Source organism: Paenarthrobacter sp. PH39-S1 (assembly GCF_030063245.1).
GTDB lineage: Bacteria > Actinomycetota > Actinomycetes > Actinomycetales > Micrococcaceae > Arthrobacter_M.
This window is the reverse complement of the sequence record NZ_JASISR010000006.1, coordinates 57,672-114,064: the sequence shown is the minus strand read 5'-3', so window position 1 is coordinate 114,064 and position 56,393 is coordinate 57,672. Positions and strand designations below refer to the sequence as shown.

The window sequence follows — 56,393 nt, the reverse complement described above, 5'->3', positions numbered from 1 at the left end:
CTTGCCGGCCATCTGGACACCGTTCCGCTGCCGACCGTGCCCGGCTCCCGCGGCACCGTCCCGGCCCGCTGGGACGGCGTATCCGGCGACGACGGCGTGGTCCCGCCCGGGAGTTCCGACGACGGCGTGGTCCGGCCCGGGAGTTCCGACGACGGCGCCCCGCACGAAAACGCGGTGCTGTACGGCCGCGGCGCGACCGACATGAAGGGCGGGGTCGCCGTCCAGCTGGCACTCGCCGCCACCGTGACGGAACCGACCAAGGATGTCACCTTCATTTTTTACGACCACGAAGAGGTGGAGGCATCCAAGAGCGGGCTCGGCCGGCTGGCCAGGGACCACGCGGACTGGCTGCAGGCCGATTTCGGCATCCTGCTCGAGCCGACCAACGGCACCGTGGAGGGCGGCTGTAATGGCACCATGCGTTTTGAAGCCACCACGCGGGGGAAAGCGGCGCACTCGGCCCGGTCGTGGATGGGGGAGAATGCGATCCACGCGGCCGCCGACATTCTGGCCCGGTTGCGGGACTATCAACCGCAGACGGTCACCGTGGACGGACTGGAGTACAGGGAGGGCCTCAACGCCGTCCGGGTCAAGGGTGGCACAGCCGGGAACGTCATCCCGGATCAGTGCGTGGTGGAGATCAATTATCGCTTTGCCCCGGATAAGACACCTGATCAGGCCGAGTCCGTGGTCCGTGCGCTGCTGGACGGCTTCGACGTCGTCCGCACCGACGCAGCCGCGGGCGCCCGACCGGGGCTGAACCATCCGGCCGCAGCCAGCTTCGTGGCCGCAGTCGGCGCTGAGCCCAAACCCAAGTATGGCTGGACGGACGTGGCCAGGCTCGGTGAGCTGGGAATTCCTGCCGTCAACTTCGGGCCCGGGGATGCCCTGCTCGCGCACAGCGACGATGAACATGTGGCAGCGGAAGACATCCGCGCCTGCCTGCGTGCCCTCGGCCGCTGGCTCGGCTAGAGTGTAGTACTCCGCTGAGGCATCCTAGGCGTCCGCCATGACCTTCGGCTGGATCTCGATGGCCTTCGGTCCGCGACGCAGTCGCCATTCCAGCCACTTCGCGATTCCGGACAGTAGTAGGCACAACACGATATAAGTAGCACCGGCGACCATCAGCGCCGGCAGCACTGGAGAGCCGTACTGGGCCTGCGTGCCGAAATAATTGGCCTGGAACAGGATTTCATTGAAGGTAATAATGAAGCCCAGCGCCGTGTCCTTGAGGATGACCACCAGTTGGGCGATGATCACGGGCAGCATCGCGCGCACCGCCTGCGGCAGCAGGATCAGCCGCTGAACCTTGCCCTTGGACAGCCCAATGGCGAATCCGGCCTCCTTTTGACCCTTGGGCAGCGACTCGATTCCGGCGCGGAAAACCTCCGCGAGCACGGAGCCGTTGTAGGCGATAAGGGCGACGACGACGGCGGTGAAGGGAGTGATTCCGTGCACGCCCAACGGCGGGAGTCCGTAGTACAGGATCATCATCATGATCAGGACCGGAATGGCGCGGAGCAGTTCGGTCACCCAGTAACACGGCAGGCTGATCCAGCGGTGGTCGGAGAGGCGGCCGAAGGCGAGCAGGATGCCGAAGAGCAAGCTGCCGACGGCGGCGGCTGCGAAGGCTCTCAGCGTGACGCCGATACTGGACAGGATGGTCTTTTGGACCAGCGGGAAGGTGAAAATCTTCCACTTGGCGGCAGTGAACTGGCCGCTTTCGGTGAAACGCAAGATGATGAAGCCGATAATGGCCAGCACCACGAGCACGGTGATGACGCTCAGGACCACGTTGCGGGATCGTGCCCGGGGACCGGGGGCGTCAAAAAGAATCGAGGTCATCGTGCAACCCTCCACTTGTTCTCGAAATAGCGCTGCAACGGGGACAGGACGCCGATGACCAGGATGACAAAAATGAGCGCCACCCAGAGCAGACCGGTGAGCGCAGGGTAGCCGCGCTCACTGAGGTTCGCGCGGATGGCACCGGCCTCCAAGACCGAAAAGCCCGCCGCAACAGTCGTGTTCTTCAACAATGCGATGAAAACACTGAACAGCGGCGGAATAACGGACCGGAAAGCCTGCGGCAGGATCACCAGGGTCAGGGACTGCATAAATGGCAGGCCAATGGCCCGCGCAGCCTCCGCCTGGCCGACGGGGACGGTGTTAATGCCGGAACGGATCGCCTCGGCCACGTACGTGGCCGTATAGAGGGACAGTCCAATGGCAGCGGCGGTGATGAAATTGACCGGCACCAACCCAAGCTTGGGGTAGCCCAGAGCGAAGAACGCCAGGATAACTGTCAGCGGCATGTTCCGGACGGTATTAACGTACAGTGTTCCGGCCGCCCGCATGGCGGGAACGGGGGAGACCCGCATCGCCGCAACAATGGTGCCGAGAATCAAGGCAAAAACAGCCGAGACGATGAAAAGGATCCCGGTGTTCTTAAACCCCGTCGTGAACAGCTCGAGGTTGTCGGTAAGTGTGTTCACAATGCCCTGTCTTCTTCAATTCCGTCCGGTGCCGGTGGAACCGGTGGTCCCGGCCGCTGCATGCTGCCGGGACCACCGGTTGGTCAATCAGCGATTCAGTACTGGTCGACCTTGGGCTGGTCCACCTGGGTCCCGGACTTGCCGAGCGTGCTGTCATAGATCTTCTTCCAGGTGTCCCCGCCGTCGGTGAACACCTTGTTGATGAACGTCCGCAGCGCGGTGTCACCCTTGGGCAGGCCGACGCCGTACTTTTCGGTGGTGAAGGGCTCACCGACAACCTTGAAGGCATCCGGCTCCTGGGCTGCGTAGCCGATCAGAATTGCCTGGTCCGTCGTGACAGCATCGACCTGGCCACCCCGGAGCGCCTCGATGCACTTGGAGTAGGTGTCAAACTCAGTGGTCTTGGTGTCAGGAAAGTTGGTCTTGATGTTCTGGATCGGCGTTGAACCCGTGGCCGAGCAGACGTTCTTGCCGGCCAGGTCCTTCTCGCTCTTGATGGTCGTGTTGTCCTTCTTCACCAGCAGGCCCTGGCCGGTGACGAAGTACGGGCCGGCGAAATCGATCAGCTGCTTGCGCTTGTCCGTGATGGAGTAGGTGCCGACGTAGTAGTCGATGTCGCCGTTCGTGATAGCGGATTCACGGCTGGCCGACGGGATCGGCTTGAACTCGATTTTGTCCTGGGCGACGCCCAGCGAGGCGGCGACCCACTTAGCGATTTCGATGTCGAAACCGGTGTATTCACCGGTCGCAGCATCCTTGAATCCGAGACCAGGCTGATCCTGTTTGACACCGACCCGGACCGTTCCGCTGGACTTGATCTTGTCAAACGTGGGGCTTCCCGTCAGGGCAACGTCCTTGGCGACGGTGTAAGAGGGCCCCGCGCTCGCGTCGGCTCCCGGGGCAGCGCCGCCGCCGCCGGATCCGCCGCAGGCCGTCAGCGCCAGTGCTGCCGCCGCAATGACGGCTGCGGCCCCCAGCCGCTTCTTGGCAATAAATGCCTTCATGGTGTTCCTTTCATAGGCGGGCCACTCCAGCGGCCCGATGCGAGTTCACTTGGACTGGATCGGTCCGGCGCCTGCGGCGGCCGGATCGGTCCAGTCGGTCAGTGCGTCAGGATTTTAGACAGGAAGTCCTTGGCGCGGGCGCTCTTGGGATGGGTGAAGAAGTCCTCAGGCTGGCTGTCTTCGACGATCTGACCGTCGGCCATAAAGACAACCCTGTCGGCGGCCTTCCGGGCAAAGCCCATCTCGTGCGTGACGACGATCATCGTCATGCCCTCCTTGGCCAGACCGATCATAACGTCGAGGACCTCATTGATCATTTCCGGATCCAGCGCCGAGGTCGGTTCGTCAAAGAGCATGACCTTGGGCTTCATGGCCAGGGCCCGCGCGATGGCAACGCGCTGCTGCTGGCCGCCGGAAAGCTGCGCCGGCAATTTCTGCGCCTGATGACCGACGCCGACCCGTTCGAGCAGGGCCATAGCCTGTGATTCAGCCTCGGCCTTGGATGTGCCCTTGACCTTGATCGGGCCAAGCGTCACATTTTCCAGAATGGTTTTGTGCGCGAAAAGGTTAAAGGACTGGAACACCATGCCGACGTCGGCGCGCAGGCGGGCAAGTTCCTTTCCTTCAGCGGGAAGTTTCTTGCCATCGATACGGATTTCGCCGTCGTCGATCGTCTCCAGACGATTAATGGCCCTGCAGAGGGTTGACTTCCCGGACCCCGAGGGCCCGATGACCACAACCACTTCTCCGCGTTTAACCTCCAGATTGATGTCCTGCAGGACATGCAACGCACCGTAGTGCTTGTTAACCGCGGTCAGTTCCACGAGCGCAGGCGCAAGAGCTTCATTGGTCATAAGGAGAATCTACCGAATGTTACGGGCTGAGCAACAACAAATGGGTGTCAGGGCGAAGATCGTGACGCTATAGAAACAATGAAAATCGCTGCACGGAACGGCGCAGATCGTGGCATAACCTTAGGGAATGAGTGCACCAACGGAATCGAACCGCCGCAGGTCCCCGCGCCGCAAGGGCCCTATTGAGCTCCGCCGGGACCAGGCGCAGGGCTCGACGTCGGATGCCCGACTGCTGGACTCGCGCAACGGGGGCGACTTTACGCACACCGATCCCTGGCGCGTCATGCGGATCCAGAGCGAATTCGTTGAAGGGTTCGGCGCGCTGGCGAATGTGGGGCCAGCCGTCAGCGTTTTCGGATCGGCACGCACAAAGCCCGGCACTGTCCATTATCAAATGGGCGTGGATGTGGGCCGGCGGCTGGCGGAAGCGAAGATTGGCGTCATCACTGGTGGCGGCCCGGGGTCCATGGAAGCCGCCAACAGGGGCGCTTGCGAGGCCGGTGGTCTCTCCGTGGGACTGGGGATCGAGCTTCCGTTTGAGCAGGGCATGAACGAGTGGGTGGATTTGGGCATCAACTTCCGGTACTTCTTTGCCCGCAAGACCATGTTCGTCAAATACGCCCAAGGGTTCATTGTGCTTCCCGGCGGCCTGGGGACGCTCGATGAACTCTTTGAGGCAATGGTGCTGGTACAGACGCAAAAGGTCACCTCTTTCCCGATTGTCCTGATCGGCAGGCAGTTCTGGGGACCGATGATGGAATGGATTGGCAGCACCCTGGTGGCGGACGGTCTGGTGTCGCCGAAGGACCTGAAGATCGTCCAGTTGGCGGATTCCGCGGACGAAGCAGTGGCGATGATTCTGGCCGGCGGGGTGACGGGCCGGCAGTAAGCGGCTTCGCTGGGAATTACCGGATTTGCGGGGAAGGGGCTGCTTCGCGGTGGCCTTCCTCAGCAAACTACCATCCGGATCTGGCACCATGGGTCAGTGACATATTTCCTGATCTTCCTGGCCATTGCCGTGGCCGGAGCCGTAGCGTCGTACGTCGTCGGGCTGAACAAGGCCTCCGCCGGCACTTCTGCCGCCGCCGACGATGGATTTACCGCGCCGGTGGCCAATCTGCCCCCGGTGCTGCTGCCGGAAATCCCGCAGCCCGAAGATGTGGACAGACTGCGGTTTTCCCTTGGATTGCGTGGCTACCGGATGGATCAGGTGGACGAGGTGCTGGACCGGCTGAGGGACCAGCTCGCGGCCAAAGACGCCCGCATAACCGAGCTGGAATCGCTGCCCCGCGGGGAATCAGCGCCGTGAGCGTCCTGACTGTCCGGGCGGATGGAAAGGCCTGTTGCGGCTGGGCCGGCATGAGCCCGAAGGCCGCATATGAGCGCAAGCACGATGTGCAGTGGGGGCGCCAGGTCAGCGGTGAGCGGGACCTGTTCCGGCGGCTCAGTCTGGAAGGATTTCTGCACGGTTGCCGGGTCCGCGGCAATGCCTAGCCCCGACGGTGCTCGGGGCCCGCAGCCCCGAGCCGTGACTGCGCAAGGTACCGCCGGGACACCTGTACCCGTGGCAGCACCCGCGGCGGCTCGACGGACGGTCACGGCACCCGGTACGGGGACGCCGCCCGTGGGCGACGGATTGCAGCCACCGGACGCAGCCTCCCGGGAAAGGTCCGCCGTGCCGACGATCAATGACACGCTCTGGCAGCAGGCCCAGCGACTCGGTGCGGCCGTACGGCGCAGGCCCTGGTGGCTGCAGATCACGTTGATCTATCTTGCTGCACGGTTCGTCTCCTATGGCATCTTCGAAGCGGTTTCACTGCATCAGGGAGCCAGCCCCTGGGGTCCGGCGCACCCGGATTACCTGCACTTCGTGGGTATTTGGGACAGCACCTGGTACAAGGGCATCTTTGACAACGGCTATCCGCAGACGATCCCGCGTGACGCTGCCGGGGTAGCACAGCAGAATCCGTGGGCGTTTTTCCCGCTGTACCCCCTTCTGGTCCGCGGTTTAAGTGCGGTGACAGGGCTCGGATGGCTGGTGCTGGCACCCACGGTTTCCTTGCTCGCCGGGCTCGGCGCGGCGCTGGTGATCTACCGGCTCTTCCGTCGGTTCGCTTCGGTGGCGACGGCGATGTGGGGCGTCGTTTTCTTCGTCACGTTCCCGATTTCCCCCGTCCTGCAGGTGCCCTATGCTGAAGCGCTCAGCACGCTCCTGCTGGCGTCCGCGCTGTATCTGCTGGTCCGGCAGCGTTACCTCTGGGCCGTCCCTGTGGTCCTGTTGATGTGTCTTTCGCGACCGGCTGGCGTGCCCTTCGCCGCCGTCGTCCTTGTTCACCTGCTCCTGCGCCTGTTCCGCCGGAAAACGGAGCCGGTCAGGCGTCCGGAGCTTCTCAGGGGCATGGTGCTGCTGCTGGTGAGCGGACTTTCCGCGGTGGCCTGGCCACTGATTGCCTGGGCTGCAACCGGAGAGATGAAGGCCTATACCGACACCGAAACGGCCTGGCGCGGGTCTTCTCTGGTGCTGGTTGCGCCGTGGTTCGACACCGGCCGTCAGCTGTTCGGCCCCGTGCTGGGCCTGGTCGCCCCCGTCATCTTGGTGCTGCTTTTTGCGCTGTCTATCAATTCCCGGGCGGTCCGGACCATCGGCACGGATCTGCAGCTGTGGTGCGTGGCGTATTTCGGCTACATTATCGCTGTCCTGCAGCCACAGACCAGCACCTTCCGTATGCTCCTCCCGCTCTTTCCGCTGGCCCTGGCCGCCGCCCTCGTGTCCCGCTCCCGCGCCTATCGGGTTACGGTGGTGGCGCTTTTTATCCTGCTGCAGATTGTCTGGGTGACCTGGCTATGGGCGTGGGCGCAGCTGCCCGGCGGGGGAGACTATCCGCCGTAGATCCGCGCCCCGGATGGTCCATCGCCGGGAGCTGCGATTAGCACCGCACCCTGTTCTACAGGATAATGGTGTGAGCGAACGAACAAGGGCAGACCGGATTGCCCCAACCGCACGGCCCGTCATACGGCGGCGCGGCTGACGTTACCTCGCGGTCGGGGGATCTGCAAAGAGACCAGCGCCCGCATAATGTGAAGGGAAGTCCTTATGGCGGCGATGAAACCCAGAACCGGCGATGGTCCGATGGAAGTTACAAAAGAGGGCCGCAGCCTCATTATGCGTGTCCCGCTTGAGGGCGGCGGCCGCTTGGTCGTTGAGCTGAAGGTTGCCGAGGCGGTCAACCTGAAAGAATGCCTGATCGGCGCCACGGAATAAAACGCTGGCATAACGGTGCCGGAAAACCGGTACCGAGCATGGCCGTAACGGATAGAACCTACCGGAATGGAACCCTGCCGGAATGAGACAGGACCTCAGCGGTCCGCCGACCCGCCATAACAAAGAGCGGGTCGGCGGGCTGCTGATCTCTTTCCGGGAGAGTGGCTGCGGGACCAGGGCAGGCGGGTCGGCGGGCTGCTGATCACTTTCCGGGAGTCCGTTTTCCGGGAATCAGCACAGCCAGAATCCCAGCACCGTCAGGTACGCCGAGACCGGTGCAGGCATCCCAGCCCGGCCCCGCCGCGAAGGCTCCGTTGTTGCCGCTGACGATGTCCCTGAAGCCGGCCGGAACGGCTCCATGCCCGGTCTTGCCGTAGAGCGCAGGCTGCACCAGGCCTAGTCCGTGCCCGGCAGCCTGTGCCAGCCTGGCAATAAGCGCCGCCCACAGGGGTGACACGGCGCTGGTCCCGCCGATCACCATATCCTTGCCGTCCACCCGGACGCGGTACCCGGTTTGCGGATCCGCTACGGCGGATACATCCGGAACTCCGCGTCCCGCTTTCCCGGCCGGAGCCGGGACCCCTACGCTGCCCTGCCAGTCGGGCAGACCAAAACTGCGGCTGACTCCGCCGCCGGTGGCTCCCCCAGTGGCTCCGTTGTTCCACACCGTTTCCGAGTTGACCTTACCAGTGCCCGGGGAGGCGTCCAGCCGGGTGCCGCCGCAGGCCAGCGCGTGCGGGCTGGAAGCGGGGAAGTCGACATGGGCGGCGCTGTCCGCTGCCCTGTCGGTGCTGCCGTCGTCGCCAGCCGCCGCCGTGACCGTCACGCCCAGCAGGGCCGCATCCTGCAGTGCCTGATCCAGAGCGTTTCTGGCCTGTCCGGTCCAGGCGTCTTCGCTTTGGCCCCAGCTGATGCTGATAGCTGCCGGGGCGGGCACGGCGTGCGCTGCCACGCTGACGGCATCCAGAAAACCGGCGTCCGTGTTCGGTGCGAAATACACGACAATCTGTGCTCCGGGCGCTAACGCTCCTGCCACTTCAATATCCAACAGGACCTCTCCATCCGCGCCCGACGGGTCCTGGCCGGGACGGTTGACGGCACCGTCCACGCCGACGGCGCGCACCGATGGACCGGGGATCCCCAAGGTCGCGAAGTAGGTGTCCAGGTCGGCCTGCTCATAGCCGCCGCCAAGCTCGATGATGGCAATGCTCTGCCCCGTGCCGTCGAAGTCCTTCGGAAAGTTGTAGACGCGGCCCAGATCCAGCGGTGTATAGGAGACGGCCTGCGCGGCGGCGGGAGCGACCCGGAAGAGCGTGCGCGACTGGGGCCTGTCGTCCAATCCGAGCACGGCGGTGACCACACCGTCCAGATTGACCGGAACACTTAACATGCCGGTGCGCTGGCGGTGGCTTTCGGTCTGGCCGGCCGGACCAGCGACGTCCACCTGGTTCAGTTCCGTGCCGAAGATGCGGGACATGACCTCTGCCGTGCCGGATACCCGGACCCGTCGGGACGGAGCGTCGCTTTCAAGCACTGTTGCGCCGAGCGAACTGAGGGTTGAGGTGACCAGATCAAGATCCTCCGGCGCGGCACCGTATGCGCTGGCCATGGCCTGCGCATCCTGCGGTGAGCTGAACGCTTCGCCGCCTGGCTCCGCACGTCGTCGCAGGACCACGGTGGCGTCCACTTGGGAAGCCGGATGCAGCGGGCGCGCAGCCGCGGGTGCTACGCCGGCCACTGCCTCCCGTTCGCTGCCGGGCAGTTGCCGCAGTTCCAAGGCCGCGGGGGCGACGGTGCGGGACGGCACGCCCGGCTGGCCTTCGCCCGGCTGCCCTCCGGGCCGCGCGGCACGTGGCTGTTCAGAGGGGTTTTCCTGAGGGTCTGACATTCTCGTATTCATGTACCCGGTCTACCACCGGATACAGACAAGGAGAAGAGCGCAGACGCTAACGCTTGACGGCGAGCAGCAGTCCGTCGCCGGTGGGCAGCATGGCTGTCATGAGCCGGTCATCCTCGCGCACGGCCTTGCCCAGTTGGCGCAGAATCACCGTACCGTGATCCCGAATCGCCGGATCGGAGACGCGGTCCTTGTCCAGTGCATCATTGACAATGAGGAGGCCGCCGGACTTAAGCAGTCTGATTGCCTGCTCCGCATACCCCGGGTAGGAGGGCTTGTCGGCATCGACGAAGACCAGATCGTAGGCGGAATCCGTCAAACGCGGGAGCACATCCGCCGCGCGTCCGGAGATGGTTCGGGTGCGGTTGGCCGGAGAGCCGGATTCGACGAACGCCTCCCGTGCGGCCTTTAGATGGTCGACGTCGATGTCGATGGTGGTCAGCACGGACTGCCGGCTGAGCCCGCGCAGCAGGCAGACGCCCGAAACTCCCGCTCCGGTGCCGATCTCCACCGCGGTCTGCGCCTTCGACACGGCAGCCAGCACCGTCAGTGCGGCGCCGACGCCTGGGCTGACGGGAATAATCCCCAGCTCATGGGAGCGTTCACGGGCGCGCAGCAACACATCGTCCTCGGAAGGCAGGCCCTCCGTGTAGGACCAGCTGGTGGACTTGTCGGCACTCATGAATTCAATTTTCCTCATCTGTTGCACGGTTTGATTCCAAGCCTACTGCCTGCCGGGTATAGGCCGCGCCCGCGTAACGCAAGGCGCTGTCAGTCTATTTCCAGATTAATTTGACATAATGAAAGTTCCTGAATATCAGCAACGGACGCTGACGTACTCGTCTGCGGAACGGCTGGTCGACGGCGGCAATGACGACGGCGGCGTGAAACCATCCGGTCCTCCCGTGGCAACGAACCCTTAGTGTCAGAGACGTTTTACCGGCGGACCATCTGCCCGGCTGGACCGATCTGACGGCACGAGCAGCGCACGACGCCAAACCGGGTTTCCGGGAAGGCCAGGACAGAAAGGAGCGGCCATGAGTGCATCAGCGGCGGCTGCTAAGCATGGGCCGGTTCTTCCGGTGCCTCCGTCCGGATCATCTGCCGGCTCCGGTTCAGCGGAACAGCCTACGGATACCGAGTGGGAGGTGCCGTCTTGGGAGGACGTCGTCACCAACCATTCCGCAAAAGTCTTCCGCCTCGCCTATCGCCTGACCGGCAACAGATATGACGCCGAGGACCTCACCCAAGAGGTATTTGTGCGGGTGTTCCGGTCGCTGGCAAACTTCAAGCCCGGTACCATGGACGGGTGGCTGCACCGGATCACCACTAACCTGTTCCTGGATCAGGCGCGCCGCAAGAGCCGCATTCGTTTTGACGCACTGGCCGACGACGCCGATGCCCGGCTGCCGGGCAAAGACCCGGGGCCGGAGCGGATCTTCGAGTACAACAACCTTGATATCGATGTGCAGGCAGCACTGGAGGCCCTCCCGCCGGACTTCCGCGCCGCCGTCGTCCTGTGTGATCTCGAAGGCCTCTCCTATGACGAGGTCGCCGAAGCACTCGGGATCAAGCTCGGAACGGTGCGGTCGCGGATCCACCGCGGCCGCACGATGCTCCGCGAGTCCTTGGCCCACCGAGCGCCCGGCCGTGCCGGTGACGCGCCGGCGACGGCCGGCCGGAAGGCAGCGAAGCCGCGGCTGAAGCTTCCGCGGATCGCCGGCATTCACTAGCCGAGGCATCCGGCTGCGGTCCGACGGCGTCGGGAGGCCGATGTCGTGGTAGGAGGGACCGGTGCCGGCGGGCTCCCCATATGGTCGCAAGAATCCGTACATAATGGGCGGCAGCGCTAAATCGTTGCTTTTCAGCTGGAGAGGGTAATCTTCCTAAGGTGTTTGGAATCAATACTCCGGAGCTGATCATCATTGCCATCGTGGCAGTGTTGGTGATCGGCCCTCAGCGGCTGCCCGAATACGTTGAGAAGCTCAAAAACCTGATTCGTGAGGTCCGTCGGATGGCGGCCGGGGCGCGGGAGACCATCAAGGACGAAGCCGGCGTAGATCTGGACGAGATCGACTGGAAGAAGCTTGACCCGCGTCAGTACGATCCGCGCCGGATCATTCGTGACGCTCTGATGGACGACGAAGAAGCTCCGGTCAAGCCAGTCAGCCCCTCCGCGCCGGTCGCGGCCGGGGCAGCATCTGGCACGATCACCGATGGCGTATCGCATAACGGCGCGTCACCGAACGGCGCGTCACCAAACGGCACGGGACCGCAGGACACCGCAATGTGGGGTGGCCCGGCTGGCGGCCCGGAGCCGGCGAAAATGTTCGAACGGCTGACCGCCGGAGAGCGGGCACCCTTCGACCTCGAAGCGACGTAGTTTCGCCGGACCCGGCGCACGACGCCGCCTGGCCCGGGGGAGCCTGAATCCTGCTAGCTCGGCGTGATACCGAGTTTGAGTCCGGACAGGCCGCGAGGCCGCGACGCCAGCTGATCGGCGATCTCCTGCAGCGCGTAGGCGGCGGCCGATGCCGGCGCGCACTGCACTACCGGGGCCCCGTTGTCCCCGCCTTCGCGCAGGGCAATGTCCAGCGGGATCTGGCCCAGCAGCGGCACCGGGGCATTCACCGTCCGGGTGAGCCGCTCCGCCAGCAGCCTGCCGCCGCCGGAACCGAAGAGGTCCATGATACTGCCGTCCGGCAGGGTCAAAAAAGACATGTTTTCGATCACGCCCGCCACCTTCTGCCCGGTTTGCAGCGCGATGGCCCCCGCACGTTCGGCCACGTCAGCGGCGGCGGCCTGCGGCGTGGTGACCACCAGGATCTCCGCTTTGGGCAGCAACTGCGCCACCGAAATAGCCACATCCCCGGTTCCGGGCGGCAGATCCAGGAACAGCACGTCCAAATCCCCGAAGTAGACATCGGTGAGGAACTGCTCCAGCGCCCGGTGCAGCATTGGCCCGCGCCAGGCCACCGGTTGGTTGCCGGTGACGAACATGCCGATCGAGATGACCTTCACGCCGTAGGCCACCGGCGGCAGGATCATTTCATCCACCCGGGTGGGGCTCTGGGTAATCCCTTGCTGCGTCAATCCCATCAGGCCCGGGACGGAAAAGCCGTAAACATCCGCGTCCACGATGCCCACGCGCAGGCCTTTGGCAGCCATCGCGCAGGCCAGATTTACGGTGACGCTGGATTTGCCGACACCGCCCTTACCGCTGGCCACTGCGTAGATGCGCGTCAGGGAGTCGGGGGCGTTGAACGGGATGCCGCGGCTGCCGCCGGAGCCCTTGAGCCGTTCCTTCAGGGCCTGCCGCTCCTCGGTGCTCATCACGATCAGCTCCACGTCAACACCGGTGACGCCGGCCACCTCGCCAAGCGCCCGTGCCGTGTCGGAGCTGAGCGTATCCCGCATTGGGCAGCCGGCAATGGTGAGCCGGACGACGGCGCGTACCCGGCCGCCGTCGTCGACCGTTAAATCCCCGACCATGCCCAGCTCGGTGATCGGCCGGCGCAGCTCCGGGTCGATGACGCCGGCCAGCGCGGCCCGCAGGTCTGCCTCGCGCGGCCCCGTGGTGGTGGCCCGCGCCGGCATCCGGTCTGCTGCGTTCATGTCATCGGGCATCGCTCAGATAACCGGACCCGCCGCGGGAGCGACGCTCTTGGGCTGACGGGTTTTGCCGGAATTCAGCGGTCTCCCCGGCCCCCGGCTGTCCCGGGATTTTTCGCGCATCTCCTGCGCCGGCGTTTCGCTATCCGTCTCCTGGTCCTGAGCCGCCAACAGCTCCTCCAACAGCGACCGCAGCTCGGACCTGACAAAGTCACGGGTAGAGACTTCCCGCAGGGAGATCCGCAGGGCGGCCACCTCGCGGGTCAGGTACTCGGTGTCCGCCAGGTTGCGCTCATCCCGGGCACGGTCCTGTTCGATCGTGACGCGGTCCCGGTCATCCTGCCGGTTCTGCGCCAGCAGGATCAGGGGCGCGGCGTAGGAAGCCTGGGTGGAGAAAAACAGGTTCAGCAGGATGAATGGGTATGGATCCCACTGGAACCCGAACAGTCCGATTACATTGAAGGCAATCCAGAGGATCACAAAAATCGTCATGTAAAGCAGGAAGTTCGCCGTGCCCATGTACCGCGCGAAGCGCTCGGCGAAGCGGCCGAAGGTGTCAGGATCGCTGGCGAAGTTCGGCAGCATGCGTGATCTTAGCTCGCGGGGGGTGTCCAGGTCGCCGGCCTTGGACGGGCGCTTCTCAGCCAATTCGGCCTCCCAGTCTTCTTATCGGGGCTCCGTCATCATGGGTTCGCCAATCGTCCGGGAGCAGGTGGTCCAGGAGGTCGTCAACAGTCACCGCCCCGACTAAGCGGCCGGCCTTATTAACCACCGGCAGGGAATTGAGATTGTAGGAGGCCATGATGTGGCTGACCTCGCTGACAGTGGCATGATCGGAGACGGGTTCCAGCATGGTGTCCACGATGGTTCCGAGCTGTTCCGGCGGGGCGCTGCGTAAAAGCTGCTGGATATGCACCACACCGAGGAACCGGCCCGTCGGTGTTTCCAGCGGCGGCCGGCAGATGAAGATGGCGGAGGCCAGTGCGGGGGAAAGTTCCTCGCTGCGCACGTGCGCGAGCGCCTCGGCCACGGTCGCCTCCGGAGGGAGGATCACCGGAACCGGCGTCATCAGACCGCCGGCCGTGTCGTCGTCGTACTGCAATAGACGGCGGACGTCGTCGGCGTCGTCCGGGTTCATCAGCGCAAGCAGTTCCTCGGCCTTGGCCGGGGAGAGATCCGCCAGCAGATCCGCGGCGTCATCGGGATCCATCTCCTCGAGCACATCCGCTGCACGCTCCTTGTCCAGCGCGGAAAGCAGCTGGACCTGGTCCTCTTCCGGCAGCTCCTGCAGCACGTCCGCCAGCCGCTCATCCTGGAGCTCGCTGGCCACCTCCATGCGCCGCTTATCGCTCATTTCCTGCAGCGCATCGGCAAAGTCCGCGGGTTTGAGATCTTCATGCGTGGCGACAAACTGGCTGGCGCCCTGCGGTTCGGTATTTTCGCCCTGATTGGCGTCAGACCAGTCGATCAGCATGGTGTGACCGCGTCGCAGCCCGCGCAGCCGCGAGGTGGACGATCCACGGCGGACGAACAGCTTCGAGATCAGCCAGTCACCGTTGCGCATCTCATCCATGGCGATGTCTTCCACCACGGCTTCGCCGCTGCCGTCGGTCAACGTGACCTTGCGGTCAAAGAGCTCCCCAACCACCAGCATTTCCGCGCCGCGCTGTTCAAAACGGCGCAGATTGACCAGACCGGTGCAGATGATCTGCGTTTGTTCCATCGAGGTCACGCGGGTCATCGGCACGAAGACGCGTTTTTTACCCGGGACTTCGACGACGATGCCCACCGCGTGCGGGGCTCCGCTGACTCCGCGGGCGAGCACGACGACGTCACGCAGTCGTCCCAGCCGGTCACCCAGCGGGTCAAAAACGTCGAGTCCGAGGAGACGCGCAACGAAGACGCGTGAGGGATTGGTGCTCACTACTACAGGCTACGTTGCAAGCCGCCGAATGGGGGAATTCCGGTCCCAATATGGCGTTCGATTCCGGTCCCTTAGGCTCCCTGACAGCCGGCGGCGGGGCGCGCGCGGTTCACTGCCAGCGATATCCCTGCGCGCAGTAAGAATCATGGGAGACAATGAAGTATGGCAAATCTTTTTGGACGTACCCGCGGCGTGGACTCAGCTCGTGCTGTTCCGGTCGGAGATACCGTAGGCTCCTACACCTCCTACCTCGACGCCCAGAAGGCAGTGGACTATCTTGCGGACCAGAAATTCCCCGTCCAGCAGGTGTCCATCGTGGGCAACGATCTGAAAATGGTGGAGCGCGTCACCGGTAAGCTCAGCTACCCGCGTGTCGCCCTGTCGGGCGCCTTGACCGGTGCCTGGTTCGGATTGTTCGTCGGTGTGCTGCTGTCCTTCTTTGCCTCCAGTTCGGCCACCGGCGGCGGCTACTTCTCCATGATGACCTCCATTCTGATGGGTGCCGCCTTCTGGATGCTCTTCGGGATCGCCAGCTACGCCATGCAGCGCGGGAAACGGGACTTCACCTCCACCAGCCAGGTTCTTGCCTCCAGCTATGACGTTATTGTCGGCGTCGAGGTCTCGTCCGAGGCGCGTCGGCTGCTGTCCCAGCTGCCGATGAGCAAGGGCGCGGCCCATCCGGCCCAGGCGGGGCAGCTCTACCAGCCGCCGGCCCAGCGCAGCCAGCCCATCCAGCCGCCGCCGGCCCGGCCGAACGGCTGGACCGATCCGTATGGCTCGGCACCGGAAGAGGACAGGAGCGCGGGCAGCGCGACGGGCCAAGAGACACCCGTCGAAGGCGCCGTGGTCCCCGCCACCGGAAAAACTCCGGGGACATACTCCGACCTGCCCGATGGCCGCCCGCAGTACGGCATCCGTTTGCCGCAGAGCCCGGAGAACCCACCCGCCGCGGAGGTTCCGCCGACTCCTGAGCAGGATCGTGCACCAGTTGACACTGACGATGCCCGGCAACCCGCGCCCCCTGCCGACCGGTAATAACGGGATGCAGCCGTTGGCGACCGCGGAGCATTGAGGGCCATATGCAGACGAGGTAAGTGCCCTGAGATTTGACGACGCGGGGGTTGGCGCGTGGTCTTCGTTGGGGTAGGAGCCGGCTGATGATTTCACCGATGGCGTGAGCCCAGAGCCGGCCGATGGTGTCAGGCGCCTGAGGGGGGAAAGCGCCCTGTTGGGCGATGGATCTGCCGGAGATGCGGAGCGCGGCGACGAAAGAGACCCGGTCGGGGTCGTGTCCGGTGTATTCGGCGGCGTCGAACATCAGCGTCCGGATCGCGTAGTGGCAGCACAGGTGCCCCCAGATCTCCTGGCTGACCAGCTTCGCGGACTTGCTGCGCAGGACCGCCCGTGGTCCGCGCTGGTGGGTTTTTGGCTCGTCGAAGGCGGTCTCAATCTCCCAACGCTGGGCGTAGGCGGTGGCCAGCTCGGCTGCGGGAGCCTTGCGGTGGTCCGGCAGGGGCGTGATCAGCCGGTACGGGCCGGCCGGCTCGCGACCGTCCCCGATCGTGTAGCTGACCACCGGACCCGGGCCCGGTGACGACGTCAGTTGCCGGCTGCTGCTTCGGCGCCGTAGATGCCGGCCATCCAGGATTCGACCTCGTCCGGCGTGCGCGGCAGTGCCTCGCTCAGGTTGACCGGCCCGTCGGCGGTGATCAGGATGTCGTCTTCGATCCGGACGCCGATGCCGCGGTATTCGGCGCCGATCCCGAGATCCTCATCCTTGAAGTACAGGCCGGGTTCAATGGTGAAGATCATCCCCTCGGTGATGATGCCGTCCAGGTAGAGTTCGCGCTTGGCCTGCGCGCAGTCGTGCACATCAAGGCCCAGGTGGTGGCTCGTGCCGTGCGGCATCCAGCGACGGTGGTGCTGACCCTCGGCGGAGAGCGCGATTTCGGCGGAAACCGGCAACAGCCCCCACTCTTCCAGCCGCGCCGCGAGGACCTCCATGGCCGCCGTATGCACGTCGCGGAACTTCCGGCCCGGGACCGCGACGGCGAAGGCCGCATCCGCGGCGTCCAGCACGGCCTGGTAGACCTTGCGCTGTACTGCGGAGTAGGTGCCGTTGACGGGGACTGTGCGGGTGACATCCGCCGTGTAAAGCGAGTCTGCCTCCACGCCAGCGTCGACCAGGATCAGTTCGCCTGCCTTCACCGTTCCGTTGTTGCGGGTCCAGTGCAGGATCGTGGCGTTGTTTCCGGCCGCCGCGATGGTGTCATAGCCGAGCTCGTTGCCCTCCTCGCGGGCGCGGGCAAAGAACGCGCCCTCCACCACGCGTTCGCCGCGCGGATGCGTGATGGCGCGGGGCAGGGCCTTGATGATTTCCTCAAAACCGGCCACCGTCGCCGCGACGGCGATCCGCATCTGCTCGACTTCCCACTCGTCCTTGATCAGACGCAGTTCGGAGAGCGCCTCGGTGAGCTTGTCATCGAGGGCATCCAGTGCGCTGAGATCCAGCTGATCCGGGTCTTTGGCCGTGTTGTACCGGGCGGTATCGACCAGAGCGTCGAGGTTTTCGTCGACCTTGCGGACCAGACGGACCGAAACACCGCCGACCGAGGTTTCACCCACGTTCTTCGTGACCGCCATTTCCAGCTCGTCAATATGGGCGGTGCCCAGCCCCAGCCGCGCGGTGAATTCCTCCAGCGTGGGCCGCGGACCGATCCAGAATTCGCCCGATCGCGCATCAGCGTAGAACTGTGCCGTGTCCCGGCCGGCCAGCGGACGGAAGTAGAGCGTGGCGCGGTGGTTGCCGCCGTCGTCGCCCTCTCCTTCGTCCGTCGGCTCCAAAATGAGGACGGCGTCCGGCTCGTGATCCACTCCCAGGCCAGTCAAGTGGGCAAAGCCTGAATGCGGACGGAATCGGTAATCCGTGTCATTGGACCGGACCTTCAGCGCACCCGCCGGGATGACAAGGCGCTCGCCCTTGAACTGCACCGACACGGCACGACGACGGCGCGCCGCATGGTCCGCAACGTCCGCACGCTCGGGCAGGGTGGTGGACCCTGGGGCCCAGTTGCTGGCCATGAAGGCGCGGAAGGCCTCCGACTGGGGCTTCTGCGACCGGTTGTTCACGCGGTCCTCAAGGGGCTGTTGTGCGGATGCGGACTCTGGGGTGCGCTGCTGGGACTCATTCACCCCTTTAGTCTCTCACCGCGCCCCGACATCGGGCCACCGGCGGCCCCGGGGCGGAGTCCGGCGCGGGCGCCCGCAGCGGGAGCGGCCGGACGTAGGCTGTAAGGGTGAGGATCGATCTGCATACCCATTCAAATGTTTCGGACGGAACCCAGCCGCCGGCCGTTTTGCTGGCCGCCGCCCGGGACGCCGGCCTCGACGCGCTGGCACTGACCGATCACGACACCACGGACGGCTGGGCGGAGGCGTCGACGGCCGCGCGGGAAGTCGGTGTGGCGCTGGTGCCTGGCATGGAGGTTTCCTGCCGCACCGCCGAGGGAATCAGCGTCCATTTGCTGTCATACCTGCATGACCCGGCCCATCCCGGGCTGCTGGAGGAAATCACCAAGGCCAAGGACGCCAGGCTGAGCCGGGCGGAGCGCATGGTGGAGCGGTTGGCGGAAGATTATCCGCTGAACTGGGACGATGTCACCCAGCATATGGCGCCGGGGGCAACGGTCGGCCGGCCGCATATTGCCGATGCGCTCGTCGCGGTGGGGGTCGTGGCGGACCGGAGCGAGGCGTTCGCCAGCATTCTGACTTCGCATTCGCACTATTACGTCTCGCATTACGCGCCGGATCCGATGCGCGCCATTGAACTGGTCAGGGCGGCAGGAGGCGTCCCCGTGTTTGCTCACCCGGTGGCCTCGGCCCGCGGCCGGGTGGTCGGGGAGCAGACTTTCCGGGACATGATCGACGCCGGCCTGCTGGGCGTAGAGGTGGACCACCGGGACAATCCGGAGCAGGGAAAGGCATGGCTGCGCGCGTTGGCGGCCCGGCATGCGCTGCTGGTGACAGGTTCGTCGGATTACCACGGCTTGGGGAAGCCGAATCGGCTGGGGGAAAACCTCACGGCACCGGAGGTGTTGGCGCGGATTGAGGATCTCTCCAGCGGCACCGTAGTCGTTCGGCCGTAGGAGGCCGGTATCGGTTGCCGACGCCGCGGCTGACTAGGGCAGCCTCCGGCCCAGCCTCCGGGCGCCATGACGTCGGCATCGAAGCCGAGACCGGCCATGACCAGGAACGCCTGCTCGTCCTGGGCCTGGTCCACCACGGCTTTGACGACATCGATGCGCCCGTCGTGACCGTGCGTAAGGGCCACTCGGGCGGAAGCGAAAGGGTCGGCGACGTCCAGACCCAGATTCCGGGCCAGGAGATTGCCGGTACCTAAGGGAATAAGCCCCAAGGGTGTGTCCGTGCCGGCGAGGACCTCAGTGACACACCGCACGGTCCGATCACCAGCGGCCGCGATGACCAGGTCCACGTCTCCCTCTAATGCGTGGCGTGCTTGTCCGGCGCCGGGGTCGTCCTGGGTTGTCTCCAGCCACAGTGGCTCGGCCCAGCCTTCTTCACGGCAGATGTCCAGCAGGGTCGTCTTAAAGTCCACGGCCACATTTTTTGACGGGGTGATGATGATGGCCGCGCAACGGGATGCGGGACCAACGGGATATGGCATGGCGTTCTCCGTCGTTGCGTCCTCCGAGGAAAGGTATGTTGTCCGCGACAGCACGGAAGTATCGGCGGTGTACCGTGGCGCCACCTGTACCGAGGGATCAGTCCGTCAACCCGGCGGGCGGTTCGGCGTGGTGTTGTGCGGGTGGGTTACCTGCGGAGTCGCCTGGTGATCAGGCCCCAGAACAGCAGGAAGACCAGGGAGCCGCCGACGGCGGGCAGCCACCTTTGAAGTGAGAAGAGGCTCTGCAGGTGTGTTCCGAAGGCCAGGCCACCTGGCCAGCCGCCGAGGCCCGGTTACTTGGTGGTCGTCGATAGTCCGTCAGAACTGGTTCCCATGAATAGTGCCCATACTTAGCCTGGATCCACATCCGCCGCACGACGCACATGGATCCACGCCAGCTGGACCGATTGGGTACCGGAGATTCACAAGGCCCATGAGGCGAACCCTTATTCTGCGGTCCTGTCGGCGAGGGTTGACCGTGTAACAGTAACCATGCTTACGATAGGCTGGTAAGCATGGTTACTATCGAAAAACCAGAAATTTCAGTTCCGGATCAGCAGCATACCTTTGAAAGCGAGCGACGATGACAGAGAACCCACGGATGCAGGACGCACAGACCTCGTCGTACGGTGCTACCCCGGAAGCGACGGTCAGCGACTCCACAACAGACGCAGTCAAGGGCGAAGCCGCCGACATGACCCATGTGGCAGCACACGCGGCAGGCCACGTTGCCGAGACAGCGAAAGATGAGACGACTCAGGTCGTGTCAGAAGTAGCGTTCCAGGCCAAGGACCTGTTGGCCCAGGTGCGCACTGACTTGGTGGATCAGGCGGACGCTCAACAGCAGCGACTCGCTGGGGGTCTGCGTTCTGTCGCTGATGAACTGCATTCCATGGCCAACTCTTCCGATCAGAGCGGAACGGCCAGTGATCTGGTCCGTCAGACTGCGGACAGGTCTGCCTCGTTGGCGTCCTGGCTCGAAGGACGGAATCCGGGGTCCCTGCTTGAGGAAGTGCGAGGCTTCGCCCGGCAGCGTCCGGTTGCGTTTCTGGCTCTCGCGTGCGGTGTCGGCATCCTAGCTGGCCGGCTGACGAGGGGCCTAAGCGCTGGGGCTTCCAGCGGCGGGACAGCAAACGGCACGTTAACGACTCCGGTTAGGGCTGTTTCGCCGGTCGTTGCCCCTGCCCCTGTTCAGCCCTACGGCGCCGGTGACGTGTATGTGGAGCCAACTCTTGCAGCAGGGGAGGCCCCGGTTTCCACAGCAGCCTTGCCAGGAACACCGGATTACCTGGCTCCCGAGACGGAGTCCTTCCCGGACGACGGAAGGTACCGATGAGCAGCGGAATCCCCCAAACCGCCGCTGAACAGAAAGCCGCCACCACGTCTCTGGGTGATTTATTCGGTCAAGTATCCGGCGACATCTCGACTTTGATGCGCCAGGAAGTGGAGCTGGCCAAAGTCGAGGCTAAACAGTCAGCCATCCGCGCGGGAAGGGGTGCCGGCCTGTTCGCCGGGGCCTCGGAAGCGGCACGCTTCACCTTGCTGTTCCTCTCCATCGCTTTGTGGTGGGCGCTGGGCGCCTACATCACAGGACTGGGCTGGTCCGCTGTGATCGTCGCTGTCATTTGGGGCATCATCGCTGCCGTGCTGGCCGTGAAGGGCCGCAAGGAGATGCAAGCTATCAAGGGTCTGCCCGAAACGACGCAAACCCTGCAGGAAATTCCCGGAACTCTGAAACCAAGTGAGGAACCACGATGAGCGACAACCCAGAAGTCTTGCGTGCCAACATTGAACAGACCCGCGCCGCCTTGAGCGCCAACGTCGATGCACTGGCCGATAAGGTCAGCCCGTCGCACATTGTGGACCGGCAGACCGAAAAGGTCAAGGAAAGCGTCCGTGGTGCCGTCAGCGGGCTCAAAGACCGCGTTATGGGTGCTGCTGACCAGGTCGCTGATACCGCGCACGAGGCTGTTTCCGGAGTAGGTGATAGCATCTCCGGCACCGGAGGGGCTATCGGAGACGCCCCGCACCGCGTCGCGGCGAAAGCCCAGGGCAATCCCATCGCAGCAGGTCTGATCGCTTTCGGTGCCGGGATGCTCATTGCCTCGCTGATGCCTGCATCGCAGAAAGAGCGTGAAGCCGCCCAGGCCATCAAGGACGCCGCCGCCCCGTTGACGTCGCACTTGAGCGAGGCTGCGAAAGACATCGCGCAGGGACTGCAGGAACCAGCTCAGGAAGCGGTGGCAAGTGTGAAGTCCACGGTGTCCGATGCTGTCGAGCACATCAAGGATGAAAGCCAGTCCGCTGTTGGCGATGTCACTGACCGAGCGGCAGAAGCCAAAGACAATGTGCAAAACGCCTAGGAACTGAACGGATGGCGGCTGTGCGACTGTTGATTCAGGCGCGCAGCCGCGGCTGGCCCCGGAAAGCGGGGTCTGCGGGGGACGCGGGCACCTTCCGAGGCCGGGGCCAGCTGCACGCCACCGGCACCGGAGGGACGATGCGCAGAACACGAACCGACGAAATTCGCACAGCCTGTAGCGCAGGTTCCTTCGTCGTGGGACAACAATTTGTGGGTTGGCGCCCGGGAGCTACTGCGGCGGGACGGGCCGGGGCGTGAGCCATTGAGATCCGGACCAGATCGGACCCCTGCCCAGGAGCCGTCAGCACCGACATCGGAACGCGCACTGGATCTTGATTCCTGGCCCACCGCACGGTTATTGATCACGGCAGGCCGGCTCGTGGAGTACCTCGGTAACCAGGCCCTGGCGCCCCTGAAACTGACCATGTCCTCGTTCACAGCCCTGATGTCCCTGGCCGCGGCCGGTCCCATATCTCAAGCAGCCCTGGCTGGCAGTCTCAGGATCCGGGCCCAAACCGTTGGAAAAATTCTTCGAGGGCTGGAAAGCGATGGCCTCATTACTAGGAACAGGGGAATCTCCGATCAGCGCAGCACCACAGTTGCACTAACTGATGCCGGCAGAGAATTGCTGCAGTCCGCTCAGGATGCCGTGAAAGGCCTGTCTCTTGAGAATTACGACAGATCAGCGGATCTGCGTCTACGCCTCACAACATTGATCGAGGCAATCCCCACCATGGCCACGACTCCGCTGCCCCACCTGGGCCTCTGATTTCCACCGTATGCTAACGCAGATGGGCTGAGGCAAGCGGCTGCCAGGGTGTCGATGACGTAGCAGGTCCGGCCCCACCAGACGCCGCCTACCACCGGCCCTGAAACGAAAGAGACCATGTTCCTGCTCTTTGGATTCAAAACCGTGTTCCATACCTTGTTCTCCCGCCCCGGGACATGCCAATACTGCGGTCAGACTCAGGCCATGGGTATTGAGCACTGGTGACAGCGGCGGCGGTGCTGTTCCGTCAGGGGATGCTATCTACCAGCTTCGACAGCCCGGATGCCTTTTTGCAGCTTAGACCTTTGGGGCCTTTAGTCGCGCGCGTTGAGCATGGCAGCAAACCAGGCGTGAGGGCCGCCCGCTCATCTAACGGCACCAGGACCGCCGTCGTCCGTCCTGACCGAACTGAGTCGCACTTATGGCACCCATTCGCGCGAATGGGTGCCATAAGTGCGACTCAGTTGGGTCAGGGCAGGGTCTGTCAGTCGGCCGGGGGATGGGCGACGACGGTCGCGGCAAGTCCCAGCCGCCGGGTCATGACCTCGATGGCCTGCGGGTTCTGGTCCACGCAGATGAACTTCCGGCCCAGCCCGAACGCAACGGCCCCCAGTGTCCCGGATCCGGCAAAGAAGTCCAGCACCCAGTCACCCGGGCGCGAGGACGCGGCCACCACCCGGCGCAGCAGCCCCTCGGGTTTCTGCGTGGGGTAGCCGGTCTTCTCCTTGCCAGTCGGGGAGACGATGGTGTGCCACCAGACATCGGTGGGCAGCTTCCCGAGCTCGCGCTTTTCCGGCGTTACCAGCCCGGGCGCCATGTACGGCTCCCTGTCCACTTCGGCGCTGTTGAAGTGATATTTCGCCGGGTTTTTCACGTACACCAAGATATTGTCGTGCTTGGCCGGCCACCGGTTCTTGGCGCGGGCACCGTAATCGTAAGCCCAGATGAGTTCGTTGAGAAAGCAGTCCCGCCCGAAAATGGCGTCCAGCATGACCTTGGCGTAGTGCACCTCGCGGTAATCCAGATGTACGTACAAGGTGCCGTCCTCGGCCAGCAGCCGCCAGGCCTGCAGCAGCCGCGGCTCCAGAAACGACCAATAATCCGTGAACGCGTCGTCGTAGCTGTGCAGGGCGCCCTTGGTGGTGGCATAACTCTGCCCGCCAAAGCCGATCCGGTCGCCGTTGGCGCTGCGGGTCATGGTGGTCTGCCGGCGGCTCTGCGTACGCCCGGTGTTGAACGGCGGGTCGACGTAGATCAGCGTAAAGGCGCCGTCCGGCAGGGTGGGAAGGTACTCGGCGTTGTCTGCCTGCACCACCAAATTCGCGCCGTCGCCGTCGGGCTGCCATCGCGTACTCGTCATCGGCTGCGAAGTTCCCGGCGCTACTCGCCTGCCGGCGACTCGGCGCCGGCGACAACCTCGCCGTTGCGGCGGCGGGTCCGGCTGCGGTTGCGGCGCGGGCGGCCCGCCTGGGTCGTGCCTTCGCCGTCGTTCCCGGTGGGCGCAGTGACGGGACCGGTGGTTCCGGCGGCGGCCGGGTCGGAGGAAGGACGACGGCGGCTGCGCTCAGCGCCGCCGTCGCCGGCGGATTCCGTGCGGCCGCCGGAGCGGGCGCTGTCAGGTGCTGAGCGTGCGCCCTCACGTCCGCCGGAGCTGCGACCGCCTGAACGGTTGTTATCGCCTGAACGGTTGTTATCCGATGAGCGGCCGCCGGAACGGACGCTGTCCGAGGCAGAGCGTGCGCCGTCGCGTCCGCCGGAGCTCCGTGCGCCGGAACGGCCATTGTCCGATGAGCGGCCGCCGTCATGTCCGCCGGAGCGAGGTGCTGCGTTTCGCTTGCCCGTCTCGCCCAGATCCTCCAGGACCTCGGCGTCGATCCCGGCGTGTGTGCGCTTGTTTCGGGGCAACCGGCCCTTGGTGCCCTCGGGGATGTCCAGGTCCTCGTACAGGTGCAGCGAGGAGGAATACGTCTCCACCGGCTCCGGACTATTCAGCCCCAGGGCCTTGTTGATCAGGGCCCAGCGGGGCATGTCATCCCAGTCCACGAAAGTCACCGCGGTGCCCTTGTTGCCGGCACGGCCGGTGCGTCCGACGCGGTGCAGGTAGATCTTTTCGTCCTCGACGCACTGATAATTGATTACGTGCGTGACGTCGTCGACGTCGATGCCGCGGGCGGCAACATCGGTAGCCACGAGCACGTCGACCTTGTTGTTGCGGAAGGCGCGAAGCGCCTGCTCGCGCGCGCCCTGGCCCAGGTCGCCGTGGATGGCGGCGGCGGCGAAACCGCGGTCCACCAGCTCGTCGGCCACCTTGGCGGCGGTACGCTTGGTTTTCGTGAAGATGATGGTCCGGCCGCGGCCGCGGGACTGCAGGATCCGTGCCACCACCTCGGCCTTGTCCATGCTGTGGGCTCGGTAGATGAGCTGGCGGATGTCGCGCTTGGTCAGGCCCTCATCGTCCGGGTCCGCGGCGCGGATGTGCGTCGGCTGCGTCATGTACCGCCGGGCCATGGCGACGACGGCGCCGGGCATGGTCGCGGAGAACAGCAGCGTCTGGCGGACGGCCGGGGTGCCGGCAATCAGCGTTTCGACGTCGGGCAAGAAGCCCAGGTCCAGCATTTCGTCGGCCTCGTCCAGCACCACGATCTTGACGCTCTTGAGATTGAGGTGTTTCTGCTTGTACAGATCGATCAGGCGGCCGGGGGTGCCGACCACCACCTCGACGCCCTTCTGCAGGGATTCGATCTGCGGCTCATAGGCCCGTCCGCCGTAGATGGTGACGATCCGGGCGCCGCGCTGGCGCGATGCCGTGGCCAGGTCGTTGGCAACCTGGACCGCGAGTTCACGGGTCGGCACAATCACCATGGCCTGCGGTGCCCCCGGGATGGGGAGCTTGTCATAGCCCGGATCCTTGGGTGCCACGACGCGCTGCAGGGCCGGAATGCCGAAGCCCAGCGTCTTGCCGGTACCGGTTTTCGCCTGCCCGATGATGTCGTGGCCTGCCAGCGCGATCGGCAGCGTCATGGATTGGATCGGGAAGGGATGGGTGATGCCGGCCTCGGTCAGCGAGGCCACAATGTCCTCGCGGACATTGAAGTCCGCGAAGGTCTGGGCCACCTCCTGGTGCGGCGCCGCGGTGGTTGTCAGCGTTGCCTCAACGGTGAGTTCGTCGTCGGTATTGTCCGCATGCAGCTGTGTTTCAGTCTCAGTATTCAAATGCTTACCGTTCAATTCGTCTATTCAGGTGCCGCAGACCAAGGCTCGACGCCGGCACCTTTGAGGGACCGAACGGAGCCAGCCGAGGCGGCACATTCAGCGGAAGCCGATCGCGGGCTAACAACTGCTTGCCGGCTGCCGCTGCAGTTCTCCTGCGAACGCGCAGCCCGGCATCATAAGATCGCGTAGGGGCGGGTTTGTTGAACTCAGAAAGGAATCAATCAACGACCGGGCATCCATGTCTACCCTGCCAGTCTAGCGGGTCAGGCTGGGAAAACCCTTGTTTCCTGCGTTCCGGCCGCGTTCAGACCTGCCGGAACAGCACGGCCCGGACGGCGATATCGGCCTGCAGTAACCGGACGCGGATATTGGTTCCGGGCTCCAGCACACCTTCGCAGTATGCGGAAACCGCCGGATCCTTGAGCTGGATAGTGCTCCTGGGGCTGGGCGGAGCATTGCCGTTTCCATTCGTCTTAGGCCCGCTGATGACGACGGCGTCGAACTCGTTGCCGATGTGGGTGCTCAGCAGGGCGGCTTCGACGGTATCTATCGCGGCCCGGTCCACCTTGGCGGCCTGCTGATCGGAGGCCATCATGATAGCCGGCAGCTGCGGCAGCGCGTCCCGGGCCCACTGCGGAACAGATTCCCCGGCGCTGAGCGCGGCGCAGATGGCCAGCACAAAACGGTCCACCAGCCGGCGCAGCGGTGCCGTCGTGTGCGTGTAGGGCGCGGCGACGGCGGCCTGGACGGAGCGCTCGGGCGTCGTTCCGTCAAATGGAGTGTAGCCGGCTCCGCGGAACAGCGAGGTGGCGGCGTGCATCAGGGACAGCTGCTTGGGGTCGGCGGTGTCCAGCGACCGCAGATAGTCCCCGTAAGGCATCTCCGCCGGCCACGGCTTGTTCAGAGCGATGGTCTGCCGCCGGTACCTGTCCACGGATCCGTGGTCCGGCTCCGGCATGGTGCGCAGAATCCCTACTTTTGCCAGCAGCATCAGGGCGGCGGCCGCCATTCCGGTCAGCAGCGAGATCTGTGCGTTCCAGTCCTCGATGGGTAAGGCGGGACGAAAGACCAGTCTGTACTGTCCGCCGTCGAACTCCACTTCCTGTTTCGGCACGTTCAGGCTGGCCCCTCCCCGCTGGTGCTCCAGCGCAATACGCTTGAGCCCAATTTCCTTGAGCAGCGCAAGCGTGCGGGCAACCGCACCGTCATCGTTCGTGCCCGTCGGGAGCCGGCCGTCGCCGTCGCCGGTCGTTCCTGCCAGGACCCGCCCGCCGCCGTCGACAATGGCTTGCGCCTGCTCATAATCCAGCCGGGCGACGCTACGGACCGCCGCGCGCCGCACCGTCGTCGAAACCGCCTCACCCGCGTCGTTGAGCGCAATCTCCCAGACGAACGCCGAGCGCACCCGATCCGGCAACAGGCTGGCCGCGCCCTCGCTCATGTCCGCCGGATGCAGCGGCACCCGCCCGTCCGGAGTATAGACGGTCTGCGCGCGCAAACGGGTTTCCGCGTCCAGCGCGCCACCCGGGGGGACGAAGGAGGGGACGTCGGCGATGGCGTAATGCACCAGATAGCCGCCGACGGCCCCGGGCTGTGACCCGGGCTGGTGCGTCTTTTCCAGAAACAGGGCCTGGTCAAGATCCATCGAACCGGGGGGATCGATGGTCAGGAACGGCCGCGCCGTGAGGTCCAGATCCGGGAGCCGGTGGGAGGCGATCGACGCCGCGACTTCCGCCAGCACGTCCTGCTCGAATTGCCCCGGGAGCTTGAATTCGCTCTTCAGGGCCGCCAGCGCCTGGGCAAGCTGCTGCTGGGCGGCGCTGGTGTGCACGTCAATGTGAGAGTAAGGCACCCGCTAAGCCTAGCCCGCAGGCCCCGCCGCGTGGTGCCGCCCCGTGAAGCGCCGGGACAGGGCTGCACCGACCACAGAGCCGCTACCCTAGTTTCTATGAGTATCCCGCCGGGTGAGTCCGCCCCGAACGTCTCCACAGGTGAGCTGAACGCGCGTTACGACAAGTTTGTTGTGGATCTCTTGGGCGTTATCGCCTACGGCGAGTTGTCCGCGTTCGAGCGGCTCTCCTCCGATGCCCGCTATTCGCCGACACTGCATGACCGCGCCGCCCTGGGCCGGATGGCCGTCACCGAATTCGAACACTTTGACGTTGTCAGGGCCCGGCTGGCCGAGATGAACATGGACGTGGAGCTGGCCATGCGCCCGTTCCAGCAGTCCATCGATTCCTTCCACGACCGCACCCGGCCCGCCGACTGGTACGAGTCCCTGATGAAGGCATACGTCGTCGATGCCATTTCCGGGGACTTCTACCGGGCCATCAGCGAATTCCTGGATCAAAAGACGCGTGAGGTGATCAACGCCGTCCAGACCAATGACGAATCCGGCGCCTTGCTCCAGGATCGGCTGAAGAAAATGCTCGCCGACGATCCGCGGCTGGCGTCCCGGCTGGCGTTGTGGGGCCGCCGGCTGGTGGGGGAAGCCCTGACACAGGCCCAGCGCGTGGGCACGGAGCACAGCTTCCTGCGCGGCCTGATGATCGAGGACGAACTTCCCGCCGCCCGCAACGAGGTCAGCACGCTCCTGGCCCAGCTGACCAAAAACCATTCCCGACGGATGAGTCAGCTGGGCCTGACCGCCTAGCCCGCGGGCGACGTTATTCGCTTCGCGGCGCCGCGACGGTCCGTTCGCGGCGCCCCGAGGGTGTCCCTGCCAGCCTGCAGCGGACGCACTCCGTGCCCGATTGGGCAGCAGAAACGGTGCCAGATGGTGATGTCCGGCCCAGCGGACGGGCAGGACCCCTGTGCGCTGCGCGAACCGGGCGGCGGCATTGTGATGGACGTGGTCCGGGCTGCGAAAGACCCGCGCGTCTTGCTGGTCGGCTACGGCGCTTCGGCATCGACGATGGGCCACGCGGGCCGGCCGGGCTGCGGCTCTGGCTGCGGTGCTGGCTGCGGTGCGTCAGGTGGATCCGGAACGGCAGCTGCAGGCGCTTGGCATCTGAACGCGGCGGTGCGGCCCGGTGGTCTGCGCTGGGGGATGGAGTTCTCTGACGGGCGCCGCGGGACAGCCCTCGTCGAGTCCCCGTGGAACTCTTACGACCGGCATGAGGCGCCGTTGGAGGCCCCGTTCTCGACGCCGGTGATAGATGGCATGGGACGGCCCGTTCCGTATGCGGATACTTGGACCCGGGAGTTCTGGATCTGGCCCCTGCCGACCGCGGGTCGGCTGCGTTTTGTCTGTGCGTGGCCGGACAGGGCGTCCTGGAAACGTCGACGCCCTTGGACGCCAATCTACTGCTGGAAGCTGCCGGAATAGCCTCGTCGCTGTGGCCTGATCCCTGGCAGGACTCGCGGCGCTGGCCGGGGTGAAATAAGCACGGGTGAAATAAGCACGGGTGAAATAAGCACGGGTGAAATAAGCACGGGTGAAATAAGCACGGTGAAATAAGCACAGTGAAATAAGCACAGGCCGCCCGCGGTTGGCACTAGAGAGTCGAGCCGGCCCAGCCGGCGTGCATTTTCCCCGCAATGAAAGGCCTCGTCCCCATGACTGTTCCCCTCTCCATCCTTGATCTGGCACATATTGGACGGGGCGAAGCAGCCGAGAGCTTTAAGGCAAGTGTCGCGCTGGCGCAGCGAGCTGAGGAGTGGGGCTACCGGCGCATCTGGTATGCGGAACACCACAACATGCCCACCATTGCCTCCTCCGCCACGAGCGTTCTGATCGCCCACGTTGCGGCGCACACCAACACCATCCGCCTTGGCGCCGGTGGCATCATGCTGCCCAACCACGCTCCGCTGACCATCGCCGAGCAATTTGGAACCCTGGAAACCCTGCACGCCGGGCGCATCGACCTGGGACTTGGCCGCGCTCCCGGCAGCGACCAGAAGACCATGCACGCCTTGCGCCGGGATCCGATGTCCTCGGACAGCTTTCCGCAGGATGTGATGGAACTGCAGGGATACCTGACCGGAAACACCCGCATTCCCGGCATTAACGCCATCCCGGGCAAGGGCACCAACGTGCCGCTGTACATTCTCGGATCCTCCCTGTTCGGTGCGAAACTGGCCGCCGCGCTTGGGCTGCCGTATTCCTTTGCCTCGCATTTTGCCCCGAGTGCACTGGAGGACGCCGTGAAGATCTACCGTCGCGAGTTCCAGCCGTCCGAACAGCTCTCGGAGCCCTACGTGATTGCGGGTGTGAACGTGATCGCCGCCGATACCGAGGAAGATGCGCAGCAGCAGTTCCTGGAGGGGAAGCGTGCCCGGATTTCCCAAATGGTTGGCCAGGGCCGGACGTTTACTCCCGAGGATGCAGACCTGCTGCTCGAATCCCCGGCGGGGCAGCAGGTGCTGCAGATGGCCCGGTACTCCGCCGTCGGAACCCCCGTACAGGTGAAGAAGTATCTGGACGACTTTACGGAACTGGCCCAGGCCGATGAACTGATCGTGGCCACCCAGGCCAGCGGTGTCGAGAACTGGCTGCGTTCCTACGAGCTGCTTGCGGAGGTTGTCGGGTTGGTCCGCGCGTAGCAGGCGTTCTCAGCACGGAGCTGTGGTCACCCAGAGATTACGCATGGGTCCAGCGTCCAGGCCGGGGACAATCGGACTTTGATCCGTGTGCTGGGTGAGGAAGTGTCCGGGATCCGGGGTCTGTCCGCCGACGACGATGCTGAATAACGTTCGACGGCGTTACCGGGGCGGGCGCGACCGGCGATAGTCCGCTATGCGACCGGAGCGCGGATCAGCCCGCCGTGGCCGGGGCAACGGTGCGCGGGAACACCGCCCGTAGACGTTTGCGGGCAGGCTCTTCCACATAGCTGAACAGCAGATAGGTGGCCAGCGCCATGCCGCCCAGGGTCGCCACCGCCAGGACATTCCGGACCGGCTGACCTGCGGAGGGCAGCACTTCCACGGTCAGCCAGTGGTAGAGGTAGATGAAGGCCATGTGCACCAGATACAGGCTGTAGGACGCCCGGCCACCCGCCAACAGCCAGGGATGGCAGAGTGCCGCACGCGCCCGGCCCCGGACCAGACTGAGCAGTGCCAGCAGCGCGGGAAAGACCAGTACCACCACTTTGCCGTGTCCCGGGGCCGGGACCGCCAGCAAAAAGGCCACCACTATGAGGATGCCGATCACGGCAGCCGGTCCGGCCAGCGCGGGGCGGGATGCGAACCGGTCGCTGTTCCGCGCCGCCAGGAACGCGAAAGCGCCGGCTAAAAAGCAGCAGAGAATCCGGACCAGCCAGCTGTAGGGATACGGCCGGCCCGTGTCGACCAACTGGCCCGGACCGATCAGCGCGATCGGCAGCATCAGCAGCAGAGATGAGGCCAGCGCGGGAACCGGGTGCAGGCGGCGCAGGCGGTAGAGTCCCAATGCCGCGACGGGAAACGCCAAATAGGCCAGCCATTCCGCGCTGACGGTCCAGCCCGGACCAAACCAACTGGCCCCGTCGCTGAACGGCTGGAACCATAGGTGGATCAGCAACAACTGCTTCGCCAAGCCCCAGGCGGAGAGGTCGGGCGCGCGGGCCTGCAGGGACCAGTCCAACACCGAGTGCTGCACCGTGCCCAGCACAAACCACAGACCCAGCAGACCGACCACCAGCGCAAAGGCCGGCCACATCCGGGCGAACCGCGCCCAGACGAAATCACGGTAACCGGGCCAGGTGAGCTTGGGTCCTAGCCTCAACAGATACGTGTAGGAGATGATGAAGCCGCTGAGGATAAAGAACACATCGACGCCCAGATCGCCGCTGACGATGAGCCGGTGGAAGGTTATAAAGACAGGTCCTAGAAACGTATTCCCCATCAGCTGCAGGTGGAACAGCACCACCCACACGGCGGCAAGAAACCGGAGCGATGTCAGTACACCGATCTGCGGTGCAGCGGCTGCCGGGTTTGCCGACTCCGCTGCCGGCTCTGCCGCCGGTGGACGATGGCGAGTGAACTCAGAGAGCATTGACTCCACGCTACATTGCTGTTCTGAACGCTTCCTAAGTAGATGCTGGGAGTAGCATGAGCGAGTGCTGCAGGGGGGGACTAACCACGCCGGTCAGAAACGATCGGGGGAGCCAACCGGATGCGGCGCAGGCAGCGCGTGGGGGAAGTGCTCCCGGACGGGTGGCAGTGGACTTAACGGAGATGTCCGCCGCCATGACCGTCCGGGGCCAGGTCGGGTTCCGTGACCACGCCGCCCATGGAGCGGCTCAGTGGGAACTCTCCACGGACACCGGGGGAGTCTGGCAAACGCTGGCCACATACGGGGCTTCACTAAGAACTTGTTGGAGGGCGCCCTGCCGGGGACCGTGTCGGCTAGGGAAGCCGCGCCAGGACGTAGTCCCAGCGCAGCAGTTCCTGCTCCAGCCGGAGCGACGGCTGGTGGCTGCCGGCCTGCAGGTCTGCGTAGACCGCGCTTTCCGCGGGGGTCAGGTGGCTCAGCGCTGCACGGGTGGGCGTGTCCTCTCGCCCCCAAAAATCGCGGTGGGCAAGCAGGGTTTCCTCATCCATCAGGATGCTGCGCACATGCGGGTGGTGGGACCGGAGCTGGTCCAGGATGTGAAATCCGTGGGTGTCGAGATCGCCCCAGTACAGCACCTCGGTCTCCCGCAGCCAAGCGGCCTCGCGTAACCCCTCGAAGCCGTAGCCGCCGCCGAACACCGCCAGCGTCCGGGGTGCCGGCGGGAGCGCCAGGAAGTTGGCCAGGTTCTCCGTGGTGATGATCCGATCCACGTCCACGGCAAGGGATGCGAAAGCCGCGCCCGTCACCTCAAGGTCTGTCATGCCGGGGACGGGCGCCTGCGCGGCGTCCAGAAACCGCAGGCGGACCCGGTCCGGTGCGGCCAGGAATCCGTGCCGCCGGGCGTAGTTCTTTCCCGCCAGCGGCCGGCGGGGCTCCAGCGTTGCCACCATGTCGTCGATCAGTCGCCGGTGCGTCTCCACAAATTTCGTGTGGACGCCGGGCAGGGAAAGCTGGCGTAAGTACATGCCCGGCGCGGGGTTCGCGGCCAGCCAGATGGCCACCCGGGCGGCGGTCAGCGCGTCCTCACCGTGTTTCAGCAGCTCCAACGGCCGCCGCAAGGCCCAGGCCTGAAGCGTGGAGTCCAGGGCAGCCACCCGCTGGGCCAGATCCGCAAACCGCTGGGCCTCGCGGCTGAGGCCCAGGAATGCCACCTCGTCCGCGGCGCACGCGAACACGACGACGCTTGGAAGCCTGTTGGCGCCGATCGTGTTCGCACCGACAGTGACGAATTCCAGTGAGCAGCCCCGCGGGACCGGGTTCCACGTCGCGGCCCACGCACCGGCCCTCGCGTAGTCCGTCCGCAGCTGCGTGGCGGTTGGATGCCGTAGCGCACGGCGCCGGGGAAATAGTCCCGCGGGCGCCGCCGTCTCGCGCAGCAACTCCCCGCTGCTCCAGGCCCGCAGCGAAGCGGCACGCATATCCGCCAGCGTGGTCCACCCGGGCGCTCCCGGCCTAGCGGCCACGCCGGTCACGTTCGGCCCGGTATTCGTGGATGGTCATGTTCCGCAGCTGGGAGTCGGCGCCTGTTTCATTGGCCACGAAGCCCACATTGGCCACGAATGGTTCAATGACGTGGATCTTTTGCAGCGGTGTGACGATGAGCAGTTGGAGCTTGAGGCGCTTGAACAGTTCCAGGCCGTACCGGGCGGACTCGTCAGATCCCCGGCCGAAGGCCTCGTCGATGACGACAAAACGGAAACTGCGGCCGGTGCCCGGACCAGCGGCGATGCCAAATTGGAAGGCCAGTGCGGCGGCCAGAATGGTGTAGGCCAGTTTCTCTTTTTGCCCGCCGGACTTGCCGCCGGAGTCGGTGAAATGCTCGTGTTCCTCGCCGGTCTCGGTCCAGCGTTCCGAGGCGGAGAACGTGAACCAGTTGCGCACGTCGGTGACCTTGGCGGTCCACCGCTCGTCCAAATTGGTCAGTCCGGGACGGCCGCGGAATCGTTCCACCAGTTTTTCAACCTGCAGGAACTTCTGCTCCGAGTACTGCTCCTGGGCGCCGATGGAGCCTTCCGAACAGGCCCGAAGGTCCGTGCCGAACTCCCGCACCTCGGCATCGAAGGTGGCCTGCGGTTCCAGCTGGATGTGCCGGCCGGAGTTGTACTCAATCCGGGCCAGGGACTCGTTGATTTCGCCGATCCGCGACACAATGTCCTGTTTGCGGGCATCGAGGAACGCGTTGAACGCCACGATTTCGTGGATGGTGTTTTGAGTCAGGGATTCTTTGAACCGCTCGGCAAACCGGGGAAGATCGTTGTCCGCAAGTTGTTGGAGGATCTTGTTGAACTCCCCGGCAGCCTCCAGCGACGCGTCCAGATCTGTTGTCTCGGCCGGGTACTTGTTGCGGAATTCGGCCATCGACCGGATGGTGGTCTCGGCCGCGCGGATCACCTGCTTGTTAAGCGCATCGATCGTGCCGGTGAGTTTGTCGCGGACCTTGCTCTCAATTTTCGCCGTGTTTTTGTAGGTCAGTGCGGCCGACTCAAGTGCCCTTTCGCTGAGCCTGCCCAGCTCAGCCAGCAGCCCGGCGTCGTCCGTCAGCGCGGTCTCCGTGAGGGATTCGCGGCAGTCCTCGATCTGCTCCGTGATGCCCCTGATCTCCGATTTGTTGGTGCCGATGCGCTCGTGCATGGCAGTCAATTTGCCGGTGGCCTTGTCCAGCCGCGTGGCGGTGGCGGCTTCCCGGGCAGTGAGGTCGCGCAGAATGTCGCTGGAGGATTCCAGCTGGGATTTCTCCTCCGCCAGATCCGTCATGGTCCGGGCCGTCGCGCTCCAGTTCAGACCGGCGAAATTGGCGACGGCGGCGATGGTGCCAATGAGCCGTTGCGAGCGTCCCAGGTTGCCCAGCTGCGCATCGATGCGGCCCAGCCCGTCCCGGGAGGCACGCACCTTGCCCTCGGCCTCATCAAGGGCGGAGCGCAGGCGGGCGATTTTATCGTGGTTGTCCCAGCCCAGGACGAAGCTGGACCGGTCGGTGAGTTCCTTGCGGTCGTCCTTTTCGTGGCGTCCGCCGCCGCTCTTGAGCTGGCCATTGATGGTCAGGGCCTTGGGATAACGGCGGAATTCGGCCATGTTCTCGCAGCACTGGTGGTCAAAACGGCGGCCCAGCTCATCCAGCAGGAACTCGCGCAACGGTGTGCCCGGCTTGATGCCGATCTTGCCTGCCAGGGTATCCGGCGCGGCGGGGCGCGGGGCGGGGCTGTCTCCGACCTTCAGATACACCAGCCGGGCGCGCAGGTTGTTGGTGTCCACCCAATCGCTGACTGCGGGGTAGTGCTCGCCGGTCACGAGCAGGGACAGGGCGAAGCCGTGCAGGGTGCGCTCGGCGGCGCCTTCCCACGCGGCCTCGGATTCGCGCACGCGCAACAATTCGCCGGCGAAAGGCAGCTCGGCTTCCGCGATGCCCGTCCCGGCGCAGAGCTTTTGGCGCAGCTGGATCAACCAGCCGGGGAGCAGGTTCTGTCGGTTCAGCAGGCTTTTCAGCTCTTCGGAATGGTCCTTGACCTGCTCAGCCGCCTCGGACCGCTGCCGGTCAAGGGCCGTTCGTTTCCCCTGCAGTTCGGCGTTGTCCGCGGCGAGCTGCTTCTCCACGCCGGGCAGGGCCGCGGCGTTGGCATCGAAAACCACCTGGTCGTCCGGCGCGAAGAGGCCCAGGACGGTGGCCGCTTCGGTGTAGCTGTTATAGCGTTCCTTTTGCGCGCCGGACTCGATGGCCATGCGGGCCAGTTCGCCCTCGATGGCGGCAATCCGGCCGCCACCGCTGTTGCGGATGTCGTCACGGAGATCGGACAGCTCGCGGTTGAGGCGCCCCACTTCGGCGGTCAGCGTGGTTTGCTCATCGTCCACCCGGGCCGCGGTGCGTTGGAGCTCCTGCAGGTGGGCCTCGCTGAGCTGCAGCTTTTGGGTGGTGAACCAGGGCGCGAGCTGCTCGCGCTGCTCGTGGGCGCGGTCGTAGTCCACGGTCAGGGCGTGATGGCGCGCGGCGTTGTCGCGGATGGGTTCGAGCATCCGGATCTGGTCCTTGGCCCGCAGGACGGCGTCGTGGGCTTTCTTCAGGTCGTCAAAGTGATGCAGCAGGTTCTTGATCCGGGTTTCAACATCGTCCTCCTCCAGCATGTTCGTGCGCACAAAGTGGGTGATGTTTTCCACCTGCTTCATGGAAACTGTGCGGTGGAACAGGTCCATGGCTTGCGCCGAGCCGATGCCGAAGTGGCGCTTGAACGCGGCGGCATACTTTTCAAACACGTCGAAGACCGCGACGCCGTCATTGCGCAGGCGCCGCTTCAGCTTGGCCAAATCGGTACCAAAGTCGGAAAAATCACCCTGGATGGACTGTTCGCCCTCGGCAATGGAGTAGAAACGGGTGGGCTGTCCGGCCTCCTGGGTTGCCCACAGCGTGATGGCCAAGGTGATGGACTTGTCCAGCACGGCGTTGTGGAAGACGCCGAGCACCACGGTGAAGGAGCCGGGGCCGCGCAGTGCCACCGGTCGGGAGGTGTCGCCGATGCCGCTGCGCGCGCTCTTGTGGAAGCCGCGGACATACGACATGAGGCTGCGTTCCTTCTTTTGCGCCCCAGCCGCCTTGTTGTACTCAATCCTGTTCGCTGGCAGCAGCAGCGTGGTGATGGCATCGACGACGGTTGACTTGCCGGAGCCGATGTCCCCGGTCAGCAGGCTGTTGTCCCCGTCGAGTCGGAACGTGCGCACAGACTTGTTGAACGTGCCCCAGTTCAGAAGTTCCAAACGGTGCAGCCGAAAGCCCGGCCGGATCCCGGCGTCGTCCTCGGTCAGGTCATCCAGGCTGAAGAGACCAGGCTGGGTCTGGGTGCTCATGCTGCGTCCCCTTCGGTCTTGTCGCCTTCAATCTTGTTCCCGCCGACCTTGTCGCCGCCCAGGGCGGACCGGTAGTCAGCGAGCCGGGCGTCGAATTCTTCCAGCCATTGGGCATCCACATAGGCCTTGATGATGCGGGCCACCTCGTAGGTTTGGTCCGCGCCGCGGAGTTTGCGTAGGAAGCCCAGTTCGGTGACCTTCTTGATGTTGGTGGCCAGCTGGTCCAAGACGCGGGCCTCGTTGCTGGAGTCGGGCAGGAAGACGGAAACCATGTCCCCGATTTGCTCCGCCGTCATGATGAGGCGGGTTTCGCTGTTTTGCTGGTCGAACTCGGCCAGTCGGGCGCGTAGCAGGGCCAACAGCAGGCTTACGTGAAAGGTCAGCTGGCGGCGGGGGATGAGACGCGGCAGGTCGGCGTCGGCGTCCGGGCTGGAGCGCAGGAAGGCGTAGCCCTCGGTGTCATCCAGGACCAGCTCCAGGCCCAGGACGCTGACGTAGTCGCGGGTCTGGGCGGAGAGTTCCACGAGCCGCTGCCACAGTTTTTCGTCCGCTTCACGGTAGACGACGCCCTTGAACAGCTTGGTGACAGCTAGCGGAAGGCCGTCCGGCGTGTTGGTTTCGGCTGTTTCGGTGGGGGCTGTGCTCATGATGGCCTCACGAAGATGATTTGGTCGACTGTTGCCTCGCGGAGGCTGCCGTCCGGCAGCGTCCAGGACAGGGTTTGTGACTTGTCCGAGGTGATGGTTGCCCAGGCGGATGCAGTGGCGAGCTGGAAATACGTGACGAGCTCGGCCAAGCCCTGACTGAGCGGAAAGGCATCCGTGATGTCCGCCAACGTGGCCTGTGCGGCATCGGCCAGCACTGCGTCAATATTGGTTTCGAGCCGGTGCGCGTCCACATGGAACTGGTCGAAGAGCGCGTTGGCGTCCACATCCAGGTCCTCGGCTACCGCGACGGCGTCGTTGATGGACACCTGCCGGCTGGGCTCGTAGAGGGGCCGCTCGAAGGGCAATGCGACGGGGACGTCATGACCGGGCAGTTCGGCAAACGGGCCTGACGGCGGCTTGGCCCGGACGGCGACGGCGCTTGACTCAATGCTGCGGATCAATTGCATGATCCGCTTATTTTCCAGGAAGACCTTGTCATCGAGCAGTCTGCGAATCTGCGCCGACAGCTGCCGTACGGTGGCCTGGGTCTGCTCAACGGCGGGAAGCCAGTCCGCCTGCATCCCGGTAATCGAGTGGACCCCGTCCTGCTTGGCCAGAGCCTCGATCTGAGTGGCCCTCTCCAACAGGTCCCGCAGCTCGGAGCGGAGCTGCGGTGACATCAGGTAATCCCAAAAGCCCTGGAAAGTCCGGCCCTGCAGCGATCCGCTGATGTCCTGCTGGGAGGAGAAGATCGATTCCAAAAGGTCGCCCTGACTGCCCTCCCACATGGAAATTTGCTCCCGGAGGCTGCGGTCGAGCCTGCGGAAGTTTTGCTCCACTTCACGGAAGTCCGCCAGCAGGTCTTTGGCCTGGCTGGTCAGCTGGTGGAAGTGGTCCACGGCTTCGGGGCCGCTCATGACGGGGATCTCTCCCGAGCGGATCTGTTCCATTTGCGCGTCAAGGTCGTCACGCTGGCGCTGCAGCTCGGCGAGCCGTGCTTCCGGATCCGTTTCCGAGCCGTGGACCAATGTTTTCAGCAGGTTGAAAATACTGGATAGGCGCGACTGGGTTGGCACGAAGTCCCGGCCGCGCAGGGCCTCCACCCAGCGGACCACATCCTCGGTGGCGGCCGTGAGGTCGTAGACGGGTTCGTCCCGATTGTCCGTGTAAAACTTCCGCAGCCATGCTTTGTCAGGTTCGGCCCAGTCATCCAGGTACTCGCCGGCGGAGCGCGGGAATTTGTCCTCACCCAGGGAATCCCGCAGGCTGAACAGGACGTCGTCGAGGACGTCGATCAGGTCCTGACGGCCCAGGTTTCGCTCATTGGGATCGGTGAACGCGGTCATGAAAAACGTCAGCGCGAGTGGGGCGTTTTGCGCGCGCAGCAGCGACCATCCGGCGTGGGTCTCACGCAGGGAATTGATCGAAAAATAGTCCACGGCAGCACTCCAAAGGCTTCAATTGGTTCACTGAACATCGTATGTCGAAGCTCTGACAAAACATCATTGCGGTCCGTGGCGTTGGCTGTCCGGCTAGTTAGCCTCGTATTTCCGCATATCGTGGCGCCATTGACTCCATCTGCTCCATGACGAGCTTGATCGCTGCCGGCTGCTTGTCCGGCGGGTAGCCATTGATCACCAGCAGGCGTTTGATCGAGGACCGCAGTTTGGCCCGGACGTCCTCGCGCACGGTCCAATCGGTGCGCACATCGCGGCGCATCACCTGGACCAGCTGCCGCGCAATCTCGGCCAGCACGCCCTCGCCCTGGACCTCAACCGCGGACTCGTTCTGCACCACGGCATCATAAAACGACAGCTCGTCGGAGTTCAGCGGGGGAGTGAAGCGCTGCCCGCGGCTGGCCTCGGCCGCCACTTCCTGAGCCAACGCCACCAGCTCGGCAATGACTTCCGCGGAAGTCAGCTGCTGGTTCGTGTACTTTTTCATCAGTTCGGTGATCCGCTCGGAGAAGGCCCGCCGCCGGATCGCGTTGTTTTGCGTGGTCCGCGTGGATTCGTCCGAAATGAGCTTCCGCAGCGCCTCGATGGCCAGCTGCGGGTTTCGAGCCTGTTGCGTCTTGGCGATGAACTCCGGCGTCAGGTCATCCAGCGAGGGTTTGGGCATGCCGGCGGCGGCATAAATATCGAGCACTTCACCGGTCGCCGTCGCCTGGGCGATCAGCTGGCCGAGCATCCGCTGGATTTCCTCGGGGATCGGCTCGCCGCGGGACTGCCGCTCGTCGGCGTCGAACTTGGCCATGTAGACGCGGATCTCCTCGTACACGGCGATCTCGGGGCGCAACTGAGCCAGCGCATCCGTCCCGGAGCACAGCGCCCACGCCCGGGCCAGCCGGCCGGAATCGCGGCGGTACTTTGCCGCCAGCGTCTCCTCGCCGCCGTCGCCCGCGCCGCCGTCGCCCGCGCCGCCGTCGCCCGCGCCGCCGTCGCCCGCGCCGCCGTCGCCCCTTCCGATGTAAGGCAGCTGATTACCCGGCGTCAGCGGATCTCGCAGGTAATTCACCGCCCCGGTCGTCGCGTTCAGGAACGCCTTGGGGCCGCCCTTCAAGAGTGCGGACCTCCAGTCGTGTCCGGCCAGCAGCCCGCGCAGGTTCGTCAGCAGGTCGTGCACCAGCGCCACGGCGTCGTCGATGTTCTTGCCCACCGGCTTCTTGGCGCGGTCAGAATCGGAATACTCGGCCAGCGCGCTCGCCAGGTTCTCGGCCAGCGGCGCGTACGCCACCAGCAACCCGTCCTGCTTGCCGCGGAAGGTTCGGTTCACGCGGGCCAAGGTCTGCATCAGCAGCGCACCCTTGAGCGGGCGGTCCAGGTACAGCGTGTGCAGCGGCGGGGAGTCGTAGCCGGTGAGCATCATGTCCTTGACGATCACCAGTTCCAGCTCGTCGTCCACGTTCTTCAGCCGCTCCTTGATCGCGGCGTTGGCCGAATCGCGGCGCACGTGTTCGGACACCGGCGGCAGATCGGACGCGGTGCCCGAATACACCACCTTGATTCTGCCCTTGTCCAGCTCGTCCGCGTGCCAGGCCGGGCGCAGCGCCACGATGGCCGCGTAGAGGTTCGCGCAGATCTCCCGGGTGCCGCCCACGATCATGGCCTTGCCCGGGGCCTCGATGAATTTGCCCATCTGCTCCCGGCGGTTCTCCCAGTGCGCCACCAGGTCCGCCGCCAGCGCGGCAATGCGCTCCGGCGCGCCATACACGGCGTTGACGACGGCGACGCTCGCCTCGATGCGCGCCCGTTCCGTTTCGTCCAGGCCCAACGTTGCCTCGTCGGCCGACTCGTCCAGGGTGTCCTCGGAGACACCTTCGGCGAGGGCCACCTTGATCAGGCGCGGCTCAAAGTAGATCGGAACCGTGGCCCCGTCCTCCACGGCGCGGGAGAGATCGTAAACGTCGATGTAGTCGCCAAACACGTCGCGGGTGTTGCGGTCCGCGAAGGAAATGGGGGTGCCGGTGAACGCGATCAGCGTCGCGTGCGGCAGGGCGTCGCGCAGGTGCCGGGCGTAGCCGTCCAAATTGTCGTAGTGGCTGCGGTGTGCCTCATCCACCACCACGATAATATTGCGCCGATCGGACAGCAGCGGGTGGTCGAAACCGGCATCCTTTTCGTCCTGGCTGCGGCCGAACTTCTGCAGCGTGGTGAAGTAGATGCCGCCGGTCACACGGTTGGTGAGTTCCTCGCGCAGCTGGGAGCGCTTGCGGACCTGCTGCGGAGCCTCGGGCAGCAGCAGGCTCTGGGCAAACGACTCGTACAGCTGGCCGTCGAGCTCGTTGCGGTCGGTGATGACCACCACCGTCGGGTTGCGCAGCTCGGGCCGCCGCATCACCTGATTGGTGTAGAGCTCCATTTCCATGGACTTGCCGGAACCCTGCGTGTGCCACACGACGCCGGCCTTGCCGTTGGAGCGCACCGCATGGATGGTGTTGCCCACGGCCTTGGTGACGGCGAAGTACTGGTGCGGTTTCGCGATGCGTTTGGTCAGTCCGTCCGCGCCGGCATCGAATGCGGTAAAGGAGGTCAGCAGCTGCAGGAAACGCGTCTGGTTGTACAGCCCTTCCAAGGCGATGTCCAAAGCGGTGAGCGCCTCTCCGTCCACCATCGTGCCCCGCGGTACCGGGACGCCGTCGTCGTCAACGTTCCACGGCGAGAAGTGGTTCAGCGGCGTAAACGGGGTGCCGTATTTGGCGATGATGCCGTCCGAAACAAGGGTGAAAATGCAGAACCGGAACGCCATGGGGAATTCGCGCAGGTACGTTTGCAGTTGGGCGTGCGCGGCGGTAACGTCCGCCGACGCACTGCCCGCCTTCTTCAGTTCGATGACGCTCACCGGCATGCCGTTGAGATAAAGTACGACGTCGAAGCGCCGCTTATGGTCCCGGCTCACCAGGGTTACCTGGTTGACGGCGAGCCAGTCATTATCCGACGGTTCCGTGCTGAGCAGCCGGATCGTGGGGTTGTTTTCGGTGCCGTCAACGTCAATGTAGCTGAGCCGGTAACCGTCCACCAGGTAGCGGTGAATGCGGTGGTTCTCGGTCAGGGCGTCGTTGGATTTCGGCGAGGCGATCTCGGCAACGGCCTGGCGGAGGTACTGTTCCGGGACCGTTGGATTGAGCTTGCGGACAGCGTTGAGCAGCCGACGGCGGATCAACAGTTCTGCCCACGACTCACGTTCATCCGTACCAGGGGCAATGTCTTCGCCGTGCTTGGGCTGCCAGCCCAGCGGCTCGGCGAGCTGGTCGAGGGCAAGACCCTCCCATGCCGCCTCGGAAAAGCCGGTGGTTGCCGTTGTCATGGTGTTCTCCCCGCGGATGGTCTCTGGTCAATCACGACGGTACCAGCAGGGTCTGACGTTGTTGTTCGCGCGTACTGTTATGCGGGATTATCAGTGCAGTGGTCGCGCAATAATGCTGCGTTCTGCCGGTTCCTCGCCAGCGTAGCTGCCGTTGGCTCTTCGCCGCTAATGCACGAGCTGCTCCGCCAGCAGGAACGCACCGATCGCTACCATCGCGGCCCCGGAGATGCAGATTACGGTCCCGGCGGCTGCGGGCGGGTGCACAGCACCATACACTGCCGGCAGGTTTTTCCAGGTTTCGCCCACCAAGAAGCGCTAGACGGTGAGCATCCGGGCTAGCATCCCGCGTACCTCCTTCAGTTCGTCCCCAGATAGGGTGATCTCCGGGGCGTACCGGCGGAACCGATTGACGGAAACAGTTCGGATTTGTTCGGTGATGATCCATCCCCCGCTCGAGGCCACCCGTATTCGGTGTATCCACCCATGTCGTTCGACGCTGGTCAATGGCAGCACGCTGACCAGTTGACCCAAGGTGATATCAAGGTGGAAGCGCGACGAGACTACCAACGCAGGCCGGTCCTTGGCTTGCTCGCGACCTCGTGCGGGATCGAAGTCGACGAACCAGACCTGCCCAGGCTCGATTGGTCGCCGAGGTGTCGGCGGGCTCAACCGCTGCTCACCGTCCACTCATCGATGATCGGGGCATCGGCCCTCGACGTTTCCTCGGCCTCGGCAACGTAGTCAGACCACCCCTCTGGGTCGGACTCGCGGTAGCGGTGTACGGCGGCGACAGCGGCGGCCCGCCAATGCTCATCGATGAGCCGGCGGATGGTCTCATCAGCGGATGCACCGCCAAACTCCTCCCGGCCGATGCGTAATACTCGCTCTCGGGTTTCGTCTCTAACTCGCAGCATGGTCCAAGTATACGTGGATGTAAACAGGCTTGTTAACAGCAGCGCATACAGAGGTACGCACCGGACTCGCCCGACTCACCGCGCCAGAACCTGGCCGGCTGCAAACGGCTGGCCGCAACTACCAACGAGCCCTCGACAACCTCGCGGAAGAATCTGGACTAGCAGCCTAAAGCTCAACCCGAAAATCCGGCTTCGCCGATCCTAGCCCTCTAGTTCTTGTCCAGTTGTTCTCGGCCTATTGATTCCAGCGTGGGCTTCAAAGCGGCTTAGCGCCTCGGAGTTGAACGGAGGGATTCGCGCAGACCGGGTATGGCGAAGTCCACCTTGCCATGCCCTGCCGGTTCGAGGAGCCCGGCATCCAGAAGTCTGGTTCGATAGTTGGCCACGAGGTTTGATTTGGCTCCCAGGCGTCGTCCAATATCACCGGCGGCTGCCGCGTCGTGTTCGGCCATCGCATGAAGGAATTCAATGTCTTTGGAGAACCGGTGGAGAGCGCTGCCTCTATCACTGTGCGTGCGTTGCGCCGGTTGGCTGCTTCGATGGCCCTGCTGATGGCCAGGGCATTGAGAATTCCGTTGTTATTTTCAGCTTCCCTCCACAGAAAGTATCCGACCAGCTGTATCAGGAATGGATACCCTTCGGTGGCTTCAGCGGCCTTTGTGAGTAAGCAATTCCGTTGTGGGCCGGCAAGACTGCGACGGCGAAGAAACAGCTTGGTGCCCGACTCGCCTTGCACGGTATGACGAACCGATCACGAGCCTGCGGGCTACGGTGTCCCTATGTGTTCCATGGCAAGGCGGCCGGTAATGCTTTGTTGCCGAAGACATGCCTGCATTTCCACGGTGAGGCCACGGGCGGCATCTAGATTTCTTGGCGCTCTCTATGGTAGATTCGAGGTGGTCGTTCAGTTATGACTGAACACATCGGTAGTCCAATCGAACTGCTGGACGGCTGCAGCACGGCGCTTGGATTGGTCCGACCACCGGGGAGGTGCGATTCGGTTGAGTTCATCCGCAGCCTTCAGACACGGTTCCAGGCTAGGTATCAGCGGTACCTCGAGTACCTCCGAGATGGAACGCCAATCAAGTCGCCAGAACACTTTCGGGCTCTTCAACGCGAAGCGGATGGGCTGGTCGTCGCTGAGCTCAAGGTTGACAAGTACCGCCTCTATGTCGTGAATCGGGGTATTTATTGGTATGCAACCCATGGGCGGGAGAAACCGAAAAACAACAGGGTGATTGTTGAGATAAACAAGGCCCTGGAGATTTACAAAGAATGTGCATAGCAAACGAAGGGCGAGATAGTGGGAGTCTTCAACACCAAGGATGCTGTCTATGCCGCGGCGTACGCCGAAGAGGCCGCCATGGTCGATGCCAGCGAAATCATTGCGAGCGCGCTGGAGCTCTCTGGGATGACCAAGAGTGAGCTTGCCCGCGCGCTGGGAGTCAGCAAGAGCGAAGTCACCGCACGGCTTGCGGGGCAACGAAACATCACAGTCAGAAGCCTCGCCAAAACCCTTCACATTTTAGGTGCACGGCTCGAACTCAGATCTGCCCATGTTGAACGACGCGGGGAATCTGAGCGCGGACGCGTGTTGCACATGGAGCAGTATCGCAGTCGTCGATTCCAACGCGAACACGAACTAAAGCTTTCGTCGTCGATAAAGTTCACGGAGCGGCGTCTCAAGAGCGCCATGGGTTCGGCGAAATGAGCGGAATGCCCCGCGCTCACTCGTTTCTCGGGATTGACCACAGAGTGGTCGCGGCAGAAGTCCGCGTCGGTGACGAGGCTGCACATGAAATCATGTGGGAGGTCTCGTTTGGTGAAAAGGACGCCGACGAAGGTTTCCGCTACGTTATGGGTTGGCTACATGGGGCTGGTGATGGTGTTCAGGTGACTGTCTCAGTCGGAGCCATTGTTATTGACACGGGCATTCCGTACGACGATGACAAGTTTTCGCGGATCTTTGCAACATCCGACGCCTGTGAGGCCCTCTACCAATCGACCCGGGCTGCTGCTGCTGTTGTGCTCGCGCTTACCAGGGAAACCCTGACTCTACCGGTTTACATGCCGCCCGCCAGTATCGCACCATTCCCTAATGAAGAAGTTGAGAATGCCAATGAATGATCTCCGATTGGGAGGATCGTAGAGAAACCGTACCTGCATGGTGCCTGGCCTCAACGTGGCAATCGACCACCGTCCACGTCCTGGCAAGCTGTATTTAGATCAGGGGGCAGAGCTCACCAGTTCATAGTGCTCGACCAAGGAGAAGGGGTCGTAAAAGCGGTGCAATAGCTCGCGCCACTGCTGATACTGCGGAGATTCCCTTAAACCCACGGTGTGATCCTCCAGACGATCCCACTGAACGAGCAGTAAGTAGGTGTTGGGCGATTCGATTGAACGCGAGAGGGACATGGTGACGAAGCCCGGCATTGACGCAATAATCAATCGAGCCTGATCGAACGCCCTCAAAATTCTGTTCGAGACCAGAAATGACAGGCAGCAGCGCGTGTTCGGTAAGCATTGGATGAGTATCGCAGCCTCCGACAGCGAGTTCCCGCTCCGGCCGGCGGAATACCCGCCCCAGCTGCGGTGAACGGCCCTTGGTTGAGTCATAACCGCACAATCGGACGCTCCGCGTGAGCTACTGGTGATCGGCTCTGAGATCTGCTCACGTTTTTGGGATGACGCTCCGACGCTTTGGAGGACACGCCGTATCTCCTTCCTGCGACGAGCTAAAACATGAGCAGATCTCAGAGCGGTAAACCGGAAAGGTGGCTAGACCGCGGCCGAAACCAGCTTCTTGGCGTCCTTAACCCGCAACTTGCCTGACATTAGCTGGGGGAGGAGCGCGTCGCGGGTGGTGGCAAGGGTGGCATTCTCTTGCAGAGCGGTCGAAATGGCAGCCTCCAGGGAAGCCAAAGACGATTCCAGATAACGCTCGTCTTCTTCCCTGACTGTAGGGATTGTCAATGATTCCAGTTGACCCCTGTTTATTGAGCCGAACACCGTGCCCTCCGCTTCAAAGGGGGCCCATGTGTCAGGAGAATCCTTGAGGATGTGGAAAAGGGTAAACGGTTGCCGTGTAGAAGATCGTATAGACGCGACCCCACGACCGATGCACGTCTCCTCAGTTGCCAGGTTTACACGTCCTACAGGTGCACGAACACTCAGCAGTGTGTCGCCCGGGAGGGCCATCCGTACCGGGCTTGTCGTCCAGACTCGGTTCGTCGGAAAGCGAACGCCAAAGTCTCGAACGCCTTGGTAGAAGACCGTTCCGTCGCCTGTTTCGTTGAAGCTCGTTCCGGCGGGGGATGAGCCCATGGTCACGGTAGCCAGCGAGGACAAGGTTATAGTCCTTGCGGCGTCCATCGCTCTGCGAGTAAGCGACCGAGCCAATTTATCCGCGATAACAACGCGTTTGGTGTTGGCGGCGATCTTGTCGTCGAGTGCGCCCAGTACTTCCGCAATCGCCCGCTGCTCAGGGATTTCGGGAAGCGTCAATTTGAGGGACCGGATATCCGCCAGATTGATATACGCCGCCATATCCGTATTGTTCATTCTGTCGGCGGCTTGGCTCCAGAACTCTGGGCTGCTGAACCAATGACGCAAGAAGCGAGGCGCCACAACGCCGGAGTTTAATATGCGAAAGAAGCACAGCTGAGGGCTATAAACGACTCGATCACGGGTTTCCGGTAGAACCGCTATACGCCCAACTGTTCCCTTAGTTGTTAGTAGGATGTCCCCCGGCTGCCCCACCTTGGGCCCAATAGCCTTTGAGTATTCCTCGGAAACGAAATCGGGGCCAGTGAAGCTGACCCCGTCGTCCGTTACGTCGGCAACACGAACGATTCGGTACCCTTCTTGGCCGTGTTCACTTCGCTTCGTTCTGTATCCGTCTCCGAACTGGAGGGCGCCACAAGCGGCTAGTTCGCCAATAGTGGTAATCCTAGAAGCCACCCGAAACCCTCCCCAACTGTTCCCGCACAACCGCGGCCAGCCGCTCGGACTCGTCGAACTGCTCGAACAGCTGCACCTTCAGCCGCTCGATTTTCTCCTCGATCGGCTCGCCGTCGTCCTCCACTTCGGCGGCGCCGACGTAGCGTCCGGGTGTGAGCGCGTAGTCGGCTGCCTTGACCTCTGCAAGGGAAGCCGAGTAGCAGAAACCGGCTTCGTCGTCGTAGGTCAGACCGGTGTCAACAGCGGACGCGGTCCCACGCCAGGCGTGGAAGGTGCCGGCGATTTTGGCGATGTCCTCATCGGACAAAGCCCGCTCGGCGCGGTCCACCATGTAGCCGAGGTTGCGCGCATCGATGAACAAGACCTGCCCGGTCCGGTCCACGGAACCGTTCTTGCCGACACTCTTGTCTTTGGCGAAGAACCAGGTGCAGACCGGGATGCCGGTGGAGCGGAAGAGCTGGGTGGGCAGGGCGATCATGCAGGAGACCAGGTCGGCCTCGACCAGTTGGGCGCGGATGTCGCCTTCGCCGCCGGAGTTCGACGACATGGAGCCGTTGGCCATGACCACGCCCGCGGAGCCGCCGGGGGCCAGCTTGGAGATGATGTGCTGGATCCAGGCGTAGTTGGCGTTGCCGGCGGGCGGGACGCCGTACTTCCAGCGCGGGTCGGACTCCGCGCGGGCCCAGTCCTTGATGTTGAAGGGCGGGTTGGCCATGATGAAGTCCGCGCCGCGGTCCCCGGTGAGCTCGGGGTGCTGGTCGCGGGCGAAGGTGTCGCCCCAGCGGGTGGCGAGGTTGGCGTTGAGGCCGTGGATGGCGAGGTTCATTTTCGCCATCCGCCAGGTGCGCTCGTTCAGTTCCTGCCCGTAGACGGAGATGTCCGAGCCCTCTTTGGCATGGTGCTCCAGGAACTTCTCGGTCTGCACGAACATGCCGCCGGAGCCGCAGCACGGGTCATACACGCGCCCGTGTGACGGTTCCAGCACCTCGACCAGCACGCGGACCACGCCGGCGGGGGTGTAGAACTCGCCGCCGCGTTTGCCCTCGGCGCGGGCGAATTTCTCCAGGAAGTATTCGTAGACCTCGCCGAGCAGGTCGCGGGCCTTGGTGGCGCCCTGGCCGGTGAAGCGGGCGGAGTTGAACAGGTCCAGCAGCTCACCCAGGCGGCGCTGGTCGATGTTGTCCCGGTTGAAGATCTTCGGCAGCGTCGCGGCCAGCGACGGATTCGCGGCCATGATCAGTTCCATCGACTCATCGATCAGCAGCCCAATGCTCTTGGCCGCTTCGCCGTCGTGCGCTTCCAGGCCCTTCGCGTGCTCGGCCAGGTACTCCCAGCGCGCCCGTTCCGGCACCCAGAACACACCGCGGCCGGTGTACTCGTCCGTGTCGTCAATGAGCTGCCCGATCTGCTCCTCGTTCAGCCCGGCCGCGGTCAGCTCGGCCTGAACCTGCCCACGCCGCTCCTCAAACGCGTCGGCGACGTACTTCAGGAACACCAGCCCCAGAATCACGTCCTTGTACTGGGACGCGTCCATGGAACCGCGCAGCTTATCCGCGGCCTTCCACAACGTGTCCTTCAGTTCCTTCATCGTGGACGGCAACGCCTCCACCTTTTTCGCGGCGGCACTTTTCTGAGCGGGCACTAGCGTATTCCTTCTGTTAAGTCAGCAAAATCGGTTGAGGTAGCAAAATCTGTGGGTCTGAAACTGTTGTCCGCGGCGCCGGCCATGAGCATTTTGGCCAGCGCATCCAGCCGGGCCAACCGTACCGCGGCGGTACGACGTTCCTGCGCCACGGCGGCCAGCGCCGCTGCCAGCGGAACCCGGGCGTCGTCGTCGAGCCGGCGGAGCGGCCACTGTTTCCAGCTCCCCGGCCGCGCCGCATTGAGGTCCGCCGCCAGCAGCTGCGGCAGCAGCCCGCCGGGATCAGTGGTGCTGATCCGCAGGATGCGTGCGGGATAAAGGACGACGGCGCCGCCCGCCGCATCGACCATGGCGGCAGGTTGCGCTCCGGTGCAGAAGATGACGTCGCCGGGCTCGGTCAGGCGCCCCTGCGGGTACTTGGCCGCGAAAGCGAGCCGGCTGATGCGGCGGCTGCCCGCGGGGTCCGCAGCCGCAAGTTCGGGCAGGCCGATGACGGCCACCTGGGCGCGGCCCGGAAGCCGATCTTCAAGGTCTGCGTCCGCGATTCTGTGTCCCGGCAGGTACTTCAGATATCCCGCGGCCTGCAGGGACGCGATGGAGGCCGGCGTCATGGCCGCCGGAGGGCCGGGCTCCAGCTTGATGGTCAGGGCGGAGTGCGGCGATTCATTGAGTGCGTCCACGAGATGCTCGGCCGCAATCAACTCGGCGGCTTGGACCGCGGGGGACGCAGGCATCGCGGCGGCGGACCTGGGACTCGTGACGGCGGCGGTCAGGGCTCCGGACCCGGCCAGCAGCGACCTGGTCAGCACCAGCCTGGCAAAGCGGAACGAGTGCGCGCGGATGAACTCCCGGCCACCCATCGACGCTGCCAGGTCACCAACCAGGTCCTGCCGGATATCGTCAGTGAGGGTGTGGCCGGTCAGGTCCGCCACCATGGTCCACCGGTCCGCGATCGGCACGTTCCGGTGCGACGGGCCCAGCACCCACAGGGCCTGTGCCTGACGAGCTTTTGACTTCAGCAGTCCCTGCGGCAACCGCACAATGGCCCGGACGCGGCCGGAGCGGAGCACATCGGAACGGACGTCCGCTGCCGCGTGGTCTCCCGCGGCCCGGTCGCCCTTGGCCCCGGTCAGCGAATCCGTCAGGACCGACGCGGGGGCAAGCACCACGCCGCAGTCTGAACCGCTCAAGCCGAGCGCCATCTCATCAATCGCGGTCAGCAGGTCGCGGGGCGCAAGTTCAGGAAAGGCCGGCGACGGGAACTGCGCCAGCCGGATCGTCCTGCCGTCGTCGGTGCCGCTTGCTCTTTCCCGCGCTGTCCCAGAGTCACGCACTGTCCCGGAGTGCTGCACTGCGTCAGAGTCCGGCAATGTGTAAATGATGCGCAGGTTCTCCTTAGAGAGTCCGTGCACCAGCAGTCGACGGCGGGCCAACCGCGCGGCGCCGTCGTCTCGACCGCCCACGGACAGGGTCGCGGATTCCGCCTCGCCCAAAATGTCCGCGACTGCGCGCAGAAAGTCACCGCCGCCGTCGTCCACAAAAACCGGCGGACCGGCGCTTCCGGCAGCCAGCTCGATGGCCGTGGCAGCCACCAGGTCGACGGCGGCGTCCGTCAGTGCCGTGCGCGCCTGGGCGTGGGCGCCGGCGCGGAAGCGGTCGGCCAGCAGCTGTTCGAAGGCGGCCTCCGCGCTGTAGGCCGCGTCCGTGAGCAGATCGGCGTAGCTGGCCAGCGATTGAAGCTCGGCGCCCAGGTCCTCGACTTCGGTGAAGAGGAAGGCGTCCTCCGGGTCGTGAGCTTCGGCGTCATCCAACAGATCGTCCTCGGCTCTGCTGCCGAGCGGAGCATCTGTCAGGCAGCGCAGCGTCAGCAGGGCCGTCAGGGCGGCAAAATTCTCCCGCCTGGCTTCCGGACCGGACGGGGTGGCAAACGCGGCCACGTCGTCGGCGGCGTGCGGATTGTTGCCGCGCCCGGTGGCGGCCAGCCACTCGACGATCTGGCCGGCGTCGAAAAGCTCCTGGTCTCCCGCCGGCTTGACCGGCCGCGGGAAGGGGGTGCCTGAGTTTTTGCTGCGCGCCCGCCACATGGAGACGACCGGGCGTTGTACCCGCGTGAGAAGTGCGACGTCGGCGAGCGTGATCAGCAATGCGGGCGACAGGGCCCCGGCTGCGCGCGTCATGCGGATCTCCCTCTGTGCGTCGGTAGCTACAGCTTATGAGTATTTACGGTTTTCTCTATACCGCCCGCGATAAGGGGCGTTATCAATGCTATGTGCCGGGTAAAGGAAATGCTGCACGTAGCGTCGTGTTATCAGCTCGGCGGGGGATCCGGACTGATACCGGCAGGGGACCCGGGGCCGGCAAATTGGGGGCGGCCCCGGGGTCCGCGCCGGAACCACCCTACTTCGCACGCACTCATTCCTCCGCACGCACTCATTCGCACCTCGTACCTTCGCGGTACCGCAGAGCATCAGGAGCACTCATGACAGAGCCGATCATCCGCACGGCGGACAACCCGCCGGGTTGCTGGGACAGCTCGGCCAATCCGTGGGTTCTGGATCAGCCGGTCAGTCTGCGGCTTCGGTGTCCTCCACCGCTTCCGTCAGCCAGCCGGTGGACGCGGCGGTACAGAGCTGCGGCGTCAAGTCCGCCACGGGCATCAGCATCATGGACACCGGGAAAAGCCTGGAAATCCAAACAGCCGGAAAGGGAAAATCCGGTCTCGCCATCTCGGATATGGGCTGCGTACTGAGGGAACTGAAAACACCGCAAAGTGTCATCGCCAAAATGGACTCCACCCGGGCCTTGGATGGCACCCAATCGGGGACATGGGGGAACTTCCCGGCGACGTGGCGATATCACCCGGACAACGGTTTCAACGTCGTGATCGAAACCGTCGCCAAGTAACCTCCCGGCCAACAAAGACCACCACATCATTCCGGGCGCGCCGACTGCCGGCGCCCCACGAAAGGACACACCATGACCGAGAAAACCATGCAGCAGGCTCCGCACCAGCAACCGACGCCCATCCGAGGGGCCGACGTTGAGGGTTCCAAATCTTTCATCACCACGTGGCTGCTGGCCCTGCTGCTTGGCGTGTTCGGCGTCGACCGGTTCTATTTGGGCAAGGTGGGGACCGGGCTGCTGAAACTGTTCACCTTCGGCGGCCTGGGAGTCTGGGTCCTCGTTGACCTGGTGATCACGCTGACCGGCAACCAGCGGGACAAAAAGGGCTTTCTTCTGGCGGGGTACGCGAATCGCAAGGTGCTCGCCTGGGTGGTGACCGCCGTCGTTATTGCCATGAGTGCAGCCGGTGGCGGAAGTGCCGGTGCCGGAGCCGGCAGCAGCGTCGCCGCTGGGACCGGCACCGGCGTTGAAGCGCCCGCCCCGGGGGCACCGGCACCGGCAGCCCCGGCCGCAGCCGCTCCCGTAAAGGCGGCACCAAAGGCGGCACCAAAGGCGGCACCAAAGGCGGCGGAAAAAACGTGGACCGAGGTCGGCGCGCTGACCGGGACCGCGAATACTGCCGGACAGGTCTTTGAGCTGACCGGAGCCGATGCGCAGCTGACCTACGAGTTCACCGGCCCCGGGGACAGCTTTGCCGTCGTCGCCGTGTACCTGGAGCCGGCGGGAAAAGACATCGATAAGGACGGCCCGATCCCCGTGGTCATGCTCTCTAAACCCGGGCAGAGCGCGACCGCGTTGCACAAGAAAGCCGGCAAGTACTTCCTGGACGTGCGCGCGGCGAACATCGACTCCTGGACGGTCAAGGTGGAAGAAAAGAAGTAGACAGGTCCTTCGCGTCAGCCATGTTAATGGTCCGGTCCACTGTGCAACGCTCAGTGGCCAATGGGCGACATGACTAAGCCAGAGCTGAGGCCCGCGCCAGAGCTGAGGTCTACGGGGCGGAAAGTCCGAATCGCTTGTACAACAGCGGCAGTCCTGCCTTCACTCCGTACTGGACGGCATCTCCGCGGTGGCCGACGCCGGTCCCGGTGAATCGGAGGGTATTCATCCCGGCCGCTTTCGCATCGGCCTGAGCTTTCACCGCCTGCGGCGTGTAGGTCCGGTCAAGGGAGCCGCTGGTGAAGATCGCCAATTCGTCCTTGTATTTGTGTGCTTTGAGGATATTGGCCGGCTTCTCGGCGTCAAAAGCGGCCTGATTCCCAGCAAATACCTTGCTCACGGTGTTCGCGATGGAGCCGTCGCGGGGTTCCAGCTCACCGGATATATCCAGAATTGAGCCAAAGAGGTCGGGTCTTTTCGCGCCAAACGAGAGCGCGCATTCACCGCCATTGGAATAGCCACCAACGGCCCAACGAGCCCGGTCCGCGGCCACATTCAGGTTTTTGTGGATGTAGTTTACGACGTCGACTGTAACGTAGGTGCCGACGTTGCCCTTGGGCGAGTCGACGCAAAGCGGGTTCTGGTAAGGGCTGCCCAGTTGGTCAACGGTGAGTACGATGGGCCCGAGTCCCTGATGTTGTTTGGCCATGGCGTCAAGTTCCTGCACGGCAAGTTGGCTCTGTTCCGGACCGCCCGGTTGGCCCATCATCATAACGAGGACCGGCAACGGCGGCGGGTTGTCCACCAAGGCTGCCGGAGGCAGGTAAAGGTACGCATCACGGGCCGGAAAGCCCGAGGCATCGGCTGGAATCGCGACAGTCCCTGTTCGTCCCACGGTCGGCATCCCCGCCGGCGCCGTCCAGTTCTGCCACAATGCGGCGGCGCTTGACTGCTGCAAGGCCGGACTAAGTTTGGGCAGGGCCAAATGATGGACCGGATTGAGATTCAGCAGGGAACCCAACGTTGAGTTCAATCCGTACCCGGCGTTGATTCCCAGGGTCGCCGTGGTGATGAAGAGCGCGACGGCGACGACGGCGACAGTCTTCCGCCACCAGCGTGACCGCCACAAATTCACGAGCGCGAGGGCCACCCCGGCAAACGCCGCGACAACCCAGACCCTCGTGTCCGGATCCAGAGGTATGCCGAAAACGTCCAGCACCTTCTCGCAAACGTAAAGGGTAACTGCTCCTATCACCGCACCGCCGACTACGGCCACGGTCACAGTGATCAGCCAGGCCCTAGGACGCGGGAGCTTGGGCAGCGACCGCTGAACGGGCCCGCCCTTGGAGGGCCGCAGTGCGGGGGGCAGCACCACGGACCGAACCAACAGATACAGAACCGCCAACAGACTTGCCGCGTAGAAGGCAAAGAGCAAGGGTCCTTGGACGATATTGAGATTGAGGAGCGGTTCCACGTCGTCTTTCCTGAGGGGTGTCGGCCTAGGTCGGGCCACGCCCAACCCAGACCGGGCGGTGAAGTTCTTAGCCGCGCCGGCACAGTGGGTTTGATTTCCTGAACGTGCTCGAGACCATCAGCACGAACAAATATCCGGCTCGCACCAACTGGTGAGCCTGCCCGTAAGCATGTCTGCAGTGTCTGTAAGGAGACTGTGAACGGCACGCCAGTACGCTTGACGAGCGGCAGGTTCGCTGGTTTACGAGCCATTGTTGCGCCACATGACTTGAACCCCAGGGAACCTTGAAGCGGGGAGGGCCGATCGTCCATAATGAACAGCAGAATCAAGAGTCCCGACCACAGGCCCTGGCCGGTCGGGCGGCAACCCTCATCGCTATAGTGGGGTGCCCCAGGTGACGATTCGACGCCGCCCGGCGCAGGACCGGGCCGCGTAAGTATGGCGTCGTGCCCGGCACGCGCCTTCGACCCGAAGGAACCTCCCATGACCGAAACCACAGTTCTCACCTCCGCAGGGGAAGCCGGCGCCCAGGATCCAGCCGTGGACCGTTCCGCCAGGCTTGCCGAGGCAGGCGGATTTTGGGCCCGTCGCATTAGCGCGGATACGGCCAACGCCAAGCTGACGTACCGGGCGGACGGGGTCGGCGTCGGCTCCGTCGCCACCCGCATCAGCGCCGGCAAGCACCAGTTCACTGTCGATGAGCCGGCGGGACTCGCCGGTGATGACATTGCCGCCAGCCCGGTCGAATACGCCCTCGGCGCGCTCGTGTCCTGCCAGGTGGTGGTCTACCGTCTGTACGCCGACCAGCTCGGCATCGTGATCGAGGACATCAGCATCGAAGCCGAAGGGGATCTGGATGTCCGCGGCCTGTTTGGCATCGACCCCGCCGTCCGCCCCGGCTTCGAAGCCATCCGATTGAAGGTCAACATCAAGGGCCCGGAAACGCAGGAACGTTACGAGGAACTGCGCCGCGCGGTGGATGAGCGCTGCCCCGTTCTGGACCTATTCACGAATCCGACCCCGGTCAGCGCGGCCGTCGCCAAGGTGTAACCGTCGAGGAACTTTCAGGCAAATCCCTTGCTTCGATTAGCTTGATTCAGATAGTCTGAATCGCATGAAGGTAATGAGCGCATCCGAGGTATCACGGGCGTTCTCAGCCGTCCTCGACGAGGCCGAGCACGGCGAGACGATCGTGATCACCCGGGCGGGGCGCCGGGTCGCGACGATCACGGCGACCAGCGCGGCCACCTGGGGCTCGCTGCGGGCGGCATTAGCCGACTGGACACCGACGCCCGACCCGACATTCGAAAACGACATGCAGGCCGCCCGCGCCGCGGTCACGCCCGACGAGGACCCGTGGCCGAGCGCCTGATCCTCGACACCAGTGTCCTGATCGCGGCCGAACGCGGCCGGCTCGACCTGGCTGCAGCCGCCGGCGACGACGCCGACGCCACGGTGCCGGCGATCGTCATTGCTGAATACCTCACCGGCGTGCGCGTGTCCGCGACCGACGCGCAGCGTACCGCCCGCCGAGAGTTCCTCGATCGCGCCCTACAGGCACTTCCGATCGAGAACTACACGCGCCGCGTCGCCGTACGACACAGCGAACTGCTCGCCCACGTCCACCGCTCCGGAGCCCCGCGCGGAGCGCACGACCTGATCATTGCCGCCACCGCTCTGGCCACCGGGCGCACCGTACTCACCACCGACGCCCGGGCCGGCTTCGACCAACTTCCGGGCGTCATCGCCCGCCTGATCACAGCCTGAGACGCCAGACCGGCCGCCCGCGCGCCGGAGGGGGGACATGGGCCCCCTGCCTACGTGTCCGCAGCTGTTGATTTCGAGGGGTGGCGGGGCAGGGTGGTCTTCCGTTCGGGAGCCGAGTGTGAGTGCTGCGGGCAGAGGGTGGTTGTCGGCTTCAGCCGAGCGCCGCGCGCAGGGCCTGCGCGGCCGCCGTCGGATCCGTTGCCTCGGTGACAGCCCGCACGACAACGATGCGGCTGGCTCCCGCGGCAACGACCTGGTCCACGTTGCCGAGGTCGATGCCGCCGATGGCGAACCACGGGGTCCGCGTGCGGAGCGAGGCGGCGTACTTCACCATTTCCAGGCCGACGGCGGTACGGCCGGGCTTGGTCGGGGTGGCCCAGACCGGGCCGACGCAAAAGTAGTCCACGGCGTCGTCTCTGAAACCGCCAACTGTCCCGCCGGCCCGGCCCGCGCCGTCGTC

The 56,393-nt window shown here is 64.4% G+C and carries 56 protein-coding genes, 1 pseudogene and 1 riboswitch (2 of these 58 cut by a window edge); of the genes and pseudogenes, 26 read left to right on the top strand and 31 right to left on the bottom strand.

What is annotated here, in order from left to right:
* Window positions 1–972: the 3' portion of a succinyl-diaminopimelate desuccinylase gene (gene dapE, locus QMG52_RS05855; protein ID WP_283559490.1), read on the top strand. It extends 201 nt beyond the left edge of the window; only the last 972 of its 1,173 coding nucleotides appear in the window; its start codon lies beyond the left edge, outside the window; its stop codon occupies window positions 970–972.
* A 24-nt stretch (window positions 973–996) separates the two neighbouring features.
* Here the strand turns inward: dapE and QMG52_RS05850 are convergent, their stop codons facing one another.
* The 4 genes from QMG52_RS05850 to QMG52_RS05835 all read right to left on the bottom strand — a co-directional run bounded on the left by QMG52_RS05850 (window position 997) and on the right by QMG52_RS05835 (window position 4,350).
* Window positions 997–1,845: an amino acid ABC transporter permease gene (locus QMG52_RS05850; protein ID WP_283559489.1), complete on the bottom strand. Its 849-nt coding sequence runs from the start codon at window positions 1,843–1,845 to the stop codon at window positions 997–999.
* On the bottom strand, window positions 1,842–2,492 hold the full coding sequence (locus QMG52_RS05845; protein WP_283559488.1) for an amino acid ABC transporter permease: 651 nt from the start codon (window positions 2,490–2,492) through the stop codon (window positions 1,842–1,844). Before QMG52_RS05845 ends, QMG52_RS05850 begins: the two co-directional genes overlap by 4 nt.
* A 95-nt stretch (window positions 2,493–2,587) precedes the next feature.
* Complete coding sequence (locus QMG52_RS05840) at window positions 2,588–3,496, bottom strand: glutamate ABC transporter substrate-binding protein (RefSeq protein ID WP_283559487.1); 909 nt, start codon at window positions 3,494–3,496, stop codon at window positions 2,588–2,590.
* A 98-nt stretch (window positions 3,497–3,594) separates the two neighbouring features.
* Complete coding sequence (locus tag QMG52_RS05835; RefSeq protein WP_283559486.1) at window positions 3,595–4,350, bottom strand: amino acid ABC transporter ATP-binding protein; 756 nt, start codon at window positions 4,348–4,350, stop codon at window positions 3,595–3,597.
* 127 nt (window positions 4,351–4,477) lie between these two features.
* On the opposite strand from QMG52_RS05835, the gene QMG52_RS05830 reads away from it, so the two are divergent.
* The 5 genes from QMG52_RS05830 to QMG52_RS05810 all read left to right on the top strand — a co-directional run bounded on the left by QMG52_RS05830 (window position 4,478) and on the right by QMG52_RS05810 (window position 7,612).
* A complete protein-coding gene (locus QMG52_RS05830) occupies window positions 4,478–5,239 on the top strand; it encodes an LOG family protein (protein ID WP_283559485.1) in 762 nt (253 codons plus the stop codon).
* Window positions 5,240–5,335: 96 nt separating this feature from the next.
* Window positions 5,336–5,659, top strand: coding sequence for a DivIVA domain-containing protein (locus tag QMG52_RS05825; RefSeq protein WP_283559484.1), 324 nt, complete (start codon window positions 5,336–5,338; stop codon window positions 5,657–5,659).
* The gene (locus QMG52_RS05820; RefSeq protein WP_283559483.1) at window positions 5,656–5,844 is read left to right on the top strand and encodes a DNA-3-methyladenine glycosylase I; all 189 of its coding nucleotides are present in this window, start codon (window positions 5,656–5,658) and stop codon (window positions 5,842–5,844) included. Before QMG52_RS05825 ends, QMG52_RS05820 begins: the two co-directional genes overlap by 4 nt.
* 181 nt (window positions 5,845–6,025) lie before the next feature.
* Entirely contained in the window at window positions 6,026–7,240 is a 1,215-nt protein-coding gene (locus tag QMG52_RS05815; protein WP_283559482.1) for a putative hexosyltransferase, read from the top strand.
* Between the two features lie 204 nt (window positions 7,241–7,444).
* Entirely contained in the window at window positions 7,445–7,612 is a 168-nt protein-coding gene (locus QMG52_RS05810) for a DUF3117 domain-containing protein (protein WP_267544157.1), read from the top strand.
* Window positions 7,613–7,814: 202 nt separating this feature from the next.
* Here QMG52_RS05810 and QMG52_RS05805 read toward each other — a convergent pair whose 3' ends face one another.
* Together QMG52_RS05805 and QMG52_RS05800 are read right to left on the bottom strand one after the other, a co-directional pair.
* Window positions 7,815–9,500, bottom strand: a complete 1,686-nt coding sequence (locus QMG52_RS05805; RefSeq protein WP_283559481.1) for a S53 family peptidase — start codon at window positions 9,498–9,500, stop codon at window positions 7,815–7,817.
* 58 nt (window positions 9,501–9,558) lie between these two features.
* The gene (locus tag QMG52_RS05800; RefSeq protein WP_283559480.1) at window positions 9,559–10,191 is read right to left on the bottom strand and encodes an O-methyltransferase; all 633 of its coding nucleotides are present in this window, start codon (window positions 10,189–10,191) and stop codon (window positions 9,559–9,561) included.
* Between the two features lie 355 nt (window positions 10,192–10,546).
* On the opposite strand from QMG52_RS05800, the gene sigE reads away from it, so the two are divergent.
* Together sigE and QMG52_RS05790 are read left to right on the top strand one after the other, a co-directional pair.
* Window positions 10,547–11,242 carry an RNA polymerase sigma factor SigE gene (sigE, locus tag QMG52_RS05795; RefSeq protein ID WP_283559479.1) on the top strand — a complete coding sequence of 232 codons (696 nt, stop codon included), beginning with the start codon at window positions 10,547–10,549 and terminating at the stop codon, window positions 11,240–11,242.
* Between the two features lie 158 nt (window positions 11,243–11,400).
* Window positions 11,401–11,892 (top strand): twin-arginine translocase TatA/TatE family subunit, encoded by a 492-nt coding sequence (locus QMG52_RS05790; RefSeq protein WP_283559478.1) that lies wholly within the window; start codon window positions 11,401–11,403, stop codon window positions 11,890–11,892.
* Window positions 11,893–11,945: 53 nt separating this feature from the next.
* Here the strand turns inward: QMG52_RS05790 and QMG52_RS05785 are convergent, their stop codons facing one another.
* From QMG52_RS05785 to QMG52_RS05775, 3 genes are read right to left on the bottom strand one after another with little or no spacing between them, the layout of a single operon-like run.
* Window positions 11,946–13,106: an Mrp/NBP35 family ATP-binding protein gene (locus QMG52_RS05785; RefSeq protein ID WP_502920457.1), complete on the bottom strand. Its 1,161-nt coding sequence runs from the start codon at window positions 13,104–13,106 to the stop codon at window positions 11,946–11,948.
* Window positions 13,107–13,139: 33 nt separating this feature from the next.
* Window positions 13,140–13,769 carry a DUF1003 domain-containing protein gene (locus QMG52_RS05780; protein WP_502920456.1) on the bottom strand — a complete coding sequence of 210 codons (630 nt, stop codon included), beginning with the start codon at window positions 13,767–13,769 and terminating at the stop codon, window positions 13,140–13,142.
* Entirely contained in the window at window positions 13,762–15,045 is a 1,284-nt protein-coding gene (locus QMG52_RS05775; RefSeq protein ID WP_283559476.1) for a magnesium transporter MgtE N-terminal domain-containing protein, read from the bottom strand. Before QMG52_RS05775 ends, QMG52_RS05780 begins: the two co-directional genes overlap by 8 nt.
* Window positions 15,046–15,207: 162 nt before the next feature.
* Between QMG52_RS05775 and QMG52_RS05770 the strand changes: the two genes are divergently transcribed.
* Both QMG52_RS05770 and QMG52_RS22160 read left to right on the top strand, forming a co-directional pair.
* On the top strand, window positions 15,208–16,080 hold the full coding sequence (locus QMG52_RS05770; RefSeq protein WP_283559475.1) for a YflT domain-containing protein: 873 nt from the start codon (window positions 15,208–15,210) through the stop codon (window positions 16,078–16,080).
* A 193-nt stretch (window positions 16,081–16,273) separates the two neighbouring features.
* On the top strand, window positions 16,274–16,639 hold the full coding sequence (locus tag QMG52_RS22160; RefSeq protein WP_502920455.1) for a hypothetical protein: 366 nt from the start codon (window positions 16,274–16,276) through the stop codon (window positions 16,637–16,639).
* A 5-nt stretch (window positions 16,640–16,644) separates the two neighbouring features.
* Here QMG52_RS22160 and QMG52_RS05760 read toward each other — a convergent pair whose 3' ends face one another.
* Window positions 16,645–18,237 carry an aminopeptidase P family protein gene (locus QMG52_RS05760; RefSeq protein WP_283559474.1) on the bottom strand — a complete coding sequence of 531 codons (1,593 nt, stop codon included), beginning with the start codon at window positions 18,235–18,237 and terminating at the stop codon, window positions 16,645–16,647.
* A 104-nt stretch (window positions 18,238–18,341) separates the two neighbouring features.
* Between QMG52_RS05760 and QMG52_RS05755 the strand changes: the two genes are divergently transcribed.
* Complete coding sequence (locus tag QMG52_RS05755; RefSeq protein WP_283559473.1) at window positions 18,342–19,190, top strand: PHP domain-containing protein; 849 nt, start codon at window positions 18,342–18,344, stop codon at window positions 19,188–19,190.
* On the opposite strand, the gene QMG52_RS05750 is transcribed toward QMG52_RS05755, so the two are convergent.
* A complete protein-coding gene (locus QMG52_RS05750; RefSeq protein ID WP_283559472.1) occupies window positions 19,082–19,729 on the bottom strand; it encodes a diacylglycerol/lipid kinase family protein in 648 nt (215 codons plus the stop codon). The genes QMG52_RS05755 and QMG52_RS05750 overlap by 109 nt on opposite strands.
* 583 nt (window positions 19,730–20,312) lie before the next feature.
* Here QMG52_RS05750 and QMG52_RS05745 point away from each other — a divergent pair.
* The 4 genes from QMG52_RS05745 to QMG52_RS05730 all read left to right on the top strand — a co-directional run bounded on the left by QMG52_RS05745 (window position 20,313) and on the right by QMG52_RS05730 (window position 22,860).
* On the top strand, window positions 20,313–21,065 hold the full coding sequence (locus tag QMG52_RS05745; protein ID WP_283559471.1) for a hypothetical protein: 753 nt from the start codon (window positions 20,313–20,315) through the stop codon (window positions 21,063–21,065).
* Window positions 21,062–21,487, top strand: a complete 426-nt coding sequence (locus tag QMG52_RS05740; protein ID WP_283559470.1) for a phage holin family protein — start codon at window positions 21,062–21,064, stop codon at window positions 21,485–21,487. Before QMG52_RS05745 ends, QMG52_RS05740 begins: the two co-directional genes overlap by 4 nt.
* Entirely contained in the window at window positions 21,484–22,092 is a 609-nt protein-coding gene (locus QMG52_RS05735; RefSeq protein WP_283559469.1) for a DUF3618 domain-containing protein, read from the top strand. Before QMG52_RS05740 ends, QMG52_RS05735 begins: the two co-directional genes overlap by 4 nt.
* Window positions 22,093–22,470: 378 nt before the next feature.
* Window positions 22,471–22,860 (top strand): MarR family transcriptional regulator, encoded by a 390-nt coding sequence (locus tag QMG52_RS05730; protein ID WP_283559468.1) that lies wholly within the window; start codon window positions 22,471–22,473, stop codon window positions 22,858–22,860.
* Between the two features lie 484 nt (window positions 22,861–23,344).
* On the opposite strand, the gene QMG52_RS05725 is transcribed toward QMG52_RS05730, so the two are convergent.
* From QMG52_RS05725 to QMG52_RS05715, 3 genes are all read right to left on the bottom strand, one after another.
* Entirely contained in the window at window positions 23,345–24,220 is an 876-nt protein-coding gene (locus tag QMG52_RS05725; RefSeq protein ID WP_283559467.1) for a DNA-methyltransferase, read from the bottom strand.
* 20 nt (window positions 24,221–24,240) lie between these two features.
* Entirely contained in the window at window positions 24,241–26,073 is a 1,833-nt protein-coding gene (locus tag QMG52_RS05720) for a DEAD/DEAH box helicase (RefSeq protein WP_502920454.1), read from the bottom strand.
* Window positions 26,074–26,377: 304 nt separating this feature from the next.
* Entirely contained in the window at window positions 26,378–27,925 is a 1,548-nt protein-coding gene (locus QMG52_RS05715) for an RNB domain-containing ribonuclease (protein ID WP_283559466.1), read from the bottom strand.
* Window positions 27,926–28,021: 96 nt separating this feature from the next.
* Here QMG52_RS05715 and QMG52_RS05710 point away from each other — a divergent pair, with 96 nt between their 5' ends.
* Together QMG52_RS05710 and QMG52_RS05705 are read left to right on the top strand one after the other, a co-directional pair.
* Entirely contained in the window at window positions 28,022–28,726 is a 705-nt protein-coding gene (locus tag QMG52_RS05710) for a ferritin-like fold-containing protein (protein WP_283559465.1), read from the top strand.
* A 129-nt stretch (window positions 28,727–28,855) separates the two neighbouring features.
* A complete protein-coding gene (locus tag QMG52_RS05705; RefSeq protein ID WP_283559464.1) occupies window positions 28,856–29,401 on the top strand; it encodes a hypothetical protein in 546 nt (181 codons plus the stop codon).
* Between the two features lie 63 nt (window positions 29,402–29,464).
* Here QMG52_RS05705 and QMG52_RS22155 read toward each other — a convergent pair.
* A pseudogene (locus tag QMG52_RS22155) lies at window positions 29,465–29,551 on the bottom strand (pentapeptide repeat-containing protein); the annotation flags it as partial.
* Window positions 29,552–29,631: 80 nt separating this feature from the next.
* Between QMG52_RS22155 and QMG52_RS05700 the strand changes: the two are divergent.
* Window positions 29,632–30,618, top strand: coding sequence for an LLM class flavin-dependent oxidoreductase (locus tag QMG52_RS05700; RefSeq protein ID WP_283559463.1), 987 nt, complete (start codon window positions 29,632–29,634; stop codon window positions 30,616–30,618).
* A 211-nt stretch (window positions 30,619–30,829) separates the two neighbouring features.
* Here the strand turns inward: QMG52_RS05700 and QMG52_RS05695 are convergent, their stop codons facing one another.
* From QMG52_RS05695 to QMG52_RS22145, 10 genes are all read right to left on the bottom strand, one after another.
* The gene (locus tag QMG52_RS05695) at window positions 30,830–32,047 is read right to left on the bottom strand and encodes an acyltransferase family protein (protein ID WP_283559462.1); all 1,218 of its coding nucleotides are present in this window, start codon (window positions 32,045–32,047) and stop codon (window positions 30,830–30,832) included.
* A gap of 353 nt (window positions 32,048–32,400) precedes the next feature.
* Entirely contained in the window at window positions 32,401–33,570 is a 1,170-nt protein-coding gene (locus tag QMG52_RS05690) for a Wadjet anti-phage system protein JetD domain-containing protein (protein ID WP_283559461.1), read from the bottom strand.
* The gene (locus tag QMG52_RS05685) at window positions 33,560–36,940 is read right to left on the bottom strand and encodes an ATP-binding protein (RefSeq protein WP_283559460.1); all 3,381 of its coding nucleotides are present in this window, start codon (window positions 36,938–36,940) and stop codon (window positions 33,560–33,562) included. Before QMG52_RS05685 ends, QMG52_RS05690 begins: the two co-directional genes overlap by 11 nt.
* Window positions 36,937–37,587, bottom strand: coding sequence for a DUF4194 domain-containing protein (locus tag QMG52_RS05680; protein WP_283559459.1), 651 nt, complete (start codon window positions 37,585–37,587; stop codon window positions 36,937–36,939). The genes QMG52_RS05685 and QMG52_RS05680 overlap by 4 nt, the downstream gene beginning before the upstream one ends.
* On the bottom strand, window positions 37,584–39,026 hold the full coding sequence (locus QMG52_RS05675; protein WP_283559458.1) for a DUF3375 domain-containing protein: 1,443 nt from the start codon (window positions 39,024–39,026) through the stop codon (window positions 37,584–37,586). The genes QMG52_RS05680 and QMG52_RS05675 overlap by 4 nt, the downstream gene beginning before the upstream one ends.
* A 97-nt stretch (window positions 39,027–39,123) precedes the next feature.
* Entirely contained in the window at window positions 39,124–42,393 is a 3,270-nt protein-coding gene (locus QMG52_RS05670; RefSeq protein ID WP_283559457.1) for a type I restriction endonuclease subunit R, read from the bottom strand.
* 165 nt (window positions 42,394–42,558) lie between these two features.
* A complete protein-coding gene (locus tag QMG52_RS05665) occupies window positions 42,559–42,699 on the bottom strand; it encodes a hypothetical protein (RefSeq protein WP_283559456.1) in 141 nt (46 codons plus the stop codon).
* Window positions 42,700–42,708: 9 nt separating this feature from the next.
* Window positions 42,709–43,080, bottom strand: a complete 372-nt coding sequence (locus QMG52_RS22150; protein WP_502920453.1) for a type II toxin-antitoxin system PemK/MazF family toxin — start codon at window positions 43,078–43,080, stop codon at window positions 42,709–42,711.
* Window positions 43,059–43,307, bottom strand: a complete 249-nt coding sequence (locus QMG52_RS05660) for a hypothetical protein (protein WP_283559455.1) — start codon at window positions 43,305–43,307, stop codon at window positions 43,059–43,061. Before QMG52_RS05660 ends, QMG52_RS22150 begins: the two co-directional genes overlap by 22 nt.
* 266 nt (window positions 43,308–43,573) lie before the next feature.
* The gene (locus QMG52_RS22145; RefSeq protein WP_502920452.1) at window positions 43,574–43,759 is read right to left on the bottom strand and encodes a DUF8462 domain-containing protein; all 186 of its coding nucleotides are present in this window, start codon (window positions 43,757–43,759) and stop codon (window positions 43,574–43,576) included.
* A 458-nt stretch (window positions 43,760–44,217) separates the two neighbouring features.
* Here QMG52_RS22145 and QMG52_RS05655 point away from each other — a divergent pair, with 458 nt between their 5' ends.
* The 3 genes from QMG52_RS05655 to QMG52_RS05645 are packed head-to-tail and all read left to right on the top strand — an operon-like array spanning window position 44,218 to window position 45,434.
* Window positions 44,218–44,592, top strand: a complete 375-nt coding sequence (locus QMG52_RS05655) for a hypothetical protein (protein ID WP_283559454.1) — start codon at window positions 44,218–44,220, stop codon at window positions 44,590–44,592.
* An 18-nt stretch (window positions 44,593–44,610) separates the two neighbouring features.
* A complete protein-coding gene (locus QMG52_RS05650; RefSeq protein ID WP_283559453.1) occupies window positions 44,611–45,018 on the top strand; it encodes a helix-turn-helix domain-containing protein in 408 nt (135 codons plus the stop codon).
* The gene (locus QMG52_RS05645) at window positions 45,015–45,434 is read left to right on the top strand and encodes a hypothetical protein (protein WP_283559452.1); all 420 of its coding nucleotides are present in this window, start codon (window positions 45,015–45,017) and stop codon (window positions 45,432–45,434) included. The genes QMG52_RS05650 and QMG52_RS05645 overlap by 4 nt, the downstream gene beginning before the upstream one ends.
* Before the next feature lie 99 nt (window positions 45,435–45,533).
* Here QMG52_RS05645 and QMG52_RS21885 read toward each other — a convergent pair whose 3' ends face one another.
* The 4 genes from QMG52_RS21885 to QMG52_RS05625 all read right to left on the bottom strand — a co-directional run bounded on the left by QMG52_RS21885 (window position 45,534) and on the right by QMG52_RS05625 (window position 51,086).
* Window positions 45,534–45,722, bottom strand: coding sequence for an antibiotic biosynthesis monooxygenase family protein (locus QMG52_RS21885; protein ID WP_349361661.1), 189 nt, complete (start codon window positions 45,720–45,722; stop codon window positions 45,534–45,536).
* A gap of 363 nt (window positions 45,723–46,085) precedes the next feature.
* A complete protein-coding gene (locus QMG52_RS05635) occupies window positions 46,086–47,267 on the bottom strand; it encodes a restriction endonuclease subunit S (RefSeq protein WP_283559451.1) in 1,182 nt (393 codons plus the stop codon).
* Complete coding sequence (locus QMG52_RS05630) at window positions 47,257–48,855, bottom strand: class I SAM-dependent DNA methyltransferase (RefSeq protein WP_283559527.1); 1,599 nt, start codon at window positions 48,853–48,855, stop codon at window positions 47,257–47,259. Before QMG52_RS05630 ends, QMG52_RS05635 begins: the two co-directional genes overlap by 11 nt.
* A 53-nt stretch (window positions 48,856–48,908) precedes the next feature.
* Window positions 48,909–51,086 carry a hypothetical protein gene (locus QMG52_RS05625; protein ID WP_283559450.1) on the bottom strand — a complete coding sequence of 726 codons (2,178 nt, stop codon included), beginning with the start codon at window positions 51,084–51,086 and terminating at the stop codon, window positions 48,909–48,911.
* A gap of 403 nt (window positions 51,087–51,489) precedes the next feature.
* Between QMG52_RS05625 and QMG52_RS05620 the strand changes: the two genes are divergently transcribed.
* Complete coding sequence (locus tag QMG52_RS05620) at window positions 51,490–51,813, top strand: hypothetical protein (protein ID WP_283559449.1); 324 nt, start codon at window positions 51,490–51,492, stop codon at window positions 51,811–51,813.
* A 72-nt stretch (window positions 51,814–51,885) separates the two neighbouring features.
* Entirely contained in the window at window positions 51,886–52,695 is an 810-nt protein-coding gene (locus QMG52_RS05615; RefSeq protein WP_283559448.1) for a TM2 domain-containing protein, read from the top strand.
* Between the two features lie 109 nt (window positions 52,696–52,804).
* Here the strand turns inward: QMG52_RS05615 and QMG52_RS05610 are convergent, their stop codons facing one another.
* On the bottom strand, window positions 52,805–54,166 hold the full coding sequence (locus QMG52_RS05610; RefSeq protein ID WP_283559447.1) for an alpha/beta hydrolase: 1,362 nt from the start codon (window positions 54,164–54,166) through the stop codon (window positions 52,805–52,807).
* 323 nt (window positions 54,167–54,489) lie between these two features.
* A riboswitch (SAM riboswitch) is annotated at window positions 54,490–54,611 on the top strand.
* 38 nt (window positions 54,612–54,649) lie between these two features.
* On the opposite strand from QMG52_RS05610, the gene QMG52_RS05605 reads away from it, so the two are divergent.
* From QMG52_RS05605 to QMG52_RS05595, 3 genes are all read left to right on the top strand, one after another.
* Window positions 54,650–55,216, top strand: a complete 567-nt coding sequence (locus QMG52_RS05605; RefSeq protein WP_283559446.1) for an OsmC family protein — start codon at window positions 54,650–54,652, stop codon at window positions 55,214–55,216.
* A 73-nt stretch (window positions 55,217–55,289) separates the two neighbouring features.
* Window positions 55,290–55,538, top strand: a complete 249-nt coding sequence (locus QMG52_RS05600; protein WP_283559445.1) for a type II toxin-antitoxin system Phd/YefM family antitoxin — start codon at window positions 55,290–55,292, stop codon at window positions 55,536–55,538.
* Window positions 55,523–55,933 (top strand): PIN domain-containing protein, encoded by a 411-nt coding sequence (locus tag QMG52_RS05595; protein ID WP_283559444.1) that lies wholly within the window; start codon window positions 55,523–55,525, stop codon window positions 55,931–55,933. Before QMG52_RS05600 ends, QMG52_RS05595 begins: the two co-directional genes overlap by 16 nt.
* A gap of 151 nt (window positions 55,934–56,084) precedes the next feature.
* On the opposite strand, the gene QMG52_RS05590 is transcribed toward QMG52_RS05595, so the two are convergent.
* Window positions 56,085–56,393 carry the end of a thiamine phosphate synthase gene (locus QMG52_RS05590; protein ID WP_283559443.1) on the bottom strand. Its footprint extends 450 nt past the window's final position, so 309 of the gene's 759 nt are visible here — the last part of the coding sequence; its start codon lies off the right edge, out of view; the stop codon is at window positions 56,085–56,087.

Bases quoted from the DNA above. Each gene is read 5' to 3' on its own strand.
- QMG52_RS05750 (WP_283559472.1), bottom strand. From the start codon at position 19,729: ATGCCATATCCCGTTGGTCCCGCATCCCGTTGCGCGGCCATCATCATC.
- QMG52_RS21885 (WP_349361661.1), bottom strand. From the start codon at position 45,722: ATGTCCCTCTCGCGTTCAATCGAATCGCCCAACACCTACTTACTGCTC.
- QMG52_RS05630 (WP_283559527.1), bottom strand. From the start codon at position 48,855: ATGAAGGAACTGAAGGACACGTTGTGGAAGGCCGCGGATAAGCTGCGC.
- QMG52_RS05835 (WP_283559486.1), bottom strand. From the start codon at position 4,350: ATGACCAATGAAGCTCTTGCGCCTGCGCTCGTGGAACTGACCGCGGTT.
- QMG52_RS05605 (WP_283559446.1), top strand. From the start codon at position 54,650: ATGACCGAAACCACAGTTCTCACCTCCGCAGGGGAAGCCGGCGCCCAG.
- QMG52_RS05740 (WP_283559470.1), top strand. From the start codon at position 21,062: ATGAGCAGCGGAATCCCCCAAACCGCCGCTGAACAGAAAGCCGCCACC.
- QMG52_RS05850 (WP_283559489.1), bottom strand. From the start codon at position 1,845: ATGACCTCGATTCTTTTTGACGCCCCCGGTCCCCGGGCACGATCCCGC.
- QMG52_RS05810 (WP_267544157.1), top strand. From the start codon at position 7,445: ATGGCGGCGATGAAACCCAGAACCGGCGATGGTCCGATGGAAGTTACA.
- QMG52_RS05705 (WP_283559464.1), top strand. From the start codon at position 28,856: ATGTCCGGCCCAGCGGACGGGCAGGACCCCTGTGCGCTGCGCGAACCG.
- QMG52_RS05615 (WP_283559448.1), top strand. From the start codon at position 51,886: ATGACCGAGAAAACCATGCAGCAGGCTCCGCACCAGCAACCGACGCCC.
- QMG52_RS05735 (WP_283559469.1), top strand. From the start codon at position 21,484: ATGAGCGACAACCCAGAAGTCTTGCGTGCCAACATTGAACAGACCCGC.
- QMG52_RS05710 (WP_283559465.1), top strand. From the start codon at position 28,022: ATGAGTATCCCGCCGGGTGAGTCCGCCCCGAACGTCTCCACAGGTGAG.
- QMG52_RS05680 (WP_283559459.1), bottom strand. From the start codon at position 37,587: ATGAGCACAGCCCCCACCGAAACAGCCGAAACCAACACGCCGGACGGC.
- QMG52_RS05700 (WP_283559463.1), top strand. From the start codon at position 29,632: ATGACTGTTCCCCTCTCCATCCTTGATCTGGCACATATTGGACGGGGC.
- QMG52_RS05600 (WP_283559445.1), top strand. From the start codon at position 55,290: ATGAGCGCATCCGAGGTATCACGGGCGTTCTCAGCCGTCCTCGACGAG.
- QMG52_RS22145 (WP_502920452.1), bottom strand. From the start codon at position 43,759: ATGGCCGAACACGACGCGGCAGCCGCCGGTGATATTGGACGACGCCTG.
- QMG52_RS05725 (WP_283559467.1), bottom strand. From the start codon at position 24,220: ATGACGAGTACGCGATGGCAGCCCGACGGCGACGGCGCGAATTTGGTG.
- sigE (WP_283559479.1), top strand. From the start codon at position 10,547: ATGAGTGCATCAGCGGCGGCTGCTAAGCATGGGCCGGTTCTTCCGGTG.
- QMG52_RS05625 (WP_283559450.1), bottom strand. From the start codon at position 51,086: ATGACGCGCGCAGCCGGGGCCCTGTCGCCCGCATTGCTGATCACGCTC.
- QMG52_RS05800 (WP_283559480.1), bottom strand. From the start codon at position 10,191: ATGAGTGCCGACAAGTCCACCAGCTGGTCCTACACGGAGGGCCTGCCT.
- QMG52_RS05830 (WP_283559485.1), top strand. From the start codon at position 4,478: ATGAGTGCACCAACGGAATCGAACCGCCGCAGGTCCCCGCGCCGCAAG.
- QMG52_RS05655 (WP_283559454.1), top strand. From the start codon at position 44,218: ATGACTGAACACATCGGTAGTCCAATCGAACTGCTGGACGGCTGCAGC.
- QMG52_RS05685 (WP_283559460.1), bottom strand. From the start codon at position 36,940: ATGAGCACCCAGACCCAGCCTGGTCTCTTCAGCCTGGATGACCTGACC.
- QMG52_RS05840 (WP_283559487.1), bottom strand. From the start codon at position 3,496: ATGAAGGCATTTATTGCCAAGAAGCGGCTGGGGGCCGCAGCCGTCATT.
- QMG52_RS05770 (WP_283559475.1), top strand. From the start codon at position 15,208: ATGGCAAATCTTTTTGGACGTACCCGCGGCGTGGACTCAGCTCGTGCT.
- QMG52_RS05670 (WP_283559457.1), bottom strand. From the start codon at position 42,393: ATGACAACGGCAACCACCGGCTTTTCCGAGGCGGCATGGGAGGGTCTT.
- QMG52_RS05745 (WP_283559471.1), top strand. From the start codon at position 20,313: ATGACAGAGAACCCACGGATGCAGGACGCACAGACCTCGTCGTACGGT.
- QMG52_RS05660 (WP_283559455.1), bottom strand. From the start codon at position 43,307: ATGCTGCGAGTTAGAGACGAAACCCGAGAGCGAGTATTACGCATCGGC.
- QMG52_RS05785 (WP_502920457.1), bottom strand. From the start codon at position 13,106: ATGCCGGCGCGGGCCACCACCACGGGGCCGCGCGAGGCAGACCTGCGG.
- QMG52_RS05645 (WP_283559452.1), top strand. From the start codon at position 45,015: ATGAGCGGAATGCCCCGCGCTCACTCGTTTCTCGGGATTGACCACAGA.
- QMG52_RS05695 (WP_283559462.1), bottom strand. From the start codon at position 32,047: ATGCTCTCTGAGTTCACTCGCCATCGTCCACCGGCGGCAGAGCCGGCA.
- QMG52_RS05805 (WP_283559481.1), bottom strand. From the start codon at position 9,500: ATGTCAGACCCTCAGGAAAACCCCTCTGAACAGCCACGTGCCGCGCGG.